Origin of the sequence: Pseudomonas extremorientalis (assembly GCF_001870465.1) — a bacterium.
Classification (GTDB): Bacteria; Pseudomonadota; Gammaproteobacteria; order Pseudomonadales; family Pseudomonadaceae; genus Aquipseudomonas; species Aquipseudomonas extremorientalis.
On sequence record NZ_MDGK01000017.1, the window covers coordinates 225,493 to 282,553 of the forward strand.

At 59.9% G+C, this 57,061-nt stretch carries 51 protein-coding genes (2 of these 51 running past the window's edge); 28 read left to right on the forward strand and 23 right to left on the reverse strand.

The genetic code is table 11. From position 1 onward, the window contains the following. The 4 genes from BFN10_RS08515 to groL all read left to right on the forward strand — a co-directional run. Positions 1-395: the 3' portion of a HugZ family pyridoxamine 5'-phosphate oxidase gene (locus BFN10_RS08515; RefSeq protein WP_071489299.1), read on the forward strand. 337 nt of this gene lie to the left of the window's left edge; the window shows 395 of its 732 coding nt (coding positions 338-732); its start codon lies off the left edge, out of view; its stop codon occupies positions 393-395. A 66-nt stretch (positions 396-461) separates the two neighbouring features. Further along, positions 462-938, forward strand: a complete 477-nt coding sequence (locus tag BFN10_RS08520) for an FxsA family protein (protein WP_016975517.1) — start codon at positions 462-464, stop codon at positions 936-938. Positions 939-1,185: 247 nt separating this feature from the next. Beyond that, positions 1,186-1,479, forward strand: a complete 294-nt coding sequence (locus tag BFN10_RS08525; RefSeq protein WP_003193940.1) for a co-chaperone GroES — start codon at positions 1,186-1,188, stop codon at positions 1,477-1,479. A 50-nt stretch (positions 1,480-1,529) separates the two neighbouring features. After that, the gene (groL, locus tag BFN10_RS08530) at positions 1,530-3,176 is read left to right on the forward strand and encodes a chaperonin GroEL (protein ID WP_071489300.1); all 1,647 of its coding nucleotides are present in this window, start codon (positions 1,530-1,532) and stop codon (positions 3,174-3,176) included. Positions 3,177-3,251: 75 nt separating this feature from the next. On the opposite strand, the gene BFN10_RS08535 is transcribed toward groL, so the two are convergent. The 4 genes from BFN10_RS08535 to BFN10_RS08550 form a co-directional block, all read right to left on the reverse strand. Next, positions 3,252-3,599, reverse strand: coding sequence for a hypothetical protein (locus BFN10_RS08535; protein WP_071489301.1), 348 nt, complete (start codon positions 3,597-3,599; stop codon positions 3,252-3,254). Positions 3,600-3,719: 120 nt separating this feature from the next. Then, positions 3,720-5,018 (reverse strand): ATP-binding protein, encoded by a 1,299-nt coding sequence (locus BFN10_RS08540; protein ID WP_071489302.1) that lies wholly within the window; start codon positions 5,016-5,018, stop codon positions 3,720-3,722. Beyond that, positions 5,008-5,706, reverse strand: a complete 699-nt coding sequence (locus BFN10_RS08545; protein ID WP_071489303.1) for a response regulator — start codon at positions 5,704-5,706, stop codon at positions 5,008-5,010. Before BFN10_RS08545 ends, BFN10_RS08540 begins: the two co-directional genes overlap by 11 nt. A gap of 77 nt (positions 5,707-5,783) precedes the next feature. Next, positions 5,784-7,733, reverse strand: coding sequence for an LTA synthase family protein (locus BFN10_RS08550; protein WP_071489304.1), 1,950 nt, complete (start codon positions 7,731-7,733; stop codon positions 5,784-5,786). A 200-nt stretch (positions 7,734-7,933) separates the two neighbouring features. On the opposite strand from BFN10_RS08550, the gene colR reads away from it, so the two are divergent. The 5 genes from colR to BFN10_RS08575 all read left to right on the forward strand — a co-directional run bounded on the left by colR (position 7,934) and on the right by BFN10_RS08575 (position 11,704). Beyond that, positions 7,934-8,617: a two-component system response regulator ColR gene (gene colR, locus BFN10_RS08555; protein WP_003175870.1), complete on the forward strand. Its 684-nt coding sequence runs from the start codon at positions 7,934-7,936 to the stop codon at positions 8,615-8,617. After that, a complete protein-coding gene (locus tag BFN10_RS08560) occupies positions 8,607-9,887 on the forward strand; it encodes a sensor histidine kinase (protein ID WP_071489305.1) in 1,281 nt (426 codons plus the stop codon). The genes colR and BFN10_RS08560 overlap by 11 nt, the downstream gene beginning before the upstream one ends. 188 nt (positions 9,888-10,075) lie before the next feature. Beyond that, positions 10,076-10,756 carry a class I SAM-dependent methyltransferase gene (locus BFN10_RS08565; protein WP_071489306.1) on the forward strand — a complete coding sequence of 227 codons (681 nt, stop codon included), beginning with the start codon at positions 10,076-10,078 and terminating at the stop codon, positions 10,754-10,756. Positions 10,757-10,760: 4 nt separating this feature from the next. Continuing rightward, a complete protein-coding gene (locus BFN10_RS08570) occupies positions 10,761-11,480 on the forward strand; it encodes a lipopolysaccharide kinase InaA family protein (RefSeq protein WP_071489307.1) in 720 nt (239 codons plus the stop codon). Further along, complete coding sequence (locus tag BFN10_RS08575) at positions 11,477-11,704, forward strand: hypothetical protein (protein ID WP_071489308.1); 228 nt, start codon at positions 11,477-11,479, stop codon at positions 11,702-11,704. The genes BFN10_RS08570 and BFN10_RS08575 overlap by 4 nt, the downstream gene beginning before the upstream one ends. 82 nt (positions 11,705-11,786) lie before the next feature. Here BFN10_RS08575 and BFN10_RS08580 read toward each other — a convergent pair whose 3' ends face one another. From BFN10_RS08580 to BFN10_RS08590, 3 genes are read right to left on the reverse strand one after another with little or no spacing between them, the layout of a single operon-like run. Beyond that, the gene (locus tag BFN10_RS08580) at positions 11,787-12,884 is read right to left on the reverse strand and encodes a DUF1513 domain-containing protein (protein WP_071489309.1); all 1,098 of its coding nucleotides are present in this window, start codon (positions 12,882-12,884) and stop codon (positions 11,787-11,789) included. 2 nt (positions 12,885-12,886) lie between these two features. Continuing rightward, complete coding sequence (locus BFN10_RS08585; protein WP_071489310.1) at positions 12,887-13,951, reverse strand: imelysin family protein; 1,065 nt, start codon at positions 13,949-13,951, stop codon at positions 12,887-12,889. Between the two features lie 31 nt (positions 13,952-13,982). Further along, positions 13,983-15,410, reverse strand: coding sequence for a di-heme oxidoreductase family protein (locus BFN10_RS08590; RefSeq protein WP_071489311.1), 1,428 nt, complete (start codon positions 15,408-15,410; stop codon positions 13,983-13,985). Positions 15,411-15,550: 140 nt separating this feature from the next. Here BFN10_RS08590 and BFN10_RS08595 point away from each other — a divergent pair, with 140 nt between their 5' ends. Next, positions 15,551-16,114 (forward strand): NAD(P)H nitroreductase, encoded by a 564-nt coding sequence (locus BFN10_RS08595; protein ID WP_071489312.1) that lies wholly within the window; start codon positions 15,551-15,553, stop codon positions 16,112-16,114. Between the two features lie 61 nt (positions 16,115-16,175). Here BFN10_RS08595 and BFN10_RS30290 read toward each other — a convergent pair whose 3' ends face one another. The 7 genes from BFN10_RS30290 to gap all read right to left on the reverse strand — a co-directional run bounded on the left by BFN10_RS30290 (position 16,176) and on the right by gap (position 25,136). Beyond that, positions 16,176-18,314, reverse strand: coding sequence for a methyl-accepting chemotaxis protein (locus BFN10_RS30290; protein ID WP_071489313.1), 2,139 nt, complete (start codon positions 18,312-18,314; stop codon positions 16,176-16,178). A 138-nt stretch (positions 18,315-18,452) separates the two neighbouring features. Then, positions 18,453-18,854 carry a YbaN family protein gene (locus BFN10_RS08605; RefSeq protein ID WP_071489314.1) on the reverse strand — a complete coding sequence of 134 codons (402 nt, stop codon included), beginning with the start codon at positions 18,852-18,854 and terminating at the stop codon, positions 18,453-18,455. A gap of 146 nt (positions 18,855-19,000) precedes the next feature. Further along, complete coding sequence (locus tag BFN10_RS08610; RefSeq protein WP_071489315.1) at positions 19,001-19,609, reverse strand: biliverdin-producing heme oxygenase; 609 nt, start codon at positions 19,607-19,609, stop codon at positions 19,001-19,003. Positions 19,610-19,742: 133 nt separating this feature from the next. Next, positions 19,743-22,307, reverse strand: a complete 2,565-nt coding sequence (locus tag BFN10_RS08615) for a TonB-dependent receptor (protein WP_071489316.1) — start codon at positions 22,305-22,307, stop codon at positions 19,743-19,745. A gap of 115 nt (positions 22,308-22,422) precedes the next feature. Beyond that, positions 22,423-23,391: a FecR family protein gene (locus BFN10_RS08620; RefSeq protein WP_071489317.1), complete on the reverse strand. Its 969-nt coding sequence runs from the start codon at positions 23,389-23,391 to the stop codon at positions 22,423-22,425. A 74-nt stretch (positions 23,392-23,465) separates the two neighbouring features. Beyond that, a complete protein-coding gene (locus tag BFN10_RS08625) occupies positions 23,466-23,984 on the reverse strand; it encodes an RNA polymerase sigma factor (protein ID WP_071489318.1) in 519 nt (172 codons plus the stop codon). A 150-nt stretch (positions 23,985-24,134) separates the two neighbouring features. Next, positions 24,135-25,136, reverse strand: a complete 1,002-nt coding sequence (gene gap, locus BFN10_RS08630; RefSeq protein WP_071489319.1) for a type I glyceraldehyde-3-phosphate dehydrogenase — start codon at positions 25,134-25,136, stop codon at positions 24,135-24,137. A gap of 221 nt (positions 25,137-25,357) precedes the next feature. On the opposite strand from gap, the gene edd reads away from it, so the two are divergent. The 4 genes from edd to BFN10_RS08650 are packed head-to-tail and all read left to right on the forward strand — an operon-like array spanning position 25,358 to position 30,430. Continuing rightward, positions 25,358-27,184 (forward strand): phosphogluconate dehydratase, encoded by a 1,827-nt coding sequence (edd, locus tag BFN10_RS08635; RefSeq protein ID WP_071489320.1) that lies wholly within the window; start codon positions 25,358-25,360, stop codon positions 27,182-27,184. Then, positions 27,181-28,137, forward strand: coding sequence for a glucokinase (locus tag BFN10_RS08640; RefSeq protein ID WP_071489321.1), 957 nt, complete (start codon positions 27,181-27,183; stop codon positions 28,135-28,137). The genes edd and BFN10_RS08640 overlap by 4 nt, the downstream gene beginning before the upstream one ends. A gap of 57 nt (positions 28,138-28,194) precedes the next feature. Further along, positions 28,195-28,971 (forward strand): response regulator, encoded by a 777-nt coding sequence (locus BFN10_RS08645; RefSeq protein ID WP_219731708.1) that lies wholly within the window; start codon positions 28,195-28,197, stop codon positions 28,969-28,971. Then, on the forward strand, positions 28,961-30,430 hold the full coding sequence (locus BFN10_RS08650) for an ATP-binding protein (RefSeq protein ID WP_071489322.1): 1,470 nt from the start codon (positions 28,961-28,963) through the stop codon (positions 30,428-30,430). The genes BFN10_RS08645 and BFN10_RS08650 overlap by 11 nt, the downstream gene beginning before the upstream one ends. Before the next feature lie 59 nt (positions 30,431-30,489). Here the strand turns inward: BFN10_RS08650 and BFN10_RS08655 are convergent, their stop codons facing one another. Continuing rightward, positions 30,490-31,422: an AraC family transcriptional regulator gene (locus BFN10_RS08655; RefSeq protein ID WP_071489323.1), complete on the reverse strand. Its 933-nt coding sequence runs from the start codon at positions 31,420-31,422 to the stop codon at positions 30,490-30,492. Positions 31,423-31,749: 327 nt separating this feature from the next. Here BFN10_RS08655 and BFN10_RS08660 point away from each other — a divergent pair, with 327 nt between their 5' ends. Continuing rightward, a complete protein-coding gene (locus BFN10_RS08660; protein WP_010208042.1) occupies positions 31,750-32,091 on the forward strand; it encodes an antibiotic biosynthesis monooxygenase family protein in 342 nt (113 codons plus the stop codon). A gap of 9 nt (positions 32,092-32,100) precedes the next feature. Beyond that, positions 32,101-32,379, forward strand: a complete 279-nt coding sequence (locus tag BFN10_RS08665; protein ID WP_083351504.1) for a hypothetical protein — start codon at positions 32,101-32,103, stop codon at positions 32,377-32,379. 125 nt (positions 32,380-32,504) lie between these two features. Here the strand turns inward: BFN10_RS08665 and BFN10_RS08670 are convergent, their stop codons facing one another. Then, entirely contained in the window at positions 32,505-33,137 is a 633-nt protein-coding gene (locus BFN10_RS08670; protein ID WP_071489325.1) for a flavin reductase family protein, read from the reverse strand. Between the two features lie 160 nt (positions 33,138-33,297). Here BFN10_RS08670 and BFN10_RS08675 point away from each other — a divergent pair, with 160 nt between their 5' ends. Then, positions 33,298-34,053, forward strand: coding sequence for a COG4705 family protein (locus BFN10_RS08675; protein ID WP_071489326.1), 756 nt, complete (start codon positions 33,298-33,300; stop codon positions 34,051-34,053). Between the two features lie 53 nt (positions 34,054-34,106). Here BFN10_RS08675 and BFN10_RS08680 read toward each other — a convergent pair whose 3' ends face one another. The 4 genes from BFN10_RS08680 to BFN10_RS08695 all read right to left on the reverse strand — a co-directional run bounded on the left by BFN10_RS08680 (position 34,107) and on the right by BFN10_RS08695 (position 40,515). Continuing rightward, positions 34,107-35,426: an MFS transporter gene (locus BFN10_RS08680; RefSeq protein ID WP_071489327.1), complete on the reverse strand. Its 1,320-nt coding sequence runs from the start codon at positions 35,424-35,426 to the stop codon at positions 34,107-34,109. A 284-nt stretch (positions 35,427-35,710) separates the two neighbouring features. After that, positions 35,711-37,036, reverse strand: a complete 1,326-nt coding sequence (locus BFN10_RS08685; protein ID WP_071489328.1) for a sigma-54-dependent transcriptional regulator — start codon at positions 37,034-37,036, stop codon at positions 35,711-35,713. Beyond that, positions 37,030-38,796, reverse strand: a complete 1,767-nt coding sequence (locus BFN10_RS08690; protein ID WP_071489329.1) for a sensor histidine kinase — start codon at positions 38,794-38,796, stop codon at positions 37,030-37,032. The genes BFN10_RS08685 and BFN10_RS08690 overlap by 7 nt, the downstream gene beginning before the upstream one ends. 195 nt (positions 38,797-38,991) lie before the next feature. Next, positions 38,992-40,515, reverse strand: coding sequence for a fumarate hydratase (locus tag BFN10_RS08695; protein WP_046035276.1), 1,524 nt, complete (start codon positions 40,513-40,515; stop codon positions 38,992-38,994). 216 nt (positions 40,516-40,731) lie between these two features. On the opposite strand from BFN10_RS08695, the gene BFN10_RS08700 reads away from it, so the two are divergent. Continuing rightward, positions 40,732-41,664 carry an iron-sulfur-binding ferredoxin reductase gene (locus BFN10_RS08700; RefSeq protein WP_071489330.1) on the forward strand — a complete coding sequence of 311 codons (933 nt, stop codon included), beginning with the start codon at positions 40,732-40,734 and terminating at the stop codon, positions 41,662-41,664. Positions 41,665-41,694: 30 nt separating this feature from the next. After that, positions 41,695-42,444, forward strand: a complete 750-nt coding sequence (locus BFN10_RS08705; RefSeq protein WP_071489331.1) for an enoyl-CoA hydratase — start codon at positions 41,695-41,697, stop codon at positions 42,442-42,444. Between the two features lie 161 nt (positions 42,445-42,605). Here the strand turns inward: BFN10_RS08705 and pyk are convergent, their stop codons facing one another. Next, on the reverse strand, positions 42,606-44,057 hold the full coding sequence (pyk, locus tag BFN10_RS08710; RefSeq protein WP_071489332.1) for a pyruvate kinase: 1,452 nt from the start codon (positions 44,055-44,057) through the stop codon (positions 42,606-42,608). A 173-nt stretch (positions 44,058-44,230) separates the two neighbouring features. On the opposite strand from pyk, the gene BFN10_RS08715 reads away from it, so the two are divergent. Next, positions 44,231-44,605 (forward strand): tol-pal system YbgF family protein, encoded by a 375-nt coding sequence (locus BFN10_RS08715; RefSeq protein WP_071489333.1) that lies wholly within the window; start codon positions 44,231-44,233, stop codon positions 44,603-44,605. Between the two features lie 224 nt (positions 44,606-44,829). Then, a complete protein-coding gene (locus tag BFN10_RS08720; protein WP_071489334.1) occupies positions 44,830-45,189 on the forward strand; it encodes a PilZ domain-containing protein in 360 nt (119 codons plus the stop codon). A 76-nt stretch (positions 45,190-45,265) separates the two neighbouring features. On the opposite strand, the gene BFN10_RS08725 is transcribed toward BFN10_RS08720, so the two are convergent. Beyond that, positions 45,266-46,597 (reverse strand): DUF58 domain-containing protein, encoded by a 1,332-nt coding sequence (locus tag BFN10_RS08725; protein WP_071489335.1) that lies wholly within the window; start codon positions 46,595-46,597, stop codon positions 45,266-45,268. Positions 46,598-46,604: 7 nt separating this feature from the next. Further along, complete coding sequence (locus BFN10_RS08730) at positions 46,605-47,645, reverse strand: AAA family ATPase (RefSeq protein WP_371914383.1); 1,041 nt, start codon at positions 47,643-47,645, stop codon at positions 46,605-46,607. Between the two features lie 248 nt (positions 47,646-47,893). On the opposite strand from BFN10_RS08730, the gene BFN10_RS08735 reads away from it, so the two are divergent. The 7 genes from BFN10_RS08735 to BFN10_RS28695 form a co-directional block, all read left to right on the forward strand. Continuing rightward, a complete protein-coding gene (locus BFN10_RS08735) occupies positions 47,894-49,666 on the forward strand; it encodes an ATP-dependent nuclease (RefSeq protein WP_071489336.1) in 1,773 nt (590 codons plus the stop codon). 665 nt (positions 49,667-50,331) lie between these two features. Then, complete coding sequence (locus BFN10_RS08740) at positions 50,332-51,126, forward strand: Hachiman antiphage defense system protein HamA (protein WP_010425947.1); 795 nt, start codon at positions 50,332-50,334, stop codon at positions 51,124-51,126. Further along, positions 51,127-53,607, forward strand: a complete 2,481-nt coding sequence (locus BFN10_RS08745; RefSeq protein WP_071489337.1) for a DEAD/DEAH box helicase family protein — start codon at positions 51,127-51,129, stop codon at positions 53,605-53,607. A gap of 238 nt (positions 53,608-53,845) precedes the next feature. Beyond that, positions 53,846-54,133, forward strand: a complete 288-nt coding sequence (locus BFN10_RS08750) for a hypothetical protein (protein ID WP_071489338.1) — start codon at positions 53,846-53,848, stop codon at positions 54,131-54,133. Between the two features lie 460 nt (positions 54,134-54,593). Further along, the gene (locus BFN10_RS08755) at positions 54,594-55,415 is read left to right on the forward strand and encodes a hypothetical protein (RefSeq protein WP_027981124.1); all 822 of its coding nucleotides are present in this window, start codon (positions 54,594-54,596) and stop codon (positions 55,413-55,415) included. A 25-nt stretch (positions 55,416-55,440) separates the two neighbouring features. Further along, positions 55,441-56,589: a DUF3800 domain-containing protein gene (locus BFN10_RS08760; protein ID WP_244159044.1), complete on the forward strand. Its 1,149-nt coding sequence runs from the start codon at positions 55,441-55,443 to the stop codon at positions 56,587-56,589. A gap of 52 nt (positions 56,590-56,641) precedes the next feature. Beyond that, a protein-coding gene (locus BFN10_RS28695; RefSeq protein ID WP_027981122.1) for an SIR2 family NAD-dependent protein deacylase crosses the window boundary here: on the forward strand, positions 56,642-57,061 show its 5' portion. Its footprint extends 348 nt past the window's final position; the window shows 420 of its 768 coding nt (coding positions 1-420); its start codon is at positions 56,642-56,644; the stop codon falls past the right edge of the window.

Below are 57,061 nucleotides of genomic sequence, written 5' to 3' on the forward strand. Positions count from 1 at the left end.
ATTCTGCCAACTACCACAAGGCCCACGACTTTGACTTCTGGGTTCTCAAGCCCGTACGCCACCGGTACATCGGTGGCTTTGGCGCGATTCACTGGGTCGACCAGTTGACCCTGGCCAACCCGTTCGCCGGCAAGGCCGAGCGCAGCATGATCGAGCACATGAACAGCGATCACGCCAAGGCCATTGCCCATTACGTCGATCTCAGCGGTTTGCCCACCTCCGAGCCCGCCCAATTGGCCGGCATCGACAGCGAAGGCATGCACTTGCGTGTCGGCCAATCCTTATATTGGTTGCCATTTGCGGAGCCTTGCAACACGCCGACACAAGTACGCGAAGCCCTGGTTTCATTGGCCCACGCCGAGGCCTGGCCGAAAAAAGCCAGCGCCGACGCTTGAATTCACGAAACGGCGACGTCATCTAAGGTGGACTGGCAAGGCATTCTTGCGTTGAGGAACCATTTGATGCGCCCTTTTTTATTGCTCTTTCTGCTGTTCCCGGTGTTGGAGCTGTTCGTATTCGTTCAAGTCAGCAGCGCGATCGGGTTTTTCCCGGCCCTGTTGCTGATCATTCTCGGCTCGATGCTTGGCGTTTTGGTGCTGCGCGTCGCCGGCCTGGCCACGGCGCTGCGTGCCCGTGAAAGCCTGAACCGTGGCGAGCTGCCCGCCCAGACCATGCTTGAAGGCCTGATGATGGCCCTGGCGGGTGGCCTGTTGATCCTGCCGGGCTTCATCAGCGATGTGGTCGGCCTGGTGATGCTGCTGCCGTTCACCCGCAAGCTGCTGGCCGGCAAGATGCGCCAGCGTGCCGAAGAGGCGGCGATTCGCCAGCGAGCTTTCGCCGACGACCTGCAACCCCGTGGCGGCCCCGCTCCGCGCCAGCCGCTGGGGCGTGAAGGGGATGTGATCGAAGGCGAGTTCGAACACCGCGACAGCAAATAACCGCTTCATTGGCACGGCACCTTCGGGTGCCGTGCTGCGTTTAACCGCAGGCAGACACAAAAATTTTCATCCCCGGCCCCTTGTAATAAGCATATGCGCCCTTATGTAACGGTCACCGCAAGGTTTCTGGTGGTGACACTGGACAGACTTCCGCGTTTCGCCCCGCGAACCGCGACCGGCACCGCCGGAATTTAACCCGCCGGAATTGATACCGGCCGATGAAAAACACAATTAGGAGAGATCGACAATGAAGCTTCGTCCTCTGCACGACCGCGTCGTAATCCGTCGCAGCGAAGAAGAAAAGAAAACCGCTGGCGGTATCGTTCTGCCAGGTTCGGCTGCTGAAAAAGCCAACCACGGTGTGATCGTCGCTGCGGGCCCAGGCAAGACCCTGGAGAACGGTGATGTACGCGCGCTGGCCGTGAAAGTGGGTGACAAGGTTGTTTTCGGCCCTTACTCCGGCAGCAACACAGTGAAAGTCGACGGCGAAGACCTGCTGGTTATGGCTGAGAACGAGATTCTCGCTGTTCTGGAAGACTGATTTCCCCGCTCATTTTCCCGTTACTCCAAAGTATTTAAGGAATATCGATCATGGCTGCTAAAGAAGTTAAATTCGGCGATTCCGCCCGCAAGAAAATGCTCACCGGTGTCAACGTCCTGGCTGACGCAGTAAAAGCGACCCTGGGCCCGAAAGGCCGTAACGTGATCATCGAGAAGAGCTTCGGCGCTCCGACCATCACCAAGGACGGCGTTTCCGTCGCCAAAGAAATCGAACTGGAAGACCGTTTCGAAAACATGGGCGCGCAGCTGGTCAAAGACGTTGCCTCCCGTGCCAACGATGACGCGGGCGACGGTACCACCACCGCGACCGTCCTGGCCCAGGCGATCGTCAACGAAGGCTACAAGGCCGTCGCTGCCGGCATGAACCCGATGGACCTCAAGCGCGGCATCGACAAGGCGACCATCGCCATCGTTGCCGAGCTGAAAAACCTGTCCAAGCCATGTGCCGACACCAAGGCTATCGCTCAGGTAGGCACCATCTCCGCCAACTCCGACAGCTCCATCGGTGACATCATTGCCCAAGCCATGGAAAAAGTCGGCAAGGAAGGCGTGATCACCGTGGAAGAAGGTTCGGGCCTGGAAAACGAACTGTCGGTTGTCGAAGGCATGCAGTTCGACCGTGGCTACCTGTCCCCGTACTTCGTCAACAAGCCGGAAACCATGGTTGCCGAGCTGGACAGCCCGCTGATCCTGCTGGTCGACAAGAAGATCTCCAACATCCGCGAACTGCTGCCAGTGCTGGAAGCCGTTGCCAAAGCCGGCCGCCCACTGCTGATCGTTTCCGAAGACGTTGAAGGCGAAGCCCTGGCGACGCTGGTTGTGAACAACATGCGTGGCATCGTTAAAGTCGCAGCCGTCAAGGCGCCAGGCTTTGGCGACCGTCGCAAGGCCATGCTGCAGGACATCGCCGTATTGACCGGCGGTACCGTTATCTCCGAAGAGATCGGTCTGAGCCTGGAAAGCGCCACCCTGGAACACCTCGGCAGTGCCAAGCGCGTGACCATTTCCAAAGAAAACACCACCATCGTTGACGGTGCTGGCGTTGAAGGCGACATCGAGTCCCGTATCGCTCAGATCCGTGCCCAGGTTGCCGAAACTTCCTCGGACTACGACCGTGAAAAACTGCAAGAGCGTCTGGCCAAGCTGTCCGGCGGCGTTGCAGTGATCAAGGTTGGCGCCGGTTCCGAAGTTGAAATGAAAGAGAAGAAGGCCCGCGTTGAAGACGCCCTGCACGCAACCCGCGCAGCCGTTGAAGAAGGCGTGGTACCTGGCGGTGGCGTTGCGCTGATCCGTGCTCTGGAAGCCCTGACCAACCTGACTGGCGACAACGCTGACCAGAACGTGGGTATCGCTGTGCTGCGTCGCGCTGTTGAAGCGCCGCTGCGTCAGATCGCTGCCAACTCCGGCGACGAGCCAAGCGTTGTAGTCAACGAAGTCAAGAACGGCAAAGGTAACTACGGTTACAACGCCGCGACTGGCGTCTACGGCGACATGATCGAAATGGGCATCCTGGATCCTACCAAGGTGACTCGTTCCGCGCTGCAAGCCGCAGCCTCCATCGGCGGTCTGATCCTGACCACCGAAGCTGCAATTGCCGACAAGCCTAAGGCTGAAGGCTCGGCTGGCGGCGGTATGCCAGACATGGGCGGCATGGGTGGCATGGGCGGCATGATGTAAGCCAGCCTTACCCGGCTCATAAAAAACCCCGCCTGCAGTGATGCAGGCGGGGTTTTTTTATGTCCGGTTGACCGCTCAACCCATGCCGCCGCGTCGCAACAGCTTCTTGAATGTCATCCCCCTGGCAAGCGCCGAGGGCACACGTGCAGCGGACCACGGTGCAGACGTGTGGCCGAGCGGGCCTTGGGCAGACAGAGTCGCGGCTTTAGTGCGTGGCCTGGGTATGGGCCGCCGCCAGCGGCTGGACATGGTCACCTCGCCCAGCAGTTTAAGGGGGTGGGCGTCGTAGCCGGGTGACTTGATCGAACCAGTGAAGTCAGGCGCTGCGCGGCTCACGGCAGCCGCCTGACTGGCCAGCAGCGCGCTGGCGACGATACACAGCGATAGCATCAACGTGGATAAATGCTGTTTTGGGGGACGCATGAACGGGCTCTCCAACCGGGTCCAGAGGACGGGGACCCAGGGCGCAGGGGCAACCCTGGATCAGGTGGCGAGATTACGGAGAATGCCAACGGTTCACTGTCACAGGCTGTAACACGCAGGCTATTGCGGACGCAGCGGCAGGATCAGGGTCAGGCGTGCCCCGCCCAACGGGCTGCGCGCCACGGACAACTCACCGCGATGCCATTGGCTGGCGCGTTTGGCCAGTGCCAGCCCGAGGCCGAAGCCGCCGGGGTCATCGCCGCCCATGGCCAGTCGCACAAACGGCTCGAATATCTTTTCGCGGTTTTCGGCGAGTATGCCGGGGCCGTCGTCGTCCACATGCAGCACCAGGTGCTGGTCATCCTGGTGGGCAGCGCTGACGCTCACTTGGTCACGGGCGTAGGTGATGGCGTTGCTCAACAAGTTGCGCACGATCAAATGCAACAAGGCGCGGTCGCCGATCATTTGCAGGTCCGCCGGCTCGGTGTCCAGGCTCAGGCGCCGCTGGTGCCCGTCGAGCAAGGCAAACTCCTGATGCAGCCAGTCACGGATAGGGATGGGCTCATGCTGCAGGTCGGCGGGTGCGCCCGCCATCCGGGCAAAGGCCAGGCTGGCGCGCACCAGGGCTTCAAGCTCTTCCACATCGGTTTGCAGGCGTTCCTGCAAGCGTATGCGCGTGGACGGGTCGTCGCTTTTGCCCAGCAGGGTCAAGGCAAAACGCATGCGTGCCAGCGGCGTGCGCAACTCATGGGAGACGGCCTGGGAAACCTCTCGGTGACGTTCGCTCATGGCGTTGATGTCGTGGGCATGTTGCTGCAAGGTCTGCAGCACGGGCGCCCATTCCTTGCCCATGGCTGGCAGCATCGCATTGGGCGTACGGGCCAGGGTGCCCAGGCAAACATCGAGTGCTTGCAGGTCGGCGCTACGCTGGCGGCGTGCGCGCAGACCGAACCACATCCACAGCACCAGCGGCAGGCCGGCCACGCACGCGGTGATCCCATACACCGGGAATTGCAGCAGGTCCTTGACCTCGGCGGTTCCCCACATCGGGCCGAATTGGATCAGCGTTTTGTCGTCGAGCGGGAAATAGGTGATGTCTTCATCGCTGCTCTGCGCCGGTTGCTGGTGCTGAAGCATGATCAGCGCTTCGGGCGGCAGTTCGACCTCATCCAGGGTGACGAGCCGGATCGGGTACTGGAAGCGCGCGCGCAGTACCTCCATACGCGCTTCACGCTGGTCAGCCGGCAAGGCCTTGAGCTGCTCCGCCACCAGATAGCCCGGCCCGGCCATCAAGCGCAAAAAGCTGTATTCGCCGACAAACACCGAGGCATTGGCGCACAGCCACAGCAAATACAGGGTCAACGCGCCCCAGCCGGTGCCCGCGAGAATCGCCGTCCAGGGTCGCACTCTAGAGAACATGTCGGGCCTCTTGCGGTGTTTCGACAAACAGGTAGCCCTGGGCGGTGATGGTCTGGATCGTCACCGGGCAGCCCAGGCTCATCAGCTTTTTGCGCAGGCGCGACACGCGCATATCCACCGAGCGATTGAGCCCGTCGTACTCCAGGCCGCGCAGGCTTTGCAGGAGTTTTTCCCGGGTCAGCAACACCCCGCAGTGGCGGGCGAAGATCGCAAGCAATTCGAACTCGGCCACCGAGAACTGCAAGGGCACCTCATCGAGCCAGGCGAAATGGCAGTCGAGGTCCAATCGAAACGTGCCCCACTGGTAATACGCACGGGGGGCCTGGGGATGGCGACGTAGCAATGAGCGGATACGGGCCAGCAACAACAGCGGGTCGACCGGTTTGACCACGTAATCGTCCGCACCGACGTTGAACCCCGTCAGTTGCTCGGCGTTTTCGTCGAGTGCCGTCATCATCAGGATCAGGCCGGGGTACTGCTCGCGGATCTGTCGGCACAGGGTAAAACCGTCGATGCCGGGTAGCATCACATCCAGAATCAACAACGCCGGTTTTTCGTCGAGAATACGCTGGGCAGCACGGTCGCCACGGTGCTCCACCGCCACGCTGAAACCTTCGGCGCGCAGGAACTCCGCCGTCAGGGCGGCCAGTGGGCGGTCATCTTCGATCAGCAGCAGGGTGTCGGACATGAAAGGGCGTCATCGCCGGAGAATGGGCGCAAGTGTTACGCCCTTGCCCCGCAGGAGGCAAGGGCCACGCGTGGCGATCAGCGGGCGCTGATGGCGGGTTCTGCGACCTTCGGCGCTTTCCAGCCCAGCAACTGCTGTTTGAAGCCATAGCTGGCGGCCTGGTAGTAGGTGATGGCGCGCAGGATCAGCGGGTCATCACTGCCCACCCGCAGCTCCTGGCTTTCACCCAGGGCCTGATCGTGGCGACGCAGGCCCTGGCGCGGGCTGAGGATCGCCAGGTCTTTACCGTCAAACAGCCCCAGGTGCTGGTAGTTGCCGACCACCACACGGGGTGGCAGTGGGTTGTCTTGCAGCAGGTTGCGACCGAAGAAGGTCGATTCGTAGCTCAGGTTGAGCAGGCCGAGCAAGGTGGGCGCCAGGTCGATCTGGCTGGCCAGTTGCGCGGTTTCCCGGGCGTCGACCAGCTTGGGGGCGTAGATGAACAGCGGTATCTGGTAGTTGCTGATGGGCAAGTCTTCCTTGCCCGCGCTGCCGGCAGTGTGGTCGGCGACAAACACGAAGATCGTGTTATCGAACCACGGCTTCTGGCGTGCCGCCTCCAGGAACTCACCGATGGCGTGGTCGGTGTACTTCACCGCACCGTCGCGGCCGTTACCGGATTTGATATCGATGCGCCCATCCGGGTACGTGTAGGGGCGATGGTTGGAGGTGGTCATCAGTTGCAGGAGGAACGGCTGCTGCTTGGCGTAGTCGGCATCGGCCAGTTTCAGGGTTTGTTTGTAGAGGTCTTCGTCGGCCATGCCCCAGGCGTTTTTAAATGAGATCTCCGATTCTGGCACGCTGCTCTGGTCGACGACCCGATAGCCGTTGCCGCTGAAGAACGCATTCATATTGTCGAAGTAGCCACGTCCGCCGTAGACGAACACGCTGTCGTAGCCGATGGCGGTGAGTTGCTGGCCCAGGCTGGCAAAGCCGCTTTCGCGTCCGATGCGCTTTACAATGGAGCGGCCCGGCGTGGGTGGGATCGCCAGGGTGATGGCCTCCAGGCCTCGGTCAGTGCGGGTGCCGGTGGCATAGAAATTATTGAAATACAGGCTTTGTTTGCGCAGCGCATCCAGGTTGGGCGTCAGGTTGCGCTCGTCGCCGTTGCTGCCCATGTATTTGGCGCTGAAGCTTTCGATGGTCACCAGCACGATATTGGGTGTGCGCAGCGTGCCGGGGTTATCGATGGCGCGGCGGATATCCAAGGGGTCCTTGTCGATGAAGCGAGCATTGGGCTCACTCAGTTCGGCGCGCAACTGTTTGGCGACAACGTCCGCGGGCAGGCTTTTATAGAACTGGGTGTAGTCCAGTTCGTTGTTACGGAACGCGGCGAAAAACTGATACGGGCCATTGCTCGCCAGTTCGTTCTTGTAGGCGTTGCCACCTTGGGCGCGTGGGCTGTCCTGGCTGATCAGTTGCAGGCTGAGGCCAGCAACCACCAACAGGCCCAGGGCATTGACCAGGCGACCCCGCATTGCCGGCAGCGGTGCATTCATCGCGGCGATGAACGGTCTGCGCAGAGCCAGGCTCAACACAACGGCGAGCATCGCCAGCAGGCTGAGCAGCTTGCCGATCGGGTAGGACTCCAGCAGGTTGTTCAACACCTCATCGGAGTACACCAGGTAATCGACGGCGATAAAGTTGAAGCGCACGCCGAATTCATCCCAGAACAACCATTCGGCGACCGAGGTGAACAGCATGGCGAACAGGCTGACGGTCAGTACCGCCTGCAGGAACCAGCGGTGACCGCGACGGCGCCAGAGGGCAGGTGGGCACAGCAGCAGATACAACCCCAGTGGCAGGGCGGCATAGGCCAGAAAGCCCAGGTCGTACAGCAGGCCCACGCCAAACACCGGCAGCAGGTTGCCACCGACTTCGTCCAGGTGAGTGATGAGCAGCACGCTGCGCGTGAGCAGGAAAACCAACAGCCAGGCACCGGTGACCAGCAGCAAATAGCGCATAGGCGCTGTTTTGAGAAACCCCATGTCCAACTTCCTTATATCGATGGGCGCGATCTTCGCCCTGACACTGTAGTCAGTTTGTGAAGCTATAGTGAAAAACTCGTTCGACTAATTAATCGGTTGAAAACCTTTATCGACGGCGCTTGCGGGTCTATCCCTGAGCCACACTTGGCCTTAAGCTGCGCGAGCCAACACGGCCGTTACCGCGTACGGAGACACTGCCCATGCGAATTCTACTGGTTGAAGACAACCGCGATATTCTGGCCAACCTGGCCGACTACCTGGGGCTGAAGGGCTACACCGTGGACTGTGCGCAGGACGGTTTGTCGGGCCTGCACCTGGCCGCCACCGAGCATTACGACCTGATCGTGCTCGACATCATGCTGCCCGGCATCGATGGCTACACCCTGTGCAAACGCCTGCGTGAGGACGCCCGCCGCGATACGCCGGTGATCATGCTCACCGCCCGCGACCAACTCGATGACCGGCTGCAGGGCTTCAAGTCCGGCGCTGATGACTACCTGCTCAAGCCCTTTGCCCTGTCGGAACTGGCCGCACGTATCGAAGCCGTGCTGCGCCGTGCCCAGGGCGGCGGTCGCCGCGCCCTGCAGGTCGGTGACCTGAGCTACGACCTCGATACCCTGGAAGTCACCCGCGAAGGGCGCCTGCTCAAGCTCAACCCAGTCGGCCTGAAACTGCTGGCGGTGCTGATGCAGAAGAGCCCGCACGTGCTGCGCCGCGAAATTCTCGAAGAAGCCCTGTGGGGCGATGACTGCCCGGACAGTGACAGCCTGCGCAGCCACGTTCACCAATTGCGCCAAGTGATCGATAAACCTTTTGCCAAGCCGTTGCTGCAGACGGTGCACGGTGTGGGTTATCGCCTGGCCGAGGGTCGTGATGGAGTTTAAGCAAAGCCTTGCGCAACGGATCATCATCGCCTTTGCCTTGATGAGTGCGTTGGTGGCGGGGGCCTTCGCCATGGGTATCGTGGCGACGGTGCACCTGGTGGAAGAGAAGTTGATCTCGGCGGGCCTGGGCGGCGACTTGCAACGCCTGCTGCTGATGGACACCGTCGAGGACTGGCGGCACCGGCCCGAGCCGGACCAGCTGTTTTATTTCAGTGGTGGCCCCGGCGACTTCGAGTTGCCCAAGGACCTGCGCCACCTTGAGCCCGGTTTCCATGAGGTATTCCGCGAGGCGCTGTCGTACCACGCCATGGTCGAAGTGGTCGACGGGCGGCGCTACGTACTGTTGCAGGACCAAAGCGATTTCGAAGAGCGCGAGCGCGTGTTGTTCGCCGTGGTGCTGGTGGGCTTTGTGCTCAGCCTGGCGCTGGCGGTGTTCCTCGGCTGGGTGTTGGCGCGCAAGGTAATGGCGCCGGTGGTGCGTCTGGCCCGTCAGGTGCGCCACCGTGACCAATTGCTCGGCCTGGCCCCGCCCTTGGCGCCGGATTACGCAGCGGATGAAGTGGGCGAGCTGGCGGTGGCGTTCGACGCCACATTGGGACGGCTGCGCCAGGCCCTGTCCCGTGAACAGCTGTTTACCAGCGACGTGAGCCATGAGCTGCGCACACCTTTGATGGTGTTGGCCAGCTCCTGCGAACTGCTGCTGGAAAACCCCGCCATCGATCAGCGCGGGCGCAACCAGGTGCTGCGCATTGCCCGGGCCTGCGAAGAAATGCGCGAACTGGTGCAGACCTTCCTGATGCTGGCCCGTGCCCAGCATGACGAAGCGGCAATGTCGCCCCAGGTCAGCCTGACGCAGGTGGCCGAAGATCTGCTCGGCATCTGGCGCGAGCCCATCGAGCACAAAGGCCTGGAACTGATCTACCAACCCGGCAACCCCTTGGATACACGCTATAACACCACCTTCCTGCATGCGGTGATGGGCAATCTGCTGCGCAATGCCCTGCACTACACCGAGCAGGGGTTTATCCGGCTGACCCTGGAACCGAGCGGATTTATCGTGGAAGACAGTGGTGTCGGTATCCCCGAGGACAAGCGCGAGGCAATGTTCGAGCCGTTCGTACGCGGCAGCGAGAAGCGCGGTGAGGGCCTGGGGTTGGGGTTGTCGCTGGTGCAGCGCATCTGCGAGAACCAGGGCTGGAGCGTCAGCCTCAGTACCATGGAGCCCAACGGCTGCCGCTTTCATGTGCAATTGAGTCAGGTCAACGCCTGACGCTAGCCCCTGCCGCTATCCTGCCAGACATCCCCGCAATTCGGCGAAGATGGCCCCATGCTATTGCGTGAGTCTGTAAAGTCTTGAAATGTATGGGGCTGGACAGGACAAGTTTTTCACAACGGGTTGACCAGTTACTCACAGTGCGCTGCTTAAGGTTGTAGGCATCAGCTACTGGAGATCCGTTGATGCCTACCCCGATCAAGCTCGAATTTTCCGAAAAGTACGACGACGAACACGCTCAGGAATATTTGCTCAAGCATCAAGACAATCTGGCGCGCCGGTTGTCCCACAAACGCGACGAGCAATTGGCCCGTGGCGCGCTGGCGATGGCGGGTGAGCCTGGCCTGGTGCTGGACTTGCCCTGCGGCGCCGGGCGTTTCTGGCCCCTGCTGGCGGAAAAGCCCAACCGCGTGATCATCGGCGCCGACAACTCGGCGTCCATGTTGAAGGTGGCAACGGTCGCCCAGCCCGCCGATGTGGTGAAACGGGTACGACCCTTGCAGACATCGGCCTTTGATATTGCTTTGCCAGATAACGCGGTCGACAGCATTTTCTGCATGCGACTGTTGCACCACATTGGTGATCCGGCGCATCGCATGGCGATATTGCGCGAGTTTCAACGCGTTACCCGTGACAGCGTGATTGTTTCGTTGTGGGTCGATGGCAATTTCAAGGCCTGGAAACGCAAGCGGCTCGAGCAGCAGCGTCGCAAGAAAGGTGAGCAGGAAGGTTACCAAAACAGATTTGTGTTACCGGCTGCTACTGTTGAAGCAGAGTTTGAGGAAGCCGGCTTCCGTGTCCAGGAGTCCCTGGATTTCATACCGCTCTATGCCATGTGGCGAGTGTACGTATTACGCAAGAGGTAACAGGATGGCAGTTGAGTGCGTAGCAGGCAGTCACGTAGCTCCCGAGGAACGATTCGAATATTTCTGGCGCCAGCAAGGCGAGTGGGTCGAAGAGCCCAACCGTCGCCGTGGTGGTGAAAGCGGTGTGCAGCGTGTGATCAGCCCCAACGGACGCTTGCTCTACAGCAAGCGCCAGACCGGGCACATCTACCGCAGTTGGCTGCATCCGTTTGGTCGCCCGACGGTGCTGCGTGAGCGCGATGCCCTCAAGGGCCTGCGTTTGTTGGACGTGCGTGTGCCGGAAATGGTGTTTTGCGAAGCGCGCCGCGACCCCGAGCACCAGTGGAAAGCGCTGCTGGTCACTGCGGCCCTCGACGGTTTCGACGAAATAGAGAACTGGTACGCCGCCGGTGGCCGCGAGCATTACGGCGAGCGGGTGCATGAGCGTGTGCTCCAGGAACTGGCCGGCACCCTGGCGCGCATGCACAAGGGTCGTTGGCAGCATGGCTGCCTCTACATCAAGCATATCTTTGTGCGAGTGACGGGCGAGGGTGATTCGGCAAACGTCGAAGTGGCGCTGCTGGACTTTGAGAAATGCCGCCAGCGCCTGACCGCTTATCGGGCCGCCTCCCATGACATGCTGCAATTGCGCCGCCATTCGTCGTGGAACGATGCCGACTGGAAGAAACTCAGCTACTTTTACGAGACGGCGTTTGGCAGCGCTATCAAGGGTTTAACCAGATGAAGCTAGAAATAGCACGAGGTCTGTTCCTGATCGGGGCGCTGGGCGTTGCAGCCCTGGCGCTGGCGGCGTGGGAACAGCCTCGCACCCAGGTGCTCAGTGCAACGCAGGGTGGCGCGCAATGCCTGTTGCCGCGCGTTGCCAAGGCGAGCACGGCGGCCAAGCCCGATCATGAGTTGTTGCTGTTCATGTTTGGCATGTCTCAAGGCATGAGGCCGCAGAGTTGAAACGATTCAAACCCCTGGGAAAGGGCCTTGCGAAGCGGGGCCCTTTTTTTGTGGTCGTGGAAATGTTCTGGCAAAGGGGGCGTCAGATCATGTGCAGATGGTTATCCCAAAGCCCTGCCGGCAATTCCAGCGGCGTTGCCACCAACTGTTTCTGGCGACAATCGTAGAACCGGCAACGGCCCTGGCCCGAGGTCACGACAAACCCATCCTCCACGGCACCGACACCGGCGCAGTCGGGCAGCGGTCCGTCCAGGCGCAGCTCGCCGCTGTCCATGTTCCAGATAAAGAAGCGGTTGCCCCGTGGGGCAGTCAACGCCACCAGGCGCAATTCGCTGTGCACTGCGACGCTGGCGGTGTAGTGCCCCATCGCCTGCAACTGCTCGTCCGCCACCGGAAACGCCACGAATGGCTGCCCCGGACGCTTGATCGCCAGCAACTCGGAACGCTCCTGTGACGCCCCCATGAACTGCTGCCCGGTGAGGATGGTGCCATCGCTGGCGATCCCCATGTGCCGCACGCTGTTCATCTGCTGGCCGAGGGTTTCCTTGCTGATCAAGGTACCGTCGCGCTGCATCAGCACCAGGCTCGGTTCCATGGCGTCGAGGTTCATCTCCACGCGGCTTTCGGCTTCGGTACGAATGCCGCCGTTGGCCACCACCAAGGTCTCGCCGTCGGGCATCCACGACACCTGGTGCGGGCCGATGCCGTGGGTGGAGATCTCGCCGGTATGCACCAGCCGCTCGCCTTCGAAACGGTACACACCGAGCAGACCACGGCCGGGGTCGGCTGTGTCGTTCTCGGTGGCGTACAGCCAGTCGCCGCTCTTGTGAATGACCGCGTGGCCATAGAAGTGGCGGTTGACCTGGGAGGTGATGGTTTGCAGCAGCGCGCCATCGCGCAGGTCGATCAGGTAACTCTCGGTGCCCGGGCGACGGGCGACAAACAGCGCAATCGGCAGCGTCGGGTGGTTGATGATGTCGTGGCAGCGCTGGCCGACCTGGGTGGCAAATACCTGCCTGCCGTCCAGGCGGTAACCCACGGCGTAGTGCTTGCCGTCCGCATCATCCCGCGCCGAGAGCAGCAGCGGGCCCTTGTCTTTGCTTTTGAACAGCGTCCAGCCACCCAGTGTGAGAGCACTGAGCAGCACGCTGCCGATGGCCAAAGCCTGTCGCCTGAGCATCATCAGTCACCGTCGTTGGCGTTAAAGCCCAGTTGGATGCCCAGCGCCTTGGCCAGCTCGCCTTCGTGCAGGCGGTGGACGACGTTGAGGCTGTCATAGATATCGTTGAGCTGCTGGCGCCCGGCGTCGTCGTTCAACAGTTCGTTGAGGGTGCGCTGGTTGCTGGCGAACAGTTTCAGCGACGCGGCATAGGCGGCGTCGATCTTGTCGGCCAACGGCTTCTGCTCGGACGGCAGCAGGCCACGCAGGCCTTTGTTGTCGACGCCGACCCATACGGTCTGGGCTGCCGCGAGGCTGGCTTCGAGGCTTTGCAGGGACGACTGGCTGCGCCATGCATCGGCCTGGAACGGCTGCGGGATACCCTTGGTCTGGCGGCCCATCGGCGTGCCGAGTTTTTTCTTCAGGGTGTCCAGTGCGGTGACCTGCACGCGCAGCAGATCGGCAATGGCTTCGTGGGAATCGGCGTAGCGCTGGTTCGGAAACTTGGTCATCTGCGCCAGCATGCCGTCGGTGCTGTTCCAACTGGCCAGGATCTCCTCGGCCAGGGCCTTCTGACGGTCACCGATGGCGACCAGCAGCGGGCAGTAACGGGCCTTTTGTGCGTCGTCGGCGATGTCGGTCTTGGCGTCGTAGAGGATGTATTCGTAGGCGGACAGGCCTTGCACCACCACGCTGGACTTGGCCAGGGCGGCGCCGTCGATCTGCGGCTGGCTGGCGACCAGTTGCTCGACCTGGCGGCCGACCAGGTTCTTCTTGTCCGGCCAGAACTGCACCTGCCACGAACGGTTGCCCTCGGCCAGCGGCCCGATCAGCAGCGGTTGCAGCTCGGCCCAAGCCTTTTGTGCATGCAGGAAATCGGCACGCGCGGTGTCCAGGCTCTCCTTGCCCTGGCAGTAGGCCAGCGCGCTGACGGCCAGTTGGCGGTCGGCTTCGACCCAGCGGCTGTAGGTCGGCAGGATCACTTGCTTGGCGATGGCCGCAGAGGTCACTGCTTGCGGGTCTTGCGGCGAGCAGGCGCCAAGGGCGAGGGCGGCCAGGCTGGTGAACAACAACTTGGGACGGAACATGTCGAGCTCCCTTCTATAAGTGGGGCGAAGCTTATAAAGAATTCAGGAACGCCAGCAACGCTGCGCGCTGCTCGGCATTGAAGGACAACACATGCTGCTGCGCCGCTTGGGCTTCACCGCCATGCCACAGCACGGCTTCGAGCAGGTTGCGGGCGCGGCCGTCATGCAAGAACTGGGTATGGCCACTCACGGTTTGCGTCAGACCAATGCCCCACAACGGCGGCGTGCGCCAGTCGCGGCCACCGGCCTTGAATTCTGTGCGGTTATCGGCGAGGCCCGGCCCCATGTCGTGCAACAGCAGGTCGCTGTAGGGGCGGATCACCTGATTGGCCAGTTCAGGTTCGGCAGCATTGGCGGCCGTGGTGAATGCAGGCGTGTGACAACCCTGGCAGCCGGCTTGATAGAACAGGTTTTTACCGGCCAGCACCTGCGGCGTGTTGACGCCACGGCGCGCCGGCACCGCCAGGTTGCGCGTGTAGAACAGCACCAGGCGCAGGATGTTGTCGCTGACTTCCGGCTCGCCATCGGGGCCATTGCCGTTGGGGGCCTGTTTGCAGGCGACTTGGGCATCGGTGCAGTCATCAAAGGGTCTCAGGGATGTGGTGAGGCCCATATCACCAGAGAACGCGTGAACATTTTGTTGATTGAGGTTGGGTTGCCCGGCTTTCCAGCCAAAACGCCCGAGCACGGTTTTTTGCTGGGCGTCGTCCCAGACCCAATTGGCGCGGCCGACGATGGCTTGCTTGTCGGCGGTCTTCGGGTCGGTGTTGCGCAGGATGTCGGCGTCGCTGATGGCTTCGAGCAAGCCCAGGCCGATCATCGGCGGCGCGATGCGTGCGGAAAAGCGCGTGTCGGGGTGCATCGGGCCGTAGCCAAGCTGGGTGATCTGCAGGTCGGGTTTACGCAACTCGACCACCGTGCCGTCCTTGAACGTCACGTTGACCGGCGTGTAATCGACCCGCACCTTGCCTTCCGGCGGCACGCCGGGCACGGCCATGTCCTGCAATTGCCCACCGTAGACCGGCTCGGGCACCACGCCCATCTGTTCGATGGCCTTGGCATAGGCGGGCGCATCCGGAATCGACAGGCGTACCAGCATCGACACCGCGTTGGGTGCATCGGGCAGCGGTGGGTGACCACGACCGTCTTTTATATGGCAGTTCTGGCAGGCGTTGGTGTTGAACAGCGGGCCGAGGCCATCACGCGCCGTGGTGGTGGAGGGTGCGATCACCCAGGGGCTGCGAAAAAAGCTGTTGCCGACGCTGAAGTCCAGGCGGCGGGTGGGCGACAGGTTGGCCGAGGGCAGGGAAAACGCGTTCTGGTCGCGCTTGTTCACCGTCGCAGCACCGCCCGCCCGTGATTCACCCGGCTCGGCCTTGGTAAACCTGGGCGCGTCATCGCAGCCAGCCAGGCTCAAGGCCAGCAAGGCTGCGGACAGGCGAAAAAGCGAAGGGGACATCGAATTTCCTGAACCACGGCGGAAAATAAGGTCGCAAAGTCTAACAGGGCAGGGCGCAATGAATAAGAGCAATTATCGTTTGGTGGCATCCCGATTCATTCCCGCTAGAATGACCGCACATTTTTTTCTGGAGGTGGCCCATGCAGGCTCTCGACGCTTTGCTCAACCGTGTTTCCGTGCCGCGCCTGCTGGAACCGGCGCCGACCCAGGAGCAGCGCGATGTGCTGTTTGCCGCCGCCATGCGTGCGCCCGACCACGGCCAACTGCGCCCTTGGCGTTTCCTCACGGTTGAAGGCGCTGCTCGCGAACAGATGGGCACCTTGTTGGCCGAAGCGGCCCGGCTGCAAGACGCCGATGCGCCACAGGCGGTGATCGACAAGGCCCAGAACGGCCCGTTGCGCGCGCCGTTGGTGGTGGTGGTGATTGCCCGTTTGCAGGAGCACTTCAAGGTGCCCAAGTCCGAGCAACTGCTGGCTGCTGCCTGTGCGGCTCATGGCATCCTGTTGGCGGCGTATGCCCAGGGGATTGGTGCGGTATGGCGCACCGGAGAATTGTCCTACTCGGCCCACGTGGCCAAAGGCCTGGGGCTGACGGCGGATGAGGAAGTGATTGGCTTCCTGTACCTGGGCACACCGCAGAACCCGCCGCGTACCGCTGCTAAAGAAGACCTGACGCAGTTTGTCAGTGCCTGGACCGGTCTCTAAATCCCAAGTGATCAAACTGTGGGAGGGGCAAGCCCCCGCCCACATTGGTTTTTGGTGTTTCTTAAACCCTGAACTGATCCATCAACTTCATCTGCTGGCTGGCCAGTGCATTGAGTTGGCTGCTGATGGCCGCCGACTCGGTGGCCTGGCCGGTGAGGGTTTCGGTCACGGTACGGATCGCCGAGACGTTGCGGTTGACCTCTTCGGCCACGGCGCTCTGTTGTTCGGCGGCGCTGGCGATCTGCAGGTTCATGTCGCTGATCACGGTCACCGCATCGCTGATCTTGCCCAAGGCCTGCACCGCCTGATGGATCTGCCCGGCATTGCTCTGGGCCTGGCTCTGGCTGGAATGCATGGTCGCCACCACGCCACGGGTGCCGCTCTGGATGCGCTCGATCACCAGGCGGATTTCCTCCACCGAATCCTGGGTACGCTTGGCCAGGTTACGCACTTCGTCGGCTACCACCGCAAACCCTCGACCGCTTTCCCCGGCGCGTGCCGCTTCGATGGCGGCATTGAGGGCCAGCAGGTTGGTCTGCTCGGCAATGCTGCGGATCACTTCCAGCACTGAACCAATCTGTTCGCTGTTGACCGCCAGGGCTTCGACTTCGCCCACGGCCTTGCTGACTTCTTCGGCCAGGGTGGTGATGTCGCGGGTGCTCTGCTCGATGATCGACATGCCTTCACGCGCCGACTGGTCGGCACCGCGTGCCGCGCTGGCGGCATTGGACGCGCTGTTGGCGACGTCGTGGGCGGTGGCGCTCATTTCGTTGGACGCGGTGGCCACCTGGTCGATTTCGCGGAACTGCACCTGCATGCCTTCGCTGGTCTGGCGTGCGATGGCCGAAGACTGGTCTGCGGTGCCGCGTGCTTCGGTGATGCTTTGCTTGATCTGGGCGATGGTCGGTTGCAGCTTGTCGAGGAAACGGTTGAACCAGTTCACCAGTTCGCCCAGTTCATCCTTCTTGGCGTAGGCCAGGCGTTGGGTAAGGTCGCCGTCGCCGCTGGCGATGTCCTTGAGCATGGCGGCCACGCTGTTGATCGGCCGGGTCACGCCGGTAGCGGTCAGCCAGATCAATAGCAAACCGAGCAGGCCGGCGGCGGCGGCCACCAGCAGTGCCTTCAGGGTGCCGGCGGATTGGGCGTCGTCAAGCACCCGCTGCAACTTGACGTTGTCGGCGAGCATCACGGCTTTTGGCAGCTTGATCACCACGCCCCAGGATTTGGCGTCGGCAATCGGCTTGACCGGGTACACGGCGCGGATGGTGTCGTCCTGTTCGCGGATCATGCGGTTGTCACTGGCCAGCAACTGTACGATTTCCTTGCCCTCGGCGCCGAGGGTATCGATCAGGTTCTTGCCGACCTTGGCCGGCTCGCCGCTGTAGGCGGCAATCAGGCCAGTACTGGAGAGAATCTCCAGGTGCGCTGCGCCGTTGAACAGGTCCTTCTGTGCAGCGTCGGCGGTTGCTTGCAGGGCGGTGAGGGCGATGTCGACACCGACGACGCCGATGAGTTTACCCCCCACGATCAGTGGCGAGGCGATGGTGGTCATCAGTACCTTTTTGCCGGCCACCGTATCTTCATAGGGTTCCAGCAGGCAGGTATTGCGGGTGTCCCGTGGGCAGGTGTACCAGATGTTGTAGGGCGTACCATTGAGGGTGAGGGTGGTCTTGTTCAGGTCTTCTTCGACCATGATGGTGTTCAAGCCTTCACCGCCGGCACGGCTCCAATAGCTGGAGAAGCGCCCTGTTTCGTTGGAGACGCGTGCCTTGTCATCGACGAACTCGCTGTCCTTGCCGTCGAGGCCGTTGGGTTCGAATGACAGCCAGAACCCCAGCACTTTGCTGTTGCGATCGAAGGTGGTTTTCAGGCTCTGGTTGATTTCTTCGCGCAGCGCGCCGGCTTCCAGGCCACGCTTGCTGGCCATGGTGCGCAAATCCTTGATCTGGTCGGCCAGCGCGGTCAGCGCCATCAGGCTGTCGCCAAAGGTTTTCTGCAACTGCACCGCTTGCTCGGCGGCCCTGGCTTGCAGCAGTTGTTCCACGCTGGCGGTGAGCATGCGCGAGCTGGAATCGCTGACCAACAGATCATTCTGGTTGGTGTTGTAGATATTGATGCCGACGACCAGTGCTATCACCCCCAACAGGCAAAGGCCGGACAGCAGCACGATTTTCAGGCGGATGGAGAGGGTGTTGAACATAGGCTCACTCGCGAATGGACTGGTGGGGATGCATGCAGCAGAGCCAAGTCCATTCAGCGCTATGTCTGAAACATCGGCGTCACAAATCAATTCATGAGAAAGAGGCGATGAGCGGTAGGAAAACACCTACACGCGGCGTCAGACAGGCGCTGCAAGCCTTTCCGGGCGTGACCAGATCCACAGGTTGCCCAGGCTCATTCCGGCAATGGCCAGGTAGATCGGCCAGCCGTGGTCGAGCATCACCAGCATCAGCATGGCGCACAGCAGCATGCTTACAGTGGCGCTGACTTTGGCTCGGCGAGCGATGATCTTGCCGTTGCGCCAGTTGAACAGGATCGGCCCGAACAGCCGGTGGTTCTCCAGCCAGGCGCTGAGGCGTGGCGAGCTTTTAGTGGCGGCCCAGGCGGCCAGCAGGATGAATTCGGTGGTGGGCAAACCCGGCACGACAATCGCGATCAACCCAATGCCCAGGCTGACATAGGCCAGCAGGCCGAAGAGGATCCGGGCGATTTTCGAGGTGGATTGGGTTTTGCGGGTCATGGTTTATTTGTAACGTCGCGAAGTGAGCGCCAACTGTGGGAGGGGCTTGCCCCCGATGGGGATGTGTCAGCTAGAGAAGCGTTGACTGGCGCTCTGCTATCGGGGGCAAGCCCCCTCCCACAGTTGATGGCATTTCAATCTGGATGTCAGGCCAATTCAGGGGCGCTAGCGTACGCCTGTTCGAGCAAGACGGTGAAGCGTACAAACGCGTCGATCGCACCTTTTTCCACTGCGGCTTCCTCTTCGGCACTGAACTCCAGGGCGTCGAGGGTACGGGTGAAGCTTTTCCAGCCTTCGGCGCGACCACCGGCCGGCTCACCCAGGTGACGGGCACCGAAGGTTTCGCTCAGGCCCAGGCCCACGGCACGCTTGATCAGGAACGCAGCGCCCAGTTTGGAGCCTTCGGACACAAACAGCCAGCCCAGGGCTTCGGCCTTGCTCGGGTTTTTCACGGCGCCGGCGACCGGTGCAGGCACCTCGGTGTCCAGGTCGCCCAGGTCCAGTTTGGCGGCTTCGGCACGGCAACGCTCGGCCAGGTCCGGCACGATCTTGATCAGTTCGGCATCGTTGTACAGGGCCACCAGTTCCGATTGGAACAGGTACTGCGCCACCACGAAACGGGCGAAGTTGGCCCGGGTTTCAAACGGGGCGTGGGCCTTGACCAGTGCGTCGAGCTTGGTGTGCGGCTCGTTGGTGATCTGGTTCAGGCGTTGGGAGCGCAGGCTTGCGCGTTCTGCGGTAGGGGAAGCGGTCATGAAAAGTCCTTGAGAAGGGATGCGCCTGGGTGCCCGAAAGAGAGCTGTTATCAACTAGACGAACAAGAAGACGCGGCACAGTAAAAAATCCTCACCCCGTCGAAGAAATTTCAACGGGGTGAGTAGGGCGGTGCTAGATGTCCCAGATCACGTTGATCGCAAAGTTGCGGCCCGGCTGGGTCAGGCGGTCGAGGTTGGCCGGGCCGGTCACGGCGGCTTCGCCGACACTGTCGTAGCTGCGCACGTCATCCCAGTTCCAGTACTTCTTGTCGGTGAGGTTGTAGAGGCCGCCGTTGATGGTCACGTCGTGGGTGACTTTGTAGAAGGCGGTCAGGTCGACCACACCGAAGCCAGGGGTCTTGAAGGGGCCGCTGGTGTCGCCGTCCGGCGCGTGGAAGGTGGTGCTGTCGACGCGATCCTGCTTTTTCACCAGGGTCCAGCTCAACAGGCCACCGTAGTTGTCCTGGTCGTAGCCCAGGCCGAAGACCCCCTTGAGCGGGTTGACGCTGTTCAGCGGCTCGCCATTATCGTCGTTGCGGCCATAGGCATAGGACACCGAGCCCTGGGTGTAGAGACCTTGCGGCGCACCGAAGGCATCCAGGTTCAGGCGGCCCTTGGCTTCGGCGCCCTTGATGGTGGCGCGCTTGATGTTGATGGCCTGGAACTGTTCAAGGCTGCCCCCGGCAACGGCGTTGTCTTCGTCGATAAAGTCGCGGTATTTGTTGTAAAACACGGCGATCTCGAAGGAGCCTTCGTCGAACTTGCCGCGAATCCCGGTTTCGACGCCTTTGCTGGTTTCTGGCTTGAGGTCGGGGTTCGGCTCGACGGTGTAGCCCAGGTTCAGGTTTTCAAAGCGGCCGTACAAGGCCTTGGCGGACGGCGTACGGAAACCTTCGGCGTACTGGCCGAACCAGGTGTATTGATCCGTCAGGGCGTACGTCAGGCCAAACTTGGGCGTCACACGGTGCCAGGTTTTTTCCTTGTCGCTCACCGGGTCCGCCCCTGTCGGGTTGACGGTGTTGAGAAATTCCTGGGTCAGCTTGGGTTTGAGCTGGGTGTAGTCGTAGCGCACGGCGGGCAGGAAGGTCCACTTGTCCCAGGTGATCTGGTCCTGTGCGAACAGCGAATACGTGTTGATGGTCGGGTCGGGGAAGTCGCTGGACTTCTTCACACTGTCGCTGGCCATCGGGCTGGGGGCACCGATGGCGGTGCACCCACTGCCGACGGCCACGCAGGTCGCGTTGCCCTCGCGCGAACCGGTGACTTTCTGCTGCTTGAGGGTGGTGCCGTAGGTCACCTGGTGGTCGGTTTCACCGAGGCTGAACGCCTTGTCGAGCTGGGCATCGAAAATCCACTGTTTTTCCTGGTAGAGCGTGTCGCGGGTGCGCAGGACACGACGGCCTGACTGATAGATCTCGGCGGTGGTCTGGTCGGTCTTGGCGATCTGGTAATTGAGGCTGGTCTTGATGCGGTCGGCAATCGGCGACTCGAGGGCGAAGCTGTTTTCCAGGCCGAAACGTTCACGGGTAATGGTGTCGTTGCCACGACGATCACGGTAGAGGTTGAAGCCTCGGCCGCCGATGAACGGGCCGCCTACCGCGTTCTTCAGGTTGACGTCGCGATCGTCCTTGTACTTCTCGTAGGTCAGGCCCAAGCGGTTGTCATCGCCATAGTTCCAGCCGAGCTTGGCCAGGATGTTGGTGGTGCGCGCGTCCTCCGGGTTGGCGCCGGTGCGGGCCAGGCCGGTGGCGTTGTTGCCGTCGTAGGATTCGGTCTCGTGGCCATTGCGCTGGCTCAGGTGCAGCAAGCCATCGAAGTCCTGCACGCGGCCGGCGACGGTGCCGGAGGTCAGCCAGCTTTCGTCGGCGGAGCTGTAGCCGGTCTTGAGGCGGGCGCCGAAATCCTGGCCTGGCTTGATGATGTCGTCCGGGTCGAGGGTGAAGTAGCTCACGGCGCCACCGATGGCGCTGCTGCCGTACAGGGCGGAGGCCGGGCCGCGCAGGATCTCCACACGCTTGACGATCTCCGGGTCGACGTAGTTGCGACGGGTCTTGGCGTAGGGGCCGTTGAAAAAGTTGTCCGGCACTTCCACGCCGTCCACCTGGGTGAGGATGCGGTCGCCGTCGATACCGCGGATGTTGAAGCCGGCGTTACCGGAGCGGGTGCCCGCGCCGCCGACCGAGACGCCGGGCTCGTAGCGCACCAGTTCGCGGATGTTGTTGACGTTCTGGCGGTCCAGTTCTTCGCGATCCTGCACGCTGACGGTGCTCGGTACGCTGGTCACATCCTGCTCGTTACGGGTGGCGCTGATGGTCACCTGTTGCAGGTTGAGGGTGCCGCCCGCTGCGCGTTTTTCCAGGACGATGTTGTTGCTGCCCAGCTTGCGGTAGCTCAGGTTGGTCCCCGCCAACAGCCGGTCCAGGGCTTTTTCCGGCGACAACGGACCGCGTACGCCAGGGGATGACACACCCTGGGCCAGTTCCGCCGGCAGGCCGACCTGCCAGCCGGTCACGGCGGTAAAGGCGTTGAGTGCAGAGACCAGCGATTGCTGCTCGATGCTGAAGTTGTAGTTGCCGTGGCTGCGCGGAGCAGGCTCGGCGGCGGTGGCGTTCATCACTGGCGCACCGGCCAGCAGGATGGCCGCCGTCAGCAAGGACAGGACGGGCGAAGAGGACCGGCGGTTGAAGCAAGAGGACATCGAGAGCGCTCCGGGGTACGAATCTTATAGTTGCGAACCGAACCAAATAGGAATCAGTTGCATTGGCTAAGACGAGACGTACCAGTGCCAGCTATCGAGTAAAAATAATTCTCATTTAGTTGAGGATCACCAGCGCCGGGTATTCCGACAACTTGGCCGAGGTGATGTGGGCCAGCGAGCGCACCACATCCAGGGGCTGGTCGAGGCGGTAATTGCCGGTGACGGCGACGCTGGCGAGTTGGTCGTTGGTGTTGACGATCCAGCCAGGGTAATAGCGGCGCAGCTCGGCGAGCACTTCGCTCATGGGGCAGTTTTCGAAGATCAGCCGGCCTTGCACCCACGCCAGGTCCTTGTTGGCGTCCAGTCTGGCGGGCGAGCCGAAACCCTTGGGGCCGATGCGGATGCTTTCCCCGGCGCTCAGACGCACGCGGGCATCATTGAAGGTATTGCTCAGGTCGACATCGCCACGTTGCACCTGCACCTGTGCTTCGCCATTGAGGTAGCGCACGGCGAAGGCGGTATCGCGCACGCTGGCGCGCACGGGGCCGGCGTCGATTTCCAGGGGCAGGCCATGGTTGGGTTTGATTTCGAAAAACGCCTCGCCCTGGTACAGGCGAGCGATGCGCTGATGGTCCTTGATGCTGCTGGAAAACGCCGAATTGGTGTTGAGCAACACCTTTGAACCGTCGTCCAGTTGCAGGCGCTGGCGTTCGCCCACCACGGTGAGGTGATCGGCCTGCAGGCGCACCGGCAGGTTGCTGAAGCTGAATAGCCCGATCAGCAACACGGCGGCGGTGGCCAAAGGTTTCCAATGGGGTTTGATCCGCCGCCAGGCGCTGGGCTTGCGCGGTGCTGCCAGGGCGACGGCGGCGCTGTGCACTGGCGCGCCACCCCAGGCAGCCTGGGCCTTGGCGAAGGCGTGGACGTGGGCGGGATCGCTGGCCAGCCAGGCTTCGAATTCGGCCTGCTGCCCGGGCTGCGGGCACTGCAAGGCGATCAGCCAGTCGAGGGCTTGGTCCATGGCCGTGTCTTGCAACACCTCATGAGCCAGCTCGTGGGGGTGCAGTTTGTTCGGGTCCGTCACGGTGTTCCTCGGGTCTTCGCCACGTTCTATTCAACTTTCCTACAGCTTGAGTCGACGTTTCTGTCGGGTGAAGCTTAAGGCCGATCCAGCCGTTCGGCCACACCTACACAGATGGCCATGATCAACTTCAGTTCCTTTTGTACGGTGCTCAAGGACACTTCCAACTGATCGGCGATCTCCTGGTAACTGCAACCGTGCAGGCGGCTGAGGATGAAGATCTGCTGCTGGCGGGCGCTCAACTGGCCCAGGCTGACGCTCAAGGCCTCGAGCATTTGCTCGGCCTGGGTGGCATCTTCGGGCGTGCTGATGGGGGCGGCGACGCTTTGCAGGACGTCCAGCGGGACATCTTCCTGCAGCGTGCGTGCCTGGATCCGGCGCGCGCGCAGATGATCCAGCGCCAGGTTGCGCGCGGTCTGATAGACGAAGGGTTCAAGGTGATCGATCGACCGCTCGCTGAGGGCCCGGGTGACGCGCAAGTAGGTTTCCTGCAACAGGTCCTCGGCGGTGCTGTGGTTATTGACCATCCGCTGCAAGGTGCGAAGCAGAATCACCCGTTGGGTGAGAAAGACGTGGTTGAAGCGAGATTGGCTCACAGTGCTACCAGACCGATTTGCAGTTAATGATAATGCTTATCATCAACTCAAATGGCAAGTGGCTATTTTCCTTATGCGCGACACAAACCAGTGTGGGAGGGGCAAGCCCCTCCCACACAAGCCCCTTCACAAGGTCCCGCACAGCTCACATCACTCGGCGTTGCACAGCGCCAGGCAGTTATCCAGCATGCGGTTGGAGAAGCCCCACTCGTTGTCGTACCAGGCCAGCACTTTCAGCAATTTACCGCTGACCTTGGTGTGATTGGCATCGAAGATCGACGACAGCGGGTTGTGGTTGAAGTCACTGGAAACCAGCGGCAGGGTGTTATAGCCGAGGATCTTCGAGTGCTGGCTGGCTTCTTTGAGCAGCGCGTTGACTTCTTGCGCCGTGGCTTCTTTCTTCAGTTGTACGGTGAGGTCCACCAGCGACACGTTGATCACCGGCACCCGCACCGCCATGCCGGTCAGCTTGCCCGCCAGCTCCGGCAGCACCAGGCCTACCGCTTCGGCGGCGCCGGTCTTGCTCGGGATCATGTTCTGGGTGGCCGAACGCGCGCGGTACGGGTCGGTGTGGTAGACGTCGGTCAGGTTCTGGTCGTTGGTGTAGGCATGGATGGTGGTCATCAGGCCGCTCTCGATACCCAGCTCGCGGTGCAGTACTTGAGCCACAGGTGCCAGGCAGTTGGTGGTGCACGAGGCGTTGGAGATGATCTGGTGGGATTGACGCAGAATGTCATGGTTGACGCCGTAGACCACGGTGGCGTCCGCGCCCTTGGCCGGTGCCGAGATGATCACCTTGCGTGCGCCGGCGGTAATATGGGCGGCAGCCTTGTCACGGTCGGTGAACAGGCCGGTGCATTCGAACACCACGTCGATCTTGTGCGCGGCCCAGGGCAGGTCGGCCGGGTTGCGAATGGCACTGACGGCAATCCGGTCGCCATTGACGGTCAGGCTTTCCTGATCGTGGGCGACCTCTGCTTCGAAAGTGCCATGCACGGTGTCGTATTTGAGCAGGTGGGCATTGATCGAACTGTCGCCCAGATCATTGATGGCGACGATCTGCAAATCCTGGCGGTAGCCATGGGTATACAGTGCGCGCAGGACATTACGGCCGATACGGCCAAAACCATTGATTGCGATACGAAGAGTCATTGGAAAGTGCCTGTCGTCGATTTGTTGTAAGAATTACAAGATTATTCGCATAAAAATAGAAAACAAGCCTTTTTAGTGGCAATATTTTGTTCAATCTACAACGAGTGACCTGAATCAACTGGTCCGATGATCCAAACGACTCCCTGCCATCCCATGCGCTGCGGGCGTTTGATCAGCATAGACACTCAGGTCGCCACATCCGTTAGCCTGGAGTTCTACACATGCATCCCCGCGTCCTTGAGGTCACCGAACGGCTTATCGCCCGCAGCCGCGCCACCCGCGAGGCTTACCTTGCGCTCATTCGCGGCGCAGCCAGCGACGGTCCGATGCGCGGCAAGCTGCAATGCGCCAACTTTGCCCACGGCGTGGCCGGTTGCGGCACTGAAGATAAAAATAGCCTGCGCATGATGAATGCCGCCAACGTGGCAATTGTTTCGTCATATAACGACATGCTTTCGGCGCACCAGCCGTACGAACATTTCCCTGAACAGATCAAGAAAGCCCTGCGCGAAGTCGGCTCGGTCGGCCAGTTCGCTGGCGGCACTCCCGCGATGTGCGACGGCGTGACCCAGGGCGAGCCCGGTATGGAACTGAGCCTGCTCAGCCGTGAAGTCATCGCAATGTCCACGGCGGTAGCGCTGTCCCACAACATGTTCGACGCGGCCTTGATGCTGGGCATCTGCGACAAGATCGTCCCCGGCCTGATGATGGGCGCGCTGCGCTACGGCCACCTGCCGATGATCTTCGTACCGGGCGGGCCGATGCCGTCGGGCATTTCCAACAAGCAGAAGGCCGATGTGCGCCAGCGCTATGCCGAAGGCAAGGCCACCCGCGAAGAGCTGCTGGAATCGGAGATGAAGTCCTACCACAGCCCCGGCACCTGCACCTTCTACGGCACCGCCAACACCAACCAGTTGCTGATGGAAGTCATGGGCCTGCACCTGCCGGGCGCCTCGTTCGTCAACCCGTACACGCCGCTGCGTGATGCGCTGACCCGCGAAGCCGCGCACCAGGTCACGCGCCTCACCAAGGCCAACGGCAACTTCACGCCGATCGGCGAGATCGTCGACGAGAAATCCATCGTCAACTCCATCATCGCGCTCAACGCCACCGGCGGCTCCACCAACCACACCCTGCACATGCCGGCCATCGCCATGTCGGCAGGCATCATCCTCACCTGGGACGACATGGCCGACCTTTCCGAGGTGGTGCCGACCCTGTCCCACGTGTATCCCAACGGCAAGGCCGATATCAACCACTTCCAGGCAGCGGGCGGCATGTCGTTCCTGATCCGTGAACTGCTCGAAGCCGGCCTGCTCCACGAAGACGTCAACACCGTGGCCGGCAAGGGCCTGAGCCGCTACACCCAGGAACCGTTCCTGGTGGACGGCGAGCTGATCTGGCGCGACGGTCCCATCGAGAGTCTCGACGAAAGCATCCTGCGCCCGGTGGCCCGTGCGTTCTCGCCCGAGGGCGGCCTGCGCGTGATGGAAGGCAACCTGGGGCGTGGCGTGATGAAAGTCTCGGCCGTGGCCCTCGAGCACCAGATTGTCGAAGCACCCGCCGTGGTCTTCCAGGACCAGCAGGACCTGGCCGATGCGTTCAAGGCTGGCCAGTTGGAAAAAGACTTCGTCGCCGTGATGCGCTTCCAGGGCCCGCGTTCCAATGGCATGCCGGAATTGCACAAGATGACGCCGTTCCTCGGTGTGTTGCAGGACCGTGGCTTCAAGGTCGCGCTGGTAACAGACGGGCGTATGTCGGGCGCGTCGGGTAAGATCCCCGCCGCGATTCACGTCAACCCCGAAGCCCAGAGCGGCGGGCCACTGGCGCGGGTGCAGGATGGCGATATCATTCGTGTGGATGGCGTGAAGGGCACCCTGGAGCTTAAGGTGGACGCCGAAGAATTTGCAGCGCGCGCGCCTGCCACGGGCCTGTTGGGTAACAACGTGGGGGCCGGTCGCGAGCTGTTTGCATTTATGCGCTTGGCCGCAAGCTCCGCAGAGCAGGGCGCCAGCGCCTTTACCTCTGCCTTGGAGACGCTTAAGTGAAGTTAGCGCTGGTCGGTGACATCGGGGGCACCAATGCCCGTTTTGCGTTGTGGCGGGATCAGGAACTGCATTCGATCCGCGTGCATGCCACGGCGGATCATTCCAGCCCTGAGGCCGCTATCAAGGTTTACCTCAAGGAGGAAGGCCTGGAAATCGGGGACATCGGCGCGGTGTGTCTTTCCGTCGCTGGTCCGGTGAGCGGAGATGAATTTAAATTCACCAACAACCACTGGCGCCTGAGCAAGACTGCGTTTTGCAAGACATTGCAGGTGGATGATCTGCTGTTGGTCAATGATTTCTCGGCCATGGCCCTGGGCATGACCCGCCTCAAGCCCGACGAATTCCGCGTGGTCTGCGAGGGCACGCCGGAGCCGTTGCGACCTGCGGTGGTGATCGGTCCGGGCACCGGGCTGGGTGTCGGTACTTTGCTGGACCTGGGCGGTGGCCGTTTTGCGGCGCTGCCGGGGGAGGGCGGGCACGTCGACCTGCCGCTGAGCAGCCCACGGGAAACCCAGCTGTGGCAGCACATCTACACCGAGATCGGGCATGTCAGCGCCGAAACGGCTTTGAGCGGTGGCGGGCTGCCACGTCTGTACCGGGCGATCTGTGCGGTCGACGGCCATGCGCCGGTCCTGGAAACCCCTGAAGCCATCACGGCCGCCGGCCTGGCCGGTGACCCGGTGGCGATGGAAGTGTTGGACCAGTTCAGCATCTGGCTGGGCCGCGTAGCCGGTAACAATGTGCTGACCACCGGCGGACGCGGTGGTGTGTACATCGTGGGCGGGGTGATACCGAGGTTTGCCGACTTCTTTATCCACAGCGGTTTTGCCAGGAGCTTTGCTGACAAAGGCTGCATGAGCGACTATTTCAAGGGTATTCCGGTGTGGTTGGTGACCGCGCCGTATTCCGGATTGACCGGGGCTGGCGTCGCGTTGGAGCAGGCTTTTGCATAGGGACTGATGGCCCTATCGGGGCAAACGCATTCCAATGTGGGAGGGGGCTTGCCCCCGATGAGGCCATCAATAACACCCCATAACAACAAGGAGGACCCCGTGAGCGTAATCAGTAAATCGATCCTCCTGGTCGATGACGACCAGGAAATCCGCGAATTGCTGCAGACCTACCTCAGTCGCGCCGGTTTCCAGGTGCGTGGGGTGCCGGATGGCGCGGGGTTCCGCCAGGCGATGAACGAGGCACCGTGCGACCTGGTCATCCTCGATGTGATGTTGCCGGACGAAGACGGTTTCAGCCTTTGCCGCTGGATCCGCCAGCACCCGCGCCAGGCGCAGGTGCCGATCATCATGCTCACCGCCAGTTCCGACGAGGCCGACCGTGTGATCGGCCTGGAGCTGGGCGCCGACGACTACATCGGCAAACCCTTCAGCCCTCGCGAGTTGCAAGCGCGGATCAAGGCCTTGTTGCGCCGTTGCCAGTTCGGCCAGGAGCGCAGCAGCGGCGGCGATGTGCTGGTATTCGATGAGTGGCGGCTGGACATGATCAGCCACCGTCTGTTCCATGTGGACGGCGAAGAAGTGATCCTCTCCGGCGCCGATTTTGCCCTGCTCAAATTGTTTCTCGACCACCCGCAGCAGATCCTCGACCGCGACACCATCGGCAACGCCACCCGGGGGCGTGACCTGATGCCGCTGGATCGCATCGTCGACATGGCTGTCAGCCGCCTGCGCCAACGCCTGCGCGACACCGAAAAGCCCCCTCGTCTGATCCGCACCGTGCGGGGCAGTGGTTATCAACTGGCAGCCAGCGTGGTTGCCGGCAATGTCCACTGAGCCGTTGACCGAACGCCGCCGGCGCTTCCCGGTACCGCGTTCGCTGCTGGGGCGCATGCTGCTGCTGACGCTGCTGGCGGTGCTGTTCGCCCAGGCGCTGTCCAGCGTGATCTGGGTCTCGCAATTGCGCGCCACCCAGCTCGAAGGCCTGGTCACCAGTGCCCGCAGCCTGGCGCATTCGATGACCGCCAGCGTGAGTTATTTTCGTTCGTTACCGGTGGCGTATCGGCCGCTGGTGCTCGATCAACTGCGCAGCATGGGTGGCACGCGTTTTGTGGTGACGCTCAATGATCGCCCGCTGGACATGGCCATCCTGCCGCAGACCCCGCGTAAACAGGCAGTGCTTGAAGCGGTGGATGAGGTGCTGAAGCAGACCCTGGGCGCCGATGTGCATATGTCGGTGGAGTTCGTCAGCGCCGAAGACCTGCGCATCTTCAATGCCGGCCTGAAACTCGATGAGCTGCCGCGTTCCTGGGCGCACTACGCGCTGACCCTGGAACCGGTGAACCCGCCGGTGCTGGTCACCCAGATCCAACTGGCCCAGGGCGAATGGCTGTACATCGCCTCGCTGTTGCCCGAGCCCTACACCAGCCTTGAAGAACAAGGCCTGCCGTCCCAGCAGGTGTGGTTTATCGTGCTGACCAGCGGTTTCCTGCTGCTGTTCATCGGCCTGCTGGTGCACTGGCAAAGCCGGCCGCTCAAGCGCTTGGCGCGGGCGGCGCGGGACATGTCCCTGGGCGCCGACGTGGAGCCGGTGGCCGAAGGTGGCGGCAGCGAAGTGGTGGAAGTGGGCCGTGCTTTCAACGCCATGCGTGAGCGCATCAGCCGCTACCTGACCGAGCGCAGTCAATTGTTCAGTGCGATTTCCCACGACTTGCGCACACCGATCACCCGCCTGCGCCTGCGCGTGGAACTGCTGGAAGACGAAAACCTGCAAACCAAGTTCGGCCGCGACCTGGATGAACTGGAGTTGCTGGTGAAGGGCGCGCTGCAATGCGTGAAGGACACGGATATCCACGAGAACATCGAGCCGGTGGACCTCAATCATGTGCTCGAATGCCTGGTGGAGCCTTACGTGGCACCCAACGGCAACGGCCGGGTCACGCTGGACGGTGCTGCCCTGGCGGCGTATCCGGGCAAGCCGCTGGCGCTCAAGCGCTGCATCGGCAACCTGATCGACAATGCCTTGAAGTATGGGCAGAACGCCCATCTGCACATCGAGGACGATGGCGCGGAGTTCGTCCTGCATGTGGACGACGAGGGGCCCGGCGTGCCGGAGCAGCGCCTGGAACAAGTCTTCGAGCCACACTTCCGCCTCGCCGGGCAGCAACAGGGTTACGGCTTGGGCCTGGGGATTGCGCGCAACATTGCGCACAGCCATGGCGGTGAAGTGAGTTTGCAGAATTTGCGTGAGGGTGGCTTGCGCGTGACCCTGCAGCTGCCGCGCGGATTAGACTGAACACAAGCGGTCCAGTGTGGGAGGGGGCACGCCCCTCCCACATGTTGATCGTCATTGGCTCAGATGCTCTGGCGCAACCGGGCCAGGTCACGCAACGGCGGTGCGCCAAACAATCGGCTGTATTCCCGGCTGAATTGCGATGGGCTTTCATACCCCACCCGATACCCTGCCGCCGACGCTTCCAACCCTTCGGCAATCATCAAGCGCCGTGCCTCCTGCAAGCGCAACTGCTTCTGGTATTGCAACGGGCTCATGGCGGTGATCGCCTTGAAACGGTGGTGCAAGGTCGAGACGCTCAGGTTCACTTCCTTGGCCAGGTCATCGATGCGTAGCGGTTGTTCGTAGTTGCCGTTCAACCACTTGATCGCCTGGCTGACCCGATGGCTCTGACTGTTGGCCACGGCGATTTCATACAGCCGATAGCCCTGCGGCCCACGCAATAATCGGTAAAGAATTTCGCGGTTGATCAACGGCGCGAGCATGGTGATGTCTTTCGGCGTATCCAACAGGCGTGCCAGTCGCAGTACGGCGTCCAACAGTTGGCCATCAATGCGGTCGACGTACATGCCGCGAGAAGTCGGGCGCGATGGCACGCCCATCGGGCCAGCCTCGGCAATCAGCGCCGTGAGCTGCGCCGGATCGATATTGATGCGCACTGACAGGTTCGGGTCCTGCGGCGTGGCATCGATGATCCGCCCGGCCACCGGCATCGCTACCGAGAACACCAGGTAGTTGAGCGGGTCGTAGGCAAAGATTTCGTCGGCCAGGCGTACTTCCTTGCTGCCACTGGCGAGGATGCACAGGGCCGGTTCCACCAGCACCGGCATGAAGTCGCGCGGGGTGTTGTGGCGGTTCAGAAACAGGGTGGTGATGGCCGTACCGTAGGAACCGTCCTCCCAGGTATGCCGGTGCACGATGCTGGCCAGTTCGGCGCGCTGTTTTTCCATCTCGGCGTCGAGGGGAATGGCTGTATGTTCGGGCGGCGACGACATGGAACGTCCTCTACTGGCTACTTCGATGGGTTCAGCTTAGCGGCGGCTTTTCAAACAGTGTTACGTCGATTCTGCACAATCCTTGCCTGATCCTGCGATACATCGTGAATCAGGCAATCGCGGCACCTGTCATCTCCCTGAAACAAGGCCTCGGGCCATGGAATAAACCTCTGTGCCAGACGTCCCTCCTACGCTTCTCGCAGGATTGTGCAATAAGCCGACAGGAATTGACTAACCGCGCGCCGACTCGCGCCGTTATCTTTGATCCTGTGGCAACACGCCCTCACAGTGCTTGCCGAGCATCACTTCTCAACGGGAGAGTCGAACATGTCCACCCCCATTCCCGCGAGCCATATGGCCTTTATCCGCGCCCGCACCGGGTGCAGCACCGAACTCGGTGCACGCTTGAGCAGTTTGATCGAACCGGGCCGCCAGGCTCAGGGTTGCCTGCAGTTCTCGTTGCAGCATTCCCAGGTTGATCCTGATGTGTGGTTGATCTCCGGTTTCTGGAGCAGCGAGCAGGCGATGAGCGCCTACTTCAACTCCCCGGCGCTGATGATCTTCACCGAGCTGTTGAACGACATGGTCGTGCGCAGCATGGACTTCCAGACCTTCACTGATGCATCCGCCGCACACGCCTACGGCGAGTACCTGCAACTCGCCGGCTGAAGGTCTAGAATGGCCGACTTTCCATTGGCCAGGACCTGCAACATGGCACGTAAACAATTTGCCCACCACGAAGCCGTATCCGCCGTAGTACCGGGTGAAGGGGGCTACAGCGCCGCCGTTGCCGTCAAGGCACTGGATGGCATGGGCGCCCCGCAGTTTCACAAGATCCTTGACGGACAGACGTTCAAGACGGCCTCCGATGCCGACGATGCAGCCACTGTGCAGCTTGAACGGCTGACGGGCGTGGACGAAGAGGGTCAACTGACCTGGGCGAGCGCCGCCAACTGAGCAACACCGACAGTCCAATGTGGGAGGGGGCTTGCCCCCGATAGCGGCGTGTCATTCAACAAAGACGTTGAATGTGCCGATTGCCATCGGGGGCAAGCCCCCTCCCATGTTTTATTGTCTTTCAGTCAGGGTTTGCTGGCGCCTGGGCGATACATCCTGAACAGGGCTTCTGGCCCCAACTGAAAGTAATCCGCCGGTCCGCCACCGCGCAGGATCGGCTCGGCGGCGGCGGTATCGTAGATGCCATCCTTGAGCAGCCACTTGGCAATGTGCACCGCGACCACCTCGCCGAGCACCAGCCAGCTCGGCACCAATGCCTTGTCGGCACGTTGCAGCTGAATGATCTGCGTCACCTTGCATTCGAACGAGACCGGGCTTTCGCCCACCCGCGGCACACCAACGATCTTCGAGGCCACCGGCGTCAGGCCGGCCAATTCAAACTCGTTCACCTCAGGTGAGACGGCAGCACAGCTCTGGTTCATCTGCTCGGCCAACGGGCGGGTGGCCAGGTTCCACACAAAATCGCCGGTCTGTTCGATGTTGTTCAGGCTGTCTTTGCGCCCGACGCTGGAAAATCCAATGATCGGCGGAATGTAGTTGAACGCATTGAAAAAACTGTAGGGCGCCAGGTTCAGGTGACCTTCGTTGTCATGGGACGAGATCCAGCCGATCGGCCGTGGACCGACGATGGCATTGAACGGGTCGTGGGGCAGACCGTGGCCGTTGGCGGGTTCGTAGAAGTGGATATCGTCAGGCATGGCCGGGGTTCCTGCAGTGGTCGTCGATGAAGTGGCCATACTATGGAATTTTCATTCATCGCCCACCTATTTTTCACAGCTCCACCGTCAGTCTGCGCCCACTGTCGACAACCCAATAAGTCGGCCTATTGAGAGACTGAGCTTTGGAGCCTTCCCCCTTATGAATAAACTTCCTCAGATCACCCTGGCGTTCTGGGTCATGAAAATCTGCGCGACCACCTTGGGCGAAACCGCCGGGGATTTGCTGTCGATGACCCTGGATGTCGGTTATGCCATCAGTTCGATGATGCTGATCAGCGTGTTCCTGATCACCTTGGTGACGCAACTGCGCTCGAAAACCTATAACCCGGTGCTGTACTGGATCGTGATTCTGTCCACTAGCACCGCAGGCACCACGATGTCGGATTTCATGGACCGCACCTTGGGGCTGGGTTATGCCACGGGCTCCATGATCCTGATCGCGATCCTGATGATCATCTTCGCGTTGTGGCACCTCAGCGGCGATTCGCTGAACGTGAACAAGGTGCAGACCTTCCGGGGTGAGTTGTTCTACTGGATGGCCATCCTGTTCTCCAACACCTTGGGCACCGCGTTGGGCGATTTCCTGGCAGATGACTCCGGGCTGGGCTTTGCTGGCGGCGCCTTGTTGATCGGCTCGGCGATTGCGGCGGTGGTGGCACTCAAATACTTCACCAGGATTTCTTCGGTGCTGTTGTTCTGGGTGGCGTTTGTACTGACCCGGCCGTTCGGCGCGACCTTGGGTGACTTCCTTACCAAGCCCCATGAAAAGGGCGGGTTGGACTTCGGCACCATCGGTTCGTCGGCAGTGTTGGCGGCGGTGTTGGTGGTGATGATTGCGGGGGCGTCGTACGCGCAGCGGCGGTACGGACGTAAGACGATAGCTGAGTTGTCCTGATTCAACCTGTGGGAGGGTTTGCCCTCTCCCACAGGGTTGACTGCAACTGACGTTTAGTCGGTGGTAATGCGCGAGTGCTTGCGGGTGTCCTTCATGGTCACGTAGACCACCAGCGACACCGCGATGCACGCCGTCACGTACCAGTAATAACCGGTTTCCATGCCGATGCTCTTGAACCACAGCGCGATATATTCAGCGGTGCCGCCGAAGATCGACACCGTCAGCGCATACGGCAGGCCCACGCCCAGGGCGCGGATTTCGGTGGGGAACAGTTCGGCTTTCACCACGGCGTTGATCGAGGTGTAGCCGCTGACGATGATCAGCGCCGCCATGATCAGGAAGAACGCGCCCCACCAGGTCTGGATGGTATGCAGGGTGGTGAGGATCGGCACGGTGAACAGCGTACCGAGTATGCCGAAGGCGATCAGGATCGGCCGCCGGCCGATTTTATCCGACAGCCCGCCGACGATGGGTTGCAGGCACATGAACAGGAACAGCGTCGCCGCCGAGATGGTGGTGGAGTCGGAAATGCTCATGCCGACGGTGTTCACCAGGTACTTCTGCATGTAGGTGGTGTAGGTGTAGAACGCCAGCGTACCGCCCATGGTCAGGCCGACCACGGTCAGCAGTTCCTTGGGGTGGCGCATCAAGGTGCGCATTGCGCTTTCCTTGGCCTTTTCCTTTTTGGTGAACGACTCGGTTTCTTCCATGCCGCGCCGCAGGTACAGCGCAACCACTGCGCAGAGTGCGCCGATGGCGAACGGGATACGCCAGCCCCAGGCATACAGTTGCTCGGTGGTCAGCAGTTGTTGCAATACGATCAGCACCGCCAGGGCGATGAGCTGGCCGGAGATCAGCGTCACGTACTGGAAGCTGGAGTAGAAACCACGACGTTGCTTGGTCGCCATCTCGCTGAGGTAAGTGGCGGAGGTGCCGTATTCGCCGCCGACCGACAGCCCCTGCAGCAAGCGGGCAAATACCAGCAGGATCGGCGCACCGATACCGATGATTTCATAGCCCGGGCTCAGGGCAATCAGCAGCGAGCCGAAGCACATCAGGTAGACCGAGGCCATCAGGGCTTTTTTACGGCCGACCTTGTCGGCGTACAGGCCCATCAGCCAGCCACCGATCGGGCGCATCAGGAAGCCCACGGCGAAGATCGCGGCGGTGTTGAGCAGTTGGGCGGTGGTGTCGCCTTTGGGGAAGAAAGTCTTGGCGAAGTACAGCGAAAAAGCGGCGTAGACGTACCAGTCGTACCATTCGACCATGTTGCCGACAGAACCACTGAAAATCGATTTGATGCGGCTGGAGGTAGTGCGCTCTTTTGCCGGCGCGGCCGCCGACCCCAGAGGCAGGGCGTTGGAGTTATCCATTGAAGGATCCTTCATCTAGTTGTTTTTATGGAGCGGCGCGTGCGCAGCCTGGGTCGAGCTATAGCAGGAGCTGTGCCAGGTGTATGAAGGCCCGGAACAGAGGGGTTTGAGGATTTATTTGAGCGAAAAACCGCTGATGATTTGCAGGCGGTGGGCGGAAATCCGCTTATGGCTGTTGTCCTCATCGGGGGCAAGCCCCCTCCCACACTTGAATGTGTTCACAGATCAAAATGTGGGAGGGGGCTTGCCCCCGATAAGGCCTGGCAGTCAACGCAAAGGTTGGCCTAGAGAAACATCTCCCGCACCAACCCATGGCGCTGCATCTTCTCATTGAAGGTGCGCCGTGGCAGTTGCAGCTCGGCCAGTACCGCCTTGATATCGCCTTTGTGTCGGGTCAGCGCGGCTTTCAGGCAGTGGGCTTCGAAGGCCTCTTGCTGCGCGGCCAGGGACTGTCCGGCCTCGATGCCCTCCGGCTCCGGGTCGCCCAGGCCCAGCACCTGGCGTTCGGCGACGTTGGCCAACTCGCGCACGTTGCCCGGCCAGTCATGGCTGAGCAAGCGCCCCAACTGCGCGCCGCTCAATGGCTCGACGCTGCGGCCCAGGCGTTCGGCAGCACTTTGTGCAAAATGATCGAACAGCAACGGGATATCTTCGCGGCGCTCGCGCAGGGGCGGCAGGCGCAATTGCGCGACGTTCAATCGATACGCCAGGTCTTCGCGAAAGCGCCCGGCGCGGGCCTCTTCCAGCAGGTCCGGCTTGGTGGCGGCGATGATGCGCAGGTCCACGTGGATGCTCTGGTTGGAGCCCAGCCGCTCCAACTTCTGCTCCTGCAGCACACGCAGCAATTTCACCTGTTGGGCCAGCGGCATGCTTTCGATTTCATCGAGGAACAGCGTGCCGCCGTGGGCGTATTCCAGCTTGCCGATGCGCTTGCCCTGGGCGCCGGTGAACGCGCCGCTTTCGTGACCAAACAGCTCGGCCTCGAATAACTGTTCCGGGATCGCCGCGCAATTGAGCGCCACGAATGGCTTCTTCGCACGTGGACCAAAATCATGCAGGCAGCGCGCGACCATTTCCTTGCCACTGCCGGTCTCGCCACGGATCAGCACGTTGACCGGCAGACTCGCCAGGTCCAGCACCTGGCGGCGCAAGGTCTGCAAACCCCGGGACACGCCCAGCAGCGTCGATTCCAATTGCGCCCGGTGGTCGGCCTGCTGATGCAGGCGACGGTTTTCCAGGATCAAGCCACGTTTGTCCAGTGCACGGCGCAGGCTGTTGAGCAGGGCGTCGGGGCTGAAGGGTTTTTCGAGGAAGTCATAGGCGCCGTCGCGCATGGCTTCGACCGCCATCGGTACATCGCCATGGCCGGTGAGCAGGATCACCGGTAAATCGGCATCACGGCGCCGCACTTCAGCCAGCAGTTCCAGGCCGCTGAGACCCGGCATGCGCACGTCGCTGAGGATTACGCCGGGAAAATCCCTGGGCAGCTGCGCCAGGCATTCTTCGGCGCGGCCGAACAACTGCACTTCAAAGCCTGACAGGCTCAACCATTGCTCGACGGCCGTGCGGATGCTGGCTTCGTCATCGACCACAATCACCGCGTTCAACATAGGTCGGGCGTCTCCAGCGCGATGGGCAAGGTCAGGGTAAAGACTGCTCCGTCGCCCCGGTTACCGGCGATCAGGCGACCGCCCAATTCGTGCACGATAGCGTAGGACACCGCCAGCCCCAAGCCGAGGCCGTCTCCCACCGGCTTGGTGGTGAAGAACGGGTCGAACACGCTGCTCAGGTGTTCTTCGGCAATCCCGCCGCCGCTGTCGCTGACCGTGAGTTGCCAGAGTTGCTGGTCGGCGTGCAGGCGGATTTCCAGGCGTTTGCGCGGTTTGTCGGCCATGGCGTCGAGGGCGTTGCGTAACAGATTGATCAGCACCTGTTCCAGGCGGATCGCATCACCGCGTACCCAGGCGGGGCGGGCCAGGTCCAGCACCACGCCGATGGCCTCATCGCGCAGGCGTGCGTCGAGCAGGTGCAGGGACTGGTCGACCACCGTGGCCAAGTCCAGGCGTTCGCGCAGGCCACTCGGGCTTTTGCGCGCGAAGGTCTTGAGGTGGCCGGTGAGCGCGGCCATGCGTGTGAGCATATCGTCCAGCGGCGTGAGGGCCTGGTAAGCGTCGTCAATGCGGCCGTGATCGAGCAGCAGGCGCAAGGTGGCCAACTGCATGCGCTGGGCGGTCAGTGGCTGGTTGATTTCGTGGGCGAGGGCGGCGGACATCTGCCCCAGCGCCGCCAATTTGGCCGATTGCACCAGGCCATCCTGGGCGGTGCGCAACGCCTGGGTGCGTTCTTCCACCAGTTGCTCAAGCTCCTCGCGACTGCGCTGGCGCAAGCGGGCCAGGCGCCAGCGTTGGGTCAGGAACAGCACCAGGAACACCAGCGCCAGCCAGGAACCGGCGGCAGCGAGCCCGGCGTTGCGTTGGTCCTCAAAGGCGAATTGGGGCTTGCGCAGCAGGTGCAGGGTCCAGCCTTCGGCTTTCAGGGGCAGCGATTCCCAGATGTAGTTGGCATTGCCATCCGGGCCGTTGACGCGCATCAGGTGGCTGTTTTCGTCAAAGCGCTGCAGGGTGTGGGTTTCCAGCGCCTGCAGTTGTTTTTTGTCGTATTGGCGGGTGGCTTTCAGCTCGGCAAGGTCGTTGGCCGATAACGGTCGCAGGTTGCGATAACGCCAGCCGGGCTGGTTGGCGATAAACACGATGCCGCGCGCATCGCTGACCAGCAGCAGGTCATTGCCCTGGGCCCATTCGCGTTCGAGCTCGGGGAACTCCAGCTTGACCACCATGGCGCCGAGGAACTGCTCGTGTTCATCCAGCACGGCGCTGGAGAGGAAATACCCTGGGATGCCGGTCGTCACCCCTACCGCATAAAAACGCCCGGTGCCCTGGCTCAGGGTTTGGCTGAAGTACGGCCGGAACGCGTAGTTATGGCCCACGTAACTGCTCGGCAGGTTCCAGTTGCTGGCGGCGACCGCCAGGCCGGTGCGATCCATCAATTCCAGGGTGGAGGATTGCGCGGCCCCATTGATGCGTTCGAGCTTGCGGTTGAGCACGTCCTGGGTGGCGGCGTCCAGCGGGCCTTTCAACGCGCTGATCATTTCCGAGTCCAGCGCCAGCACGGCGGGTAGCGCACGGTAGCGTTCGATCAGGGTGTGCAACGAGCTGGCATAGAGTGCAAGTTGCTGATTGGCACGGGCGGCATCGTCCACCAGGGCCTGGCGTTCAGCGTGGCGGGTGGCCAGGGCTGCGGCCAGCAGTGCGCCAGCGATGATCAGCAGGGAGTAGAAGGTCAGGCGCAGGGCGCGCGGGATCACGATCATACGGTGATGGGCAGGCACGGTAAGGGGAGTGCACCATAGCATGCACGACGTTTATGTTGGGGCAAGCCCGCTCGCCACAACAAGCCCAGTGGTCACAGAAAGCCCAGAGGTCACAACCGCCGCGTTTTCCACAGGCCATAAAAAAGGCGACCGGGCCATGGGCCGCAGTCGCCTTTATGTTTGGAGGGGAAGCGCTTACTGCACTTCTACCGCCAGGCTATCACTGATCTTTTTCTGCCAGATGGCAGGACCGGTGATGTGCACGGACTCGCCCTTGCTGTCGACAGCAACGGTGACCGGCATGTCTTTCACGTCGAACTCGTAGATCGCTTCCATGCCCAGTTCGGCAAACGCGACAACACGCGACTTCTTGATGGCTTGCGCCACCAGGTAAGCAGCGCCGCCGACGGCCATCAGGTACACGGCCTTGTGGTCCTTGATCGCTTCGATCGCAGTCGGGCCGCGTTCGGATTTGCCGATCATGCCCAGCAGGCCGGTTTGTTCGAGGATCTGGCGAGTGAACTTGTCCATCCGCGTAGCGGTGGTCGGGCCTGCCGGGCCAACCACTTCTTCGCGCACCGGATCAACCGGCCCGACGTAGTAGATGAAGCGACCTTTCAGGTCCACCGGCAGGCTTTCGCCCTTGTTCAGCATCTCGACCATGCGTTTGTGCGCGGCGTCGCGACCGGTGAGCATCTTGCCGTTGAGCAACACGGTCTCGCCTGGTTTCCAGCTCTGCACTTCTTCCGGGGTCAGGGTGTCGAGGTTGACGCGACGGGCCGACGGGCCGGCTTCCCAGACGATTTCCGGGTAGGCATCCAAGGGTGGCGCTTCCAGCGACGCCGGGCCCGAACCGTCGAGCACGAAGTGTGCGTGGCGGGTGGCGGCGCAGTTGGGGATCATGCACACCGGCAGTGACGCGGCGTGGGTCGGGTAGTCCATGATCTTCACGTCGAGCACGGTGGTCAGGCCACCCAGGCCCTGGGCGCCGATGCCCAGTTGGTTGACCTTCTCGAACAGCTCCAGGCGCATTTCTTCGATACGGTTCTGCGGGCCGCGCTTTTTCAGCTCGTGGATGTCGATGGATTCCATCAACACTTCCTTGGCCATCACCGCAGCTTTCTCGGCGGTGCCGCCGATGCCGATACCCAGCATGCCCGGTGGGCACCAGCCGGCGCCCATGGTCGGAACGGTCTTGAGCACCCAGTCGACGATCGAGTCGGACGGGTTGAGCATGGCCATTTTCGACTTGTTCTCGGAGCCGCCGCCCTTGGCCGCCACGTCCACTTCCACAGTGTTACCCGGGACGATGGAGTAGTGGATGACCGCCGGGGTGTTGTCCTTGGTGTTTTTGCGCGCGCCTGCCGGGTCGGCGAGGATGGATGCACGCAGGACGTTTTCCGGCAGGTTGTAGGCGCGACGCACGCCTTCGTTGATCATGTCGTCCAGGCCCATGGTGGCGCCATCCCAACGCACGTCCATGCCCACGCGCACGAACACGGTGACGATACCGGTGTCCTGGCAGATCGGACGATGGCCGGTGGCGCACATGCGCGAGTTGATCAGGATCTGGGCGATGGAATCACGGGCTGCTGGCGATTCTTCGCGCAGGTAGGCTTCGTGCATGGCCTGGATGAAATCAACGGGGTGGTAGTAGGAAATGAATTGCAGGGCGTCGGCAACGCTCTGAATCAGGTCGTCTTGCTTGATCACAGTCATGAGTCGCGCTCCTCTATAAGGGAACATTCAATAAAGGTGGGCCCAGTGTTGCATCGGTCGGCTGGGGCCACCTTTCCAAGGCACGCCAAAGTGGTGCAGGCGCGACGCTAAAAAGGCGCGGCAGTATAACCCGGCGCGGTGGCCGATACACCCGACTATGGTCAAACTGTCGCAGGCATGATTCCCTGTGCGCGCCCCTTGTGATTGAGTCGTTATATGCCTGAACTGTACGTCGGCGAACACCATTGGTCGGTAGCCCCCGGCAGCAACCTGCTGGATGCCTTGAACCTGGCGGGTGTGGCCGTGCCCTACAGTTGCCGCGCCGGCAGTTGCCATGCCTGCCTGGTGCGGTGCCAGGGCGAGGTCGAAGACAAGCAGCCCGAGGCCTTGAGCCCGGCGCAGCGCCAGGACGGCTGGCGGTTGGCCTGCCAGTGTCAGGTCAGCGGCGACCTGCGGGTCGAAACGTTTGACCCGACGCGTGACGGCTTGCCGGCCCAGGTGGTGGGTGTCGATTGGCTGAACCCGAACGTGCTGCGCCTGCGCCTGCAACCAGAGCGAGGTTTGCGTTACCGGGCTGGGCAGCACCTGGTGTTGTGGGCCGGGCAAGTGGCGCGACCGTATTCCCTGGCGAGCTTGCCCCAGGAAGATCCATTCCTGGAGTTTCATCTCGATTGTCGCCTGCCCGGCGAATTCAGCGATCTTGCCCGGCAGTTGCAGGTGGGTGATCGACTGCGCCTGGGGGATTTGCGCGGCGGTGCGCTGCAATATGATCCGGACTGGCAAACACGGCCATTGTGGCTGCTGGCATCCGGCACTGGGTTGGGGCCCCTGTGGGGCGTGTTGCGTGAGGCGCTGCGCCAGGATCACCAGGGCGCCATCCGTGTCATTCACCTGGCCCATGATGCCGAAGGCCATTATCTGGCCGAGCCCTTGGCTGCGCTGGCTGCACAGCATCCCAACCTGTCGGTGGAACTGTGGACGGCGGCGCAGGTGGCCCAGGCATTGGCGCAACTGCGGCTTGTTTCGCGGCAAACGCTGGCCTTACTCTGCGGGCACCCGGCCAGCGTCGAGGCGTTTTCCAGGCGCCTGTTCCTGGCGGGATTGCCGCGTAATCAGCTGCTGGCCGATGTGTTCTTGCCCCGCGGTTGAGCGCTGAATGTTCCAGCCGCGAGATTTGCCATGACCGATGCCATCCAACAGTTGCGCGAACGCGGGGCGTTAATCCTGCAGTTCAATCGTCCCGACAAGAAGAACGCTCTGACCCGCGCCATGTACACGCAATTGGCCAATGCACTGGAGCACGCCGACGCGGATGCCGATATCCGCTGCGTGCTGATCCAGGGCAGCAGCGAGTGCTTCACGGCCGGCAACGACATCGGTGATTTTCTCGAACAGCCGCCCAGCGACCTCGACAGCCCACCGTTTCACTTCATGAAAAGCCTGCTCAACTGTCGAAAACCCGTAATTGCTGCGGTGGCGGGGTCTGCGGTGGGTATTGGTACAACCCTGCTACTGCATTGCGACCTGGTGTACATCAGCCGCGATGCGCGTTTGCGCATGCCGTTCGTCAACCTGGGGTTGTGCCCGGAGTTTGGCTCGAGCCTGATCTTGCCGAGGTTGCTGGGGCACGCAAAAGCCGCCGAACTGTTGCTGTTGGGTGAGGGATTTACCGGCGAACAGGCAGTGGCCTGGGGGCTTGCCACTGAAGCGCTGGGCAACGGCGAGGCGGCGCTGGCCAAGGCGCGGGAAGTGGCCGAACGGTTTGAGGCCCTGGCGCCGGGTGCGGTGCAGGTGACCAAGCAGCTCATGAAAAGTGTGGATCGCGAGCAGTTGCGCCAGGTGATCGAGGAGGAGGGCGCCTTGTTCACCCAGCGGTTGAAGTCGCCGGAGGCGATTGCGGCGCTGTCCGCGTTTATCACCCGGCGATGAACGTGTGGTGGTTGATCGGGCTTCATCGGGGGCAAGTCCCCTCCCACCTTTGGTCGGCGGCGCGGTCAAGATGAGGTCCTTTGGCATCACACAACCGCTTCCCTGAAATGCAAAAAGCCCCGCCATTTTCATGGCGGGGCTTTTGTTTTTCAGCGTATCACTCAGACCTGCGGGTCGCCCACGTGCAGGATCTTCATGCCATTGGTGCCACCGGTGGTGTGGTAGCTGTCGCCTTTGGTCAGGATGACCCAGTCGCCTTGCTCCACGACGCCGCGCTTGACCAGCTCGTCGATTGCCTTCTGGCTGACTTCGTTCGGTGCCAGTGAAGCCGGATCAAACGGAACCGTGTACACGCCACGGAACAGCGCCGCGCGGGCCTGGGCTTCACGGTGCGGGGTGAACGCGTAGATCGGCACCGAGGAGCGGATGCGCGACATGATCAACGGCGTGTAGCCACTTTCGGTCAAGGCGATGATCGCCTTCACACCGGGGAAGTGGTTCGCGGTGTACATGGCGGCCAGGGCGATGCTCTGGTCACAGCTTTCGAACTCTTTGCCAATACGGTGGCTGGAGGTCTTGCTGGTCGGGTGCTTTTCAGCGCCGAGGCAGATACGCGCCATGGCTTGCACGGCTTCCAGCGGGTACGGGCCGGCGGCGCTTTCAGCCGAGAGCATCACGGCGTCGGTGTAGTCGAGCACGGCGTTGGCCACGTCGGACACTTCGGCACGGGTCGGCATAGGGTTCTGGATCATCGACTCCATCATCTGGGTTGCCACGATCACCGCTTTGTTGTGGCGGCGTGCGTGCAGGATGATCTTTTTCTGGATACCGATCAGCTCGGCGTCACCGATTTCCACGCCCAAGTCGCCACGGGCAACCATCACCGCGTCTGAAGCCTTGATCAGGCCGTCGAGGGTTTCGTCGTCGGCCACGGCTTCGGCGCGTTCGATCTTCGCCACCAGCCAGGCGGTACCGCCGGCTTCGTCGCGCAGTTTGCGAGCGTATTCCATGTCGGCGGCATCGCGCGGGAAGGACACGGCGAGGTAGTCCACTTCCATTTCGGCGGCGAGCTTGATGTCAGCCTTGTCTTTTTCCGTCAGGGCCGGTGCCGTCAAGCCACCGCCACGACGGTTGATGCCTTTGTGGTCGGACAGCGGGCCGCCGATGGTCACGGTGCAGATCAACTCGGTGCCGGTGGCGGTGTCGACGCGCATGACCACGCGGCCATCGTCCAGCAGCAGTTCGTCACCGACGCCGCAGTCCTTGACCAGGTCCGGGTAGTCAATACCCACGACTTGCTGGTTGCCTTCGGTCAGCGAGTGGCTGGTGGAGAAGGTGAAGGTGTCGCCGATTTTCAGCTCGATCCGCTTGTTGGCGAACTTGGCGATGCGGATTTTCGGACCTTGCAGGTCACCCAGCAGTGCCACGAAGCGGCCGTGCTTGGCAGCCAGGTCACGCACCAGCTTGGCGCGAGCCTTGTGCTCGTCCGGGGTGCCGTGGGAGAAGTTCAGACGGGCAACGTCCAAACCAGCCAGAATCAGCTGTTCGAGGACTTCCGGCGAGTTGCTGGCCGGGCCAAGGGTGGCGACGATTTTGGTACGACGGACGGACATGCACAGACTCCTGAGTTCAAGCGCTGAGGAAGGCTACTATGCTCTTTCGTTGTAGTCATTGTTCGTTTGCACTACTTATCGACGATTGCCTTGTTTTCGCTGCGGCTGGATACGAACATCCTTGAAGATTTTTAACGAGGGGTCGATACACTGCACAAGACAGGAGAACCCTCATGCGAATTTTGCTCATTGCTGCCCTGGCCGTCAGTGTTGTCGGCTGCACCCGTTGGTCGATGGACCACCATTTGAACAATGCCTACCGCGCCTACAAGGTCGGCGATTGCGAGCGTGTCACCCTGGAGTTGTCCCAGGTCGACCGTGAAAGCCGCACGCGCCGCTATGTGCAACCGGAGGTATCGATGTTGCGCGGGCAATGCCTTGAACGGCAGAAACTGTTCGTCGATGCGGTGCAGACCTATCAGTTCATCATCAATCAGTACCCGTCGAGTGAGTACGCCTATCGTGCTCGTGCGAGGCTCGATACCTTGCAGCAGTTGGGGCATTACCGCGGTGCAAGTGTCGCCCAGCCGCGTCCCGCTTCATTGTGATGATAATCGCCATTTCATAACTGGCCTGTTGCCAGTCTTGGGCTATCCTTTGAATGTTCGTTTGTACAAGTTTCTATGCAAACGAATGTGGGCCCGGACTCGGTAGCTGTTCTGGCGACGGACTATTGCCCGTTGTCTTACCGAGATCCATGGAGAGCGGGTTTTATTACTCGTTCCGAATCACTGGCACGGCCGCGTTATGGCCACTGGATGGCGATCTCACCATGTTTACCGACCGACGGATCGAGCGGCATCAGCTACCTTACTTCCTGCAAGTGTTTAACCGTCTCACCGACAAGCCCATCGGTTTTTTGGGCAATGTTTCGGAAGACGGGCTGATGTTGATCAGCCAATTGCCCATGATGGTCGACGTGGATTTCGAGCTGCGCTTGAAGATTCCGGAGGCTGACGGCACCTTTTATCCCATTGATCTCACGGCTACCTGCCTGTGGAGCCACGAAGATATCAACCCGCAGCATTACGATTCCGGGTTCAGTGTGCTGCAGGCCCCGGAGGAGTATGGGCAATTGATCAACGTCTTGTTGCATTACTTCAGTTTTGACCCCTTGCAGGCTTCGGCCTAGCTACAACGCACTGTCGACCCGGTTCAGAGGGATTTACCTCTACCGTGGTCGAGTGTGGTTTTTCAGAACGCTTTTCTCAGAAAGCGCCGGCTTTCTTCCAGCCCAGGTAGCGTGTCACCAGTGCGGGGCCCAGCTCGGATGGCAAGGTGTCCAGGACGGCTAAGCCATGTGCGGTCAGGCGGTCATGCAGCTCGTCCCGTGTGTTGAGGTAGTCGATAGTGCCGCTGTAGGCCAGGGCTTCGGGCAAGGTTTGCACGGGGGCTTGACGCAGTTGGTCGAGTACCTCCTCGCGCAAGCTGGCCACCAGCACCTTATGTTGACGACTGATGCGTTTGACGGCCGTCAACAGGGCTTCATCGTCCTCGTCCCGCAGGTTGCTCACCACAATGACCAAGGCTCGACGCTTCTGCCGGGCCAGCAGTTGGCTTGCCGCCGCCTGGTAATCGGCGGTCCGTCGGGTGGTGTCCAGGTCGTACACCGCATTGAGCAACAGGTTCAACTGGCTAATGCCCTTGACCGGCGCCAGGTAGCGCGTTTGGTCACCGGCAAAGGTGCACAGCCCCACGGCATCGCCCTGGCGCAAGGCAACATAGCTGAGCAGCAGGCACGCATTGAGGGCGTGGTCAAAATGAGACAGTTCGTCATCCTGGCTTCGCATGCGCCGGCCGCAATCAAGCATGAACACGATTTGTTGGTCGCGCTCATCCTGGTATTCACGGGCGATGGGGGTGCGTTGTCGGGCGGTGGCTTTCCAGTCGATCTGTCGCAGGCTGTCGCCTTCGCGAAACTCACGTAGTTGATGAAATTCCAGCCCCAGACCGCGCCTTTGACGTTGACGAACGCCCAATTGGCTCAGCCAGTTGTCCACACCCAGCAGTTGGGCGCCGTAGAGCCGAGCGAAATCCGGGTAGACGCGGGTGGAATCGCTCACTTCGATAAGGCGTCGTGCCGCCCACAGCCCCATAGGGCTGGGCAGATGTATTTCGCAACGACTGAAACTGAAATGCCCGCGCCGCAGGGGGCGAAGGCGGTAGCCCAGTTCGCTGCGTTCACCGGGATACAAGGTTATGGGTTGAGGCATGTTCTCCACGCTCAGCCCGTCGGGGGAATGATCGAATACCTGCACCGTCAGCGGCTGTGGGAAGTCGTGCTCCAGAGCCAGGCGGATTTCGCCCCAGCGTCCCAGCGCCAGGCTGCCGGGCATCTGCCGTTGTACATGCGGAGATGGGCGGCGATGCAATCGTACGGCGTCCAGCATGGCCAGCAGCAACAACGCCAGGAGTAACCCCCAGACGACTGAGTGCAAGGTGTCCGGTACTGTGAGCTGCAATGCTGCCGCAGTGCCCAGCAAAATGCCCAGACCCAGCAATGCGCCGAGCCAGTTCAACAGCAGACGGGTCGGCTTCATGGGCGAGTCACTGCCGGGGTGCCGGAATCTGATCCAACAACTGCCGGAGCACCTGGTCGACCTCCAGCCCATCGATATCCAGCTCTGGGGCGATACGTACGCGATGACGCAGTACTGCCAGGGCGCATCCCTTGATATCGTCCGGTGTTACAAATTCACCACCGCGCAACAAGGCGCGGGCACGGGCGCCGCGGACCAGGTCGATTGAGGCGCGCGGTCCTGCACCGATCGCCAGCCCTGGCCAGCTGCGTGTAGCGCGTGCCAGGCGCACGGCATAGTCGAGCACCTGTTCATCCAGGGCAAGGTCACTGGCAACCTGCTGCAGTTGCAGCACATCTTCGGCCTGCAATACGGTGCGCAATGGGTGTACAGCCAGCATGTCGGCCCGCGACGAGCGGGTGACTTCGCGCACCATCTCCAGTTCCTGCTGCGCGTCGGGGTAATCCATGCGCACCTTGAGCATGAAGCGATCCAGTTCCGCCTCCGGCAGGGGGTATGTGCCTTCCTGTTCGATGGGATTCTGTGTCGCCAACACCATGAACGGTTGGCCGATGGGCAGCGCCTCGCCTTCGAGGGTCACCTGCCGTTCCTGCATGGCCTCGAGCAAGGCTGCCTGGGTCTTGGCTGGAGCACGGTTGATTTCATCGGCCAGCAACAAGTGGGTGAACACTGGCCCCTTGCGCAGCTTGAACTGTTCGGTATGCAGGTCATACACGGCGTGGCCTGTGACGTCGCTGGGCATCAGGTCCGGGGTGAACTGGATACGCGCGAAATCGCCCTCGAAGCAGCGTGCCAGGGCGCGCACCAGCAAGGTTTTGCCCAGCCCTGGCACGCCTTCGAGCAGCACGTGGCCACCGGCGATCAGCGCGGTCAGGACGTCTTCGATCACCGAATCCTGGCCAATCACTGCCTTGCGCAACTCAGTGCGCAGGGCTTGGGCTTGCCCACTGGCGCGTTGCAGGGCTTCACTGGTCAAGGCAGTGGTGCTTGGGAAATCACTCAGCTGTTCCGGTGCCTTGCTAACGGTTAGTTCTAGATTATGATCCATAAATCAATCGCTTACCCAATCTAACTGTTTTTGGCTGACCTTTTGGTCAGTACGCATTCTTGGTCTGTGTACTCAAATCTAACCTATCAGAAGATATGTAGATAAGGAGCCGGGCTCCGCTTGCGCGAGAGAGGATATGTGCTCACAGCGCTGCTGCATCCTTAAGCAATGATGCCAGGATTGTGGCGCATCGCCACTTTCAGGCTACGCTGAGGAGCCTTGCCCACCGTAGAAAAGGAATTCATCCCATGCACGCCTTGAGCAAGATACACATCAAGAACTTCCGCTCTTGCAAGCAAGTAATCCTGCCACTGGGCGATTTCACCCCACTGGTCGGTCAGAATAACGCAGGAAAATCCACCATCCTCGACGCGATCAGATTAGTGCTTGCGCCCAAGGCATTTGCGAAGACAGACGCGAATGATCCGACTCAGCCCATCATCATTAGCGCCTGCGTATCCGGGATTACCGAGGAACTGATTGCGCAAATCCCTGAAGCCAAACATCAAGCAGCGATTACCCCTTACTGCATCAACGGTGATCTTTGGATAAGGATTTCTGCTTCGGGCTCAACCAAACCGACCACAGAGGTGTGGGGGAATGCTGATATAGATGAGCAAGGTCTGCCTACGTCGTGGCGCTCCTATCCGACGGGGTTGCCTCAAGCCATTTCGGCATTGTTACCTGAAGCGTTGCATATCCGCGCCATGGATGATGTCCAGGAAGACCTAGGCAAAGGCAAAGCTGGCAGCACAATTCGTGGGCTACTGGATGAAATCATGGCACCCATCCTCACTGCCCACCAAGAGGTTCAGGATGCACTCACAGCAGTCAGGAATATACTGGGATCCGACGGTGAGAACCGATCCCCTCTGCTGAATGAGTTCGACACCAGCGCCACCAATGCCCTCTCAAGCTTCTTCCCTGGTTTGATGTTAAACCTGGACGTACCGTCAATCGACGTTAAGGAGTTTTTCAAGAGCGGTGATTTAAACGTGACCGATGAGATATCCGGTCAAACCAGACGATTCGACACTTTAGGAAGCGGTGCTCAGCGCGCAATACAAATGGCCTTGATCCGGCTCCTAGCCGACATCCGTAAAACCCGCGATCAAGACCTTTCTCGTCGTCTCTTGCTGATCGATGAACCCGAGGTTTTTCTGCACCCACAAGGTGTCAGGGGCCTTAGAGAAGCACTCCATGTGCTTTCAAAATCCGGCTACCAAGTTGTGTTCACGACCCATTCGCCATTGATGGTAAGCAGGGATAATGCGCCTGAAACGGTAATCGTGCGCCGCTCACGGGAGAACGGTTCCGAGGTTCGCATTCCTATGGGCACGGCGGTTGCTCAAGCTATAGCAGAGGCTCAAGCGCAATCTCGAACGCTTTTTGAGCTTGGAAACATTGCGGAGATCTATTTTGCCGAAAAGGTAATTTTGTGTGAGGGCAAAACTGACCAGAGGTTGCTACCCCTCATTTACGAGAAGCTCTATGGCGTTAGTCCGGAGCTTGAACGGATCTGTTTCGTTGCCCTTGGGAGTTGCACCGCTATACCTAAAGGATTTTCTGTACTGACGGCAATGGGTATCAAATGTGGCGTGATCGCTGACTTGGATTTTGCTTTCACCCACGCTAGAGGCCCTTGGCTTCCGAAGGAATGCGAAGAGATGGATAACGTCAGATCTGCACTTCGGGTTGTCAGCCAAGCCGAAGGTTTCCAGCTCGGAGGAAATGGAATGCCTCAGAAATCCCAGAACGGAACTGCAGCGGATTGTTGGGCTGCCTTCGCGAGGCATGCTGACGGTCGACCGCTCGCAGATGCGGCTCATGAAGCCATGAAAGCAGGATTTTCAACTTGGGTCTGGCCGATGGGATGTATTGAGGATGCCTTGAGCATTGTGGAAAAAGGGGAAGCCGCAATCATTGCTCAGGAAGATAATATTCGAACCTGGCAGCCGGAGACGATAGATCAAGAATATCCTGTTTTCCGCAGCACCCTTGATTGGATGCGAGCTCTCTGACCGGCTACGTTATCTTTATGCTTCCGCTTGGAAGCATAATCCAGCCTGCTTGCTGCCCTTCTGTAGCGATCCTACCTGGGGCTGCGAGCAGATCTGTTAGCCCGGTTAGGCACTTTGAAGATCGAGGTGAACGAGAGCGTCTTCGACGTAATCCATCCTGGCTCGTCAATGATTTGGGTGGCTTACCGCAGTGCTGGGCCACCGCGCATCAAACCTTGGCTGCGCTTGGTTTTCGCCCGGCAGGCGTCCACCCTTCGGCCATCTTGGCTGGCGCTATCCGCTGGCGCCCGAATCTTTTTTCCAGCATGTCAGGAACTGCGTAGCTAATCTGCGCAATCAGTCGCATCAAACCTCCCAATCCATCCAGCTTGCGGAACCTCCGCAGCCTGTCCCCTGGACATTAGCACCACTCTCCGCAGAGTGAGTGTGGCGTGAGCATGTGATCTGACCTGGCTCAAAGCAGCCCGCCCCGACAGGCGTTGGTCTCTACTTTCAACAGAATCATCTCGCTATACTTCAAGAAGTGGCATAGTGCCGTCATGGCTATTTCAGCCTGTGGGCTGGCCTTGCTACTTGGCAGTAAAACCAACAGTAGACCTACAGGCCGCTGCGATGGATGCAGCGGCAGGATTTCAGAGGCTGCGGCCCCTTTGGATATTTGAGTTATGGATGGCGTCGTTTTCAAGCAAGTGGGTCAATACGCAATGTGCTGCATCGAGTCCTTCTCAGATGAGCTGAAGGACACTCTCAGGGCAAATCTGACCAGGATATGCCATGGCGCCGATCAGGCGAGCCGGAGCATGGTGGTATTCAAATACGCGGCAACCTTGAAGTCATTCTGGGATCGCTATTCCAGCAAGGATCAGAATACTCGTACTGGGATGCTGGGAGAGTTGCTTGCGCATGTCGTAATACTCGAAATGCTCGACGATTTTGATGTCGTTTCGCCTTTCTTCAATATGGAAGAAAAACATATCCGGAAAGGTTTTGATCTCATTCTTTATCAACCCTCAACTGACGAGGTGTGGATTACGGAAGTGAAGTCGGGGGCAGCCGGAAAGAAAACCTCCTGTGCAGCCAGCAAATCCATGCTTGCCAAAGCACGTGATGACCTTAAGGGCCGACTCGCTGAATCAGAAATGAATCATTGGCTGAACGCCATGAATGCCGCGCAGAAATCCATCAACGATAAGAAAAGCTACAAAGAATCTGTGCTCGCCATCCTGGGCATGGAGGGTGACAAAGCTTACGGGAATTCTGCCGTACCATCAGACAATAACGTGGTCTTGGTTTCTGCTTTATTCAATGATGTCTCGCACAAGGTTATGGAGACAAGTATTGCGGACTTTACCACTACCCTAACAGCGACTCCTATCTTCAAAACTGTCTTGGTATTATCCCTCCATAAGGGAACACTTCAGAAACTGGAAGACTTTCTCCGCGCCGAGGCAGGATGCTAAATGCAAGAGCTAACTATCAAGGAATTGGCAAAAACCCGTTTCAAAGACATTTACATGGAGCTTCTCCGTGGCAGCGAGATGTCCGACGGGGATACTGTTAAGCTGCTTGCGATTGCAGTCCTGCTCCTCAACCACAAAGCGCCTGAAATAAAGCGTTTAGGTTATAGGGTGACTTTATTTTATGGCAATCTGACGGGGAGATACGAGCCGCTTTATGACGTATCTATCAATAGTGGGCTATTACCTGTCTCTGCTGTTCTCGGTAAATCTTTTGAGAAAGATGAAAGGCTAAGTAGGTCATTCATTCAAAATATTGTGAGTAGTTACGTAGACACATTCCGTGATCAGGGGATGGTGCTTACGGAGCAGCAGGATACTCTGAGAACTTTCGTCCAGGACGAATATGAGAACTCGTCAGTAGTCATTGCCCCGACGTCCTACGGGAAGTCTGAGCTCATTATCAAATCTGTCAAAGACAACCCCTCTAAACGCATCCTTATCTTGGTGCCATCGAAAGCTTTGCTCGCCCAGACGAAGAAGCGCCTGATTTATTCAGATATTCCAAAGTTGGGCAAGGTGGTGACGCATCCGGAGATGTATTCGCCCGAGCGAAACAATCGAACGTTTGTGCTTACACAAGAGCGCCTGAATCGACTACTAAACGAATACAGTGGTCTGTACTTCGATATGGTGTTTGTGGACGAGGCTCACAACCTCCTTCAGGGCGACAGTCGCAATGAACTATTGGCGACTATGCTATGCATCCTAGGCGCTAGGAATTCTCAGACTTCATTTAAGTTTTTGACTCCTTTCCTTTGTAACGAGCTTAACGTTCGAGTTCGTTACCTTGATATGACACCCAAGGGCTTCAGGGTAGATGAATACATCAAGTCTGAGCGCTTCTACACCAGAGACTTCAGGACTGGGAAGAACGACGGCAAGCTGAAACTCTACGACCATTTCCTCAACCAATGGTTGGAAATCGACAGAAAGCACAAGAATTGCTTCGACCTGATCAAGCGCGAATCGTTAGCCAAGAATATTATTTATGGCAACACCAAAAAGAAAATTGAGCAGTTCGCCGTCGAGCTCGCCAACACTTTACCTGATATCGACTGCCCATTAGTTCAGCGAGCTTGTGATGAGCTTGAGGAGACATTCGATAAGCGATATAGGCTGATTTCATGCTTGCGCAGGGGAGTGATGTACCACCACGGCTCGATCCCGGACACCATACGACTGTATTTGGAAAACCTGTTCCACCAGTCAAAGGCGATGAAGTATCTGGTCTGCAACTCCACTCTGCTTGAAGGCGTAAATCTTCCTATTGAGCGCCTGTTTATTTTTGACTATTCAAAAGGCCGTGGAAATCTGACCTCATCGCAATTCAAAAACCTAATCGGTCGTGTCAATAGATTTAGCGAGGTGTTCGCACCCGAAGCGGGCACCACGCTTAAAAAGTTAGAGTCAAGCATCTACCTTTTGGGTGTCGACGGCTTCACGAATAAGAAATCTAATCTTCAGACCTTCTATGAAAAAAACGTGAATGTTTCGAAGGTCGACGAAGACAGCGTAAGCAACGTTCTGCTTCAAGAGACTGCCATTTTGGATGGCCCAATGGCAGACCGGCATCGTGACGCTGTGGCAAGGCTGGAAAACCTCCAACCTGGCATAGTCACTGGTCAAGAGTGTGAGTATGTCAAGACGCAGGTTGGCCAGTTGCTGATCGCTAACAGTGTGAGTGAGATTGACGTGTTCGCCACTGAGGAGCAGATTGATAGCGCGATTAGTACGTCGGTTGAGGAATATGGTTTGATCGATAGCGCTGACCGCCTCCTGCTAGAAATCAAGTCTTGCTTTGTTGACAATTTCGATGATAAGAGAAAGTACAGTGACCTAAAGCGACTGCAAAACAAGGCTACTATAGATTTCTATGCTATGTTTTTGGACTGGAAACTGAAAAAATACAGCCTCAAGCAGATACTAAGGTACACATTAAAATATTGGCGCGAGCTTCCTGAGAAAAAGGGGACGGACTATGTGTATGTCGCAAACTGGGGTGATACTAAGTTTGGTAATAGCCAGTTTCCTTATTGGGTCAGAATTTCAACCAAGGATGATGTAGAAAGAGTCAATCTCGCTATCGTTCGTCTTAAGGAAGAAGATGATTTTTTCGACAACAAGATTTTTAAATTTGTTGAGGTGCTGAACGGGGTTGGGGCTATTGATCCAGCTTTTTATAAACGCATGAAATATGGCACCACGGATGACGCAAAAATCAAGCTAATCCGAGAGGGTTACAGTCGTGGTCTGTCCGAGCTGTTGCTTGATCGATACCCCCAGTATGTTCGCCTCGATAGAAATGGCGAGATCCAGGTTAGCTCTAGGGTCATTGGGTTGATGAGGGACAATGAAGAGAGCGACCTGCTCATCTTCGAAGCTCAGATGAACCTGAAAGCGGTTCCCGAGCCGGCGGCTTAACCCTCCCAGGTATTGCTGAGATCGTCCGACCCTCTTGGTCTATGGCCAAGAGGGTCGTGACATCCTCTCGTTTGCCGCTTTAAGTGCGATATCAAAGAGCCACTTGCCACGTGACACTGCGCCATAGCTGAGGCAGGATTAGGGTGCCCAAGCACCTTCGTGCTCGCCATATAGGGGGCAGCGTTGGCTCGCATGGAGCACTTATCTTTCCACAGCTGTTCACGCAAATGGAGTTCACATGGCTGTAACGCTGAAACGCTCGAACCTTCAGACTGATGTCTATACCTACACTTGGGCTCGGGATGAAGGGGACTCGCCTTATGCTGGCATTCAGGATCGTCGTCAGGTAGACAAGGACGAAGGCTACGAAGTCCTGTACTTCCTGGAGCAACTCCTGAACAAGCACGACAAGAAAAAGGTTACTGAGCTGCATGCCGCAGAAGACGCCCTTCATCACAAAGACTTGAGCAAGGTCACTGATCGGGTTGACCTCACCGCAGGGGTTGAGAAAATCCTGGGCTGGTAAACAAAGCTGATGCGTACGCGGGGCATGCGGGATATCTTCATAACTGCAGCTTAATGGCGATGATGCCGTTGCAGTTTTGGGCTTGCCCCCGCTGGGGTACGGCTGTCGTAAACCAAACCCTGGCTTCGCCAGGTTTTGGCCCTGCGGGCTTCCATCCTCAAGCCTCTGGCACATCCCGAGCCGGCGCGCTCCGCTTGCGTTCATGGCAGATACCCGAGCCCCCCTCTTAGATACTCCCCGCGTAACCGGCCTAGGGCTGCCGCTCGCGCAGCCTATTGCAGAGTTAATTTCCCTGACCTATGATCGGCCCAGGCGGTGATGGTCGCCTGGCGCCTGTTTCGCGAAGCAATAGCCCATCGTAGATACATCCCTCGTTTTACATCGGCATGTCCCTAACCCGACGCTGCCCGGTGAACAGGCAATCGGTAACCAAAGCGTCTATGGTTTTGGAGACATTGCTATGTCCGATTTTTCCCCGCTCAACATTTTCAAATCTCAAGCCAAGCAGCTCGCTCGTGATCAGGACGTAAAGCTTTCTGTCGCTCAAGAGACCCTCGCACGGAAAGCTGGCTTTGCTGATTACCACGAGCTCGCTGTGGTCGCTCAGCGGAACCCCGAGGATCCGCGCTTGATGATGGCTGTCTTTGGGATCAAGGATTTTGACGACGCGATCCACGAGGACGATGTTTACTCGGATCTGGATCAGGAGTTGGAAGATCAGCTGTCCGGTGCGATTGCGGAGACAAATGCAAGCGGATTCACGGTGGACGCCTTGACGGTCGATGCTACTCAATACGCCGACTCAACCGGGATACTGAGCTTGGGAGTTTCGCTGACCTATCAGGGCGAGCAAGACCAAGATCGGGTGTATCACGGTGCAGCATTCTTCCTTAACGCCACAGTCGAGTTGCTTCGCCGTGATGGTAAGTGGTTGCTTGCAGAGGATGGCGTATCCATCTCCAGTATGGAATCAGATGCTGATCGAGATCGTAGATCTGAGCACGAATATTGGGCTCAGGTGGAAGAGGCTCGAAACAGCAACCGCATGTCCATGGCGCAAGCACTCGCAAGCGAGCTGGGGATATCGGTCGAAGATGGCGAGCTCTTGGCGGGATCAGAGATCACCACCAACGAGTCGGATGATGGTCTCGTGTACAGCTACTGGATCAATTTTGAACCTGAAGCTGAAGGCGAACTGAGGGCAGACCTGCTAGCGCGTTTTGGCTCGCTCGAGTACGAGCTACACGTAAACTTCTTCGATGATGTTGAACACGAGTTCTGATATCGATGAGGTGGTGGCCAGCTTCATGCTGGCCATTCAGGACTCCACGAAGGCAGAAACGCAGGGTAGCGAAATGACAACAATCTACTTCGACGAATCAGGCAACACAGGACGTCAGCTGGCCGATCTCGACCAACCACTGTTTATCCTCGGCTCCTGTGACTTCAACGCTGAAGAGTGTGAGCGATTGCTCCGCCCACTGCGCTCCAGGCAGGCGCCTGAAATCCACTTCAAAAAGCTTCGAAAGACTGGGCGGGGGCAAGATCGGGTCATTGAGCTATTTCGGTCTGGTCTAGTGACGCCTGAGCGCTTCAAGGCACAGGTGTTTCACAAGCGGTTCATGCTGCTGACCAAGGTGATCGATGACCTCCTGGAGCCGCTGCTTTACTACCAATTCGACTTCAACCTCTATGAGAATGGCCAGAACATCGCTTTGAGCAACATGATCTTCGCTTGCCTTCCACTCGCAGTGGGAGATGCCTGCTTTGATCAATTTCTTTCTTTCTACTACGACATGTGCGGCGAGAAGAGCGAGGAAGCTATCACCGCGTTCTACGAGTATTTAGAGGTGATGAAAGAAGCTGCCGCACAGAGCACGCTGCCGATGGAGTGGGAGCTTGAGATGCTGTCAATGAGCTCGATGATTGTTCGGGATGCCCTCGAAGAGCTGCCCAAGAGTACCTTCAACCCTGCGATCCCGGCGTTCTTTTCACTGTGTGTTGAATGGGGAAGGCAGCACGCCCGGTTCGACGCGATATGCGATGACTCGGAGCCCCTGGAACGTCAGGCCGATTTTTTCAAGGCAATCGCCGAGCTCGAAGAGCAGGCTGAAGAGCAACAAGTGATCGGTTTCGGAAACGCCCAGATTGAGTTGCCCCTGAGACTGAATACGTTGACCTTCAGCGCCTCACACGACTCTGATGGTATTCAGCTTACCGACGTGCTCACTAGCGCACTCTCGTATTACTACACCAAGCGGCAGAAGGGTGAAACAGACGATGAGTTCTTCATCAAGCTGGACAGCCTAGGCTTTCTGCATGATTTCGTCAGTGGATGTGTTTGGCCTACAACAGATGTAACCCCTGAAGCACTTGGAAGGGCGGGTGATGAAGGTGGGCACAACCCAGCGAACGCATTCGCTGACTTTATGATGGCACGAGACAGGCAAGATTAGCACCGGGCCATAATGGCGGCACCCAAATGAGATCCGATTCTAAGGAATGCTTATGATCACCAGCTCCCTCGCTGAGCAATTGCGTAACGCTCAGCATGTCGTTGTCTTCACAGGCGCTGGTGTATCAGTAGAAAGCGGCATCCCAACATTCCGAGATGCTTTGACTGGGCTGTGGGAGCGGTTTGATCCTGCACAGCTCGCCACCAGCGACGCATTCCGAGCTGATCCATCACTGTGTTGGGGATGGTATGAATGGCGCCGGAATAAGGTTCTGCAGGCGCAGCCAAATGGAGCCCATCTCGCTATCGCCGAACTGGCCAGGTACGTACCCAAGCTCACTGTCGTGACTCAGAATGTTGATGACCTTCATGAACGGGCAGGCAGCCGGGACGTATCCCATCTGCATGGCAGCCTGCACTCGCCTCGGTGTATCGATTGCCGGCTTGCTTATACGTTGCCCCTCACGTCCGAA

Bases quoted from the DNA above. Each gene is read 5' to 3' on its own strand.
- BFN10_RS08520 (WP_016975517.1), top strand. From the start codon at position 462: ATGCGCCCTTTTTTATTGCTCTTTCTGCTGTTCCCGGTGTTGGAGCTG.
- BFN10_RS08525 (WP_003193940.1), top strand. From the start codon at position 1,186: ATGAAGCTTCGTCCTCTGCACGACCGCGTCGTAATCCGTCGCAGCGAA.
- groL (WP_071489300.1), top strand. From the start codon at position 1,530: ATGGCTGCTAAAGAAGTTAAATTCGGCGATTCCGCCCGCAAGAAAATG.
- BFN10_RS08535 (WP_071489301.1), bottom strand. From the start codon at position 3,599: ATGCGTCCCCCAAAACAGCATTTATCCACGTTGATGCTATCGCTGTGT.
- BFN10_RS08540 (WP_071489302.1), bottom strand. From the start codon at position 5,018: ATGTTCTCTAGAGTGCGACCCTGGACGGCGATTCTCGCGGGCACCGGC.
- BFN10_RS08545 (WP_071489303.1), bottom strand. From the start codon at position 5,706: ATGTCCGACACCCTGCTGCTGATCGAAGATGACCGCCCACTGGCCGCC.
- BFN10_RS08550 (WP_071489304.1), bottom strand. From the start codon at position 7,733: ATGGGGTTTCTCAAAACAGCGCCTATGCGCTATTTGCTGCTGGTCACC.
- colR (WP_003175870.1), top strand. From the start codon at position 7,934: ATGCGAATTCTACTGGTTGAAGACAACCGCGATATTCTGGCCAACCTG.
- BFN10_RS08560 (WP_071489305.1), top strand. From the start codon at position 8,607: ATGGAGTTTAAGCAAAGCCTTGCGCAACGGATCATCATCGCCTTTGCC.
- BFN10_RS08565 (WP_071489306.1), top strand. From the start codon at position 10,076: ATGCCTACCCCGATCAAGCTCGAATTTTCCGAAAAGTACGACGACGAA.
- BFN10_RS08570 (WP_071489307.1), top strand. From the start codon at position 10,761: ATGGCAGTTGAGTGCGTAGCAGGCAGTCACGTAGCTCCCGAGGAACGA.
- BFN10_RS08575 (WP_071489308.1), top strand. From the start codon at position 11,477: ATGAAGCTAGAAATAGCACGAGGTCTGTTCCTGATCGGGGCGCTGGGC.
- BFN10_RS08580 (WP_071489309.1), bottom strand. From the start codon at position 12,884: ATGCTCAGGCGACAGGCTTTGGCCATCGGCAGCGTGCTGCTCAGTGCT.
- BFN10_RS08585 (WP_071489310.1), bottom strand. From the start codon at position 13,951: ATGTTCCGTCCCAAGTTGTTGTTCACCAGCCTGGCCGCCCTCGCCCTT.
- BFN10_RS08590 (WP_071489311.1), bottom strand. From the start codon at position 15,410: ATGTCCCCTTCGCTTTTTCGCCTGTCCGCAGCCTTGCTGGCCTTGAGC.
- BFN10_RS08595 (WP_071489312.1), top strand. From the start codon at position 15,551: ATGCAGGCTCTCGACGCTTTGCTCAACCGTGTTTCCGTGCCGCGCCTG.
- BFN10_RS30290 (WP_071489313.1), bottom strand. From the start codon at position 18,314: ATGTTCAACACCCTCTCCATCCGCCTGAAAATCGTGCTGCTGTCCGGC.
- BFN10_RS08605 (WP_071489314.1), bottom strand. From the start codon at position 18,854: ATGACCCGCAAAACCCAATCCACCTCGAAAATCGCCCGGATCCTCTTC.
- BFN10_RS08610 (WP_071489315.1), bottom strand. From the start codon at position 19,609: ATGACCGCTTCCCCTACCGCAGAACGCGCAAGCCTGCGCTCCCAACGC.
- BFN10_RS08615 (WP_071489316.1), bottom strand. From the start codon at position 22,307: ATGTCCTCTTGCTTCAACCGCCGGTCCTCTTCGCCCGTCCTGTCCTTG.
- gap (WP_071489319.1), bottom strand. From the start codon at position 25,136: ATGACTCTTCGTATCGCAATCAATGGTTTTGGCCGTATCGGCCGTAAT.
- edd (WP_071489320.1), top strand. From the start codon at position 25,358: ATGCATCCCCGCGTCCTTGAGGTCACCGAACGGCTTATCGCCCGCAGC.
- BFN10_RS08645 (WP_219731708.1), top strand. From the start codon at position 28,195: ATGAGGCCATCAATAACACCCCATAACAACAAGGAGGACCCCGTGAGC.
- BFN10_RS08650 (WP_071489322.1), top strand. From the start codon at position 28,961: ATGTCCACTGAGCCGTTGACCGAACGCCGCCGGCGCTTCCCGGTACCG.
- BFN10_RS08655 (WP_071489323.1), bottom strand. From the start codon at position 31,422: ATGTCGTCGCCGCCCGAACATACAGCCATTCCCCTCGACGCCGAGATG.
- BFN10_RS08660 (WP_010208042.1), top strand. From the start codon at position 31,750: ATGTCCACCCCCATTCCCGCGAGCCATATGGCCTTTATCCGCGCCCGC.
- BFN10_RS08665 (WP_083351504.1), top strand. From the start codon at position 32,101: ATGGCCGACTTTCCATTGGCCAGGACCTGCAACATGGCACGTAAACAA.
- BFN10_RS08670 (WP_071489325.1), bottom strand. From the start codon at position 33,137: ATGCCTGACGATATCCACTTCTACGAACCCGCCAACGGCCACGGTCTG.
- BFN10_RS08675 (WP_071489326.1), top strand. From the start codon at position 33,298: ATGAATAAACTTCCTCAGATCACCCTGGCGTTCTGGGTCATGAAAATC.
- BFN10_RS08680 (WP_071489327.1), bottom strand. From the start codon at position 35,426: ATGGATAACTCCAACGCCCTGCCTCTGGGGTCGGCGGCCGCGCCGGCA.
- BFN10_RS08685 (WP_071489328.1), bottom strand. From the start codon at position 37,036: ATGTTGAACGCGGTGATTGTGGTCGATGACGAAGCCAGCATCCGCACG.
- BFN10_RS08690 (WP_071489329.1), bottom strand. From the start codon at position 38,796: ATGATCGTGATCCCGCGCGCCCTGCGCCTGACCTTCTACTCCCTGCTG.
- BFN10_RS08695 (WP_046035276.1), bottom strand. From the start codon at position 40,515: ATGACTGTGATCAAGCAAGACGACCTGATTCAGAGCGTTGCCGACGCC.
- BFN10_RS08700 (WP_071489330.1), top strand. From the start codon at position 40,732: ATGCCTGAACTGTACGTCGGCGAACACCATTGGTCGGTAGCCCCCGGC.
- BFN10_RS08705 (WP_071489331.1), top strand. From the start codon at position 41,695: ATGACCGATGCCATCCAACAGTTGCGCGAACGCGGGGCGTTAATCCTG.
- pyk (WP_071489332.1), bottom strand. From the start codon at position 44,057: ATGTCCGTCCGTCGTACCAAAATCGTCGCCACCCTTGGCCCGGCCAGC.
- BFN10_RS08715 (WP_071489333.1), top strand. From the start codon at position 44,231: ATGCGAATTTTGCTCATTGCTGCCCTGGCCGTCAGTGTTGTCGGCTGC.
- BFN10_RS08720 (WP_071489334.1), top strand. From the start codon at position 44,830: ATGTTTACCGACCGACGGATCGAGCGGCATCAGCTACCTTACTTCCTG.
- BFN10_RS08725 (WP_071489335.1), bottom strand. From the start codon at position 46,597: ATGAAGCCGACCCGTCTGCTGTTGAACTGGCTCGGCGCATTGCTGGGT.
- BFN10_RS08730 (WP_371914383.1), bottom strand. From the start codon at position 47,645: ATGGATCATAATCTAGAACTAACCGTTAGCAAGGCACCGGAACAGCTG.
- BFN10_RS08735 (WP_071489336.1), top strand. From the start codon at position 47,894: ATGCACGCCTTGAGCAAGATACACATCAAGAACTTCCGCTCTTGCAAG.
- BFN10_RS08740 (WP_010425947.1), top strand. From the start codon at position 50,332: ATGGATGGCGTCGTTTTCAAGCAAGTGGGTCAATACGCAATGTGCTGC.
- BFN10_RS08745 (WP_071489337.1), top strand. From the start codon at position 51,127: ATGCAAGAGCTAACTATCAAGGAATTGGCAAAAACCCGTTTCAAAGAC.
- BFN10_RS08750 (WP_071489338.1), top strand. From the start codon at position 53,846: ATGGCTGTAACGCTGAAACGCTCGAACCTTCAGACTGATGTCTATACC.
- BFN10_RS08755 (WP_027981124.1), top strand. From the start codon at position 54,594: ATGTCCGATTTTTCCCCGCTCAACATTTTCAAATCTCAAGCCAAGCAG.
- BFN10_RS08760 (WP_244159044.1), top strand. From the start codon at position 55,441: ATGCTGGCCATTCAGGACTCCACGAAGGCAGAAACGCAGGGTAGCGAA.